At 65.0% G+C, this 54,361-nt stretch carries 48 protein-coding genes and 2 tRNA genes (1 of these 50 running past the window's edge); 28 read left to right on the top strand and 22 right to left on the bottom strand.

The window, feature by feature from the left end:
- Both AC1DR6_RS03510 and AC1DR6_RS03505 read right to left on the bottom strand, forming a co-directional pair.
- Positions 1 to 175: transposase (locus AC1DR6_RS03510; protein ID WP_476827808.1), on the bottom strand; the 175-nt coding region annotated here is incomplete at its 3' end.
- Between the two features lie 282 nt (positions 176 to 457).
- A tRNA-Gln gene (locus tag AC1DR6_RS03505) sits at positions 458 to 531 on the bottom strand.
- A 286-nt stretch (positions 532 to 817) separates the two neighbouring features.
- Here AC1DR6_RS03505 and AC1DR6_RS03500 point away from each other — a divergent pair.
- Positions 818 to 1,942, top strand: a complete 1,125-nt coding sequence (locus AC1DR6_RS03500; RefSeq protein WP_476827775.1) for a M20 family metallopeptidase — start codon at positions 818 to 820, stop codon at positions 1,940 to 1,942.
- Between the two features lie 170 nt (positions 1,943 to 2,112).
- Here AC1DR6_RS03500 and accC read toward each other — a convergent pair whose 3' ends face one another.
- From accC to AC1DR6_RS03485, 3 genes are all read right to left on the bottom strand, one after another.
- The gene (accC, locus tag AC1DR6_RS03495; RefSeq protein WP_476827807.1) at positions 2,113 to 3,474 is read right to left on the bottom strand and encodes an acetyl-CoA carboxylase biotin carboxylase subunit; all 1,362 of its coding nucleotides are present in this window, start codon (positions 3,472 to 3,474) and stop codon (positions 2,113 to 2,115) included.
- Between the two features lie 29 nt (positions 3,475 to 3,503).
- Positions 3,504 to 3,962 carry an acetyl-CoA carboxylase biotin carboxyl carrier protein gene (gene accB, locus AC1DR6_RS03490; protein WP_476827774.1) on the bottom strand — a complete coding sequence of 153 codons (459 nt, stop codon included), beginning with the start codon at positions 3,960 to 3,962 and terminating at the stop codon, positions 3,504 to 3,506.
- Between the two features lie 330 nt (positions 3,963 to 4,292).
- On the bottom strand, positions 4,293 to 5,099 hold the full coding sequence (locus AC1DR6_RS03485) for a DsbA family protein (protein ID WP_476827773.1): 807 nt from the start codon (positions 5,097 to 5,099) through the stop codon (positions 4,293 to 4,295).
- A 165-nt stretch (positions 5,100 to 5,264) separates the two neighbouring features.
- Here AC1DR6_RS03485 and AC1DR6_RS03480 point away from each other — a divergent pair, with 165 nt between their 5' ends.
- Complete coding sequence (locus tag AC1DR6_RS03480; protein ID WP_476827772.1) at positions 5,265 to 6,473, top strand: aminotransferase class I/II-fold pyridoxal phosphate-dependent enzyme; 1,209 nt, start codon at positions 5,265 to 5,267, stop codon at positions 6,471 to 6,473.
- A gap of 70 nt (positions 6,474 to 6,543) precedes the next feature.
- On the opposite strand, the gene AC1DR6_RS03475 is transcribed toward AC1DR6_RS03480, so the two are convergent.
- Entirely contained in the window at positions 6,544 to 6,927 is a 384-nt protein-coding gene (locus AC1DR6_RS03475; RefSeq protein WP_476827771.1) for a hypothetical protein, read from the bottom strand.
- Between the two features lie 98 nt (positions 6,928 to 7,025).
- On the bottom strand, positions 7,026 to 9,833 hold the full coding sequence (locus AC1DR6_RS03470) for an Rne/Rng family ribonuclease (RefSeq protein WP_476827770.1): 2,808 nt from the start codon (positions 9,831 to 9,833) through the stop codon (positions 7,026 to 7,028).
- A 622-nt stretch (positions 9,834 to 10,455) separates the two neighbouring features.
- Here AC1DR6_RS03470 and AC1DR6_RS03465 point away from each other — a divergent pair.
- The 3 genes from AC1DR6_RS03465 to prfB all read left to right on the top strand — a co-directional run bounded on the left by AC1DR6_RS03465 (position 10,456) and on the right by prfB (position 15,728).
- On the top strand, positions 10,456 to 11,757 hold the full coding sequence (locus AC1DR6_RS03465; protein ID WP_476827769.1) for an N-acetylmuramoyl-L-alanine amidase: 1,302 nt from the start codon (positions 10,456 to 10,458) through the stop codon (positions 11,755 to 11,757).
- A 165-nt stretch (positions 11,758 to 11,922) separates the two neighbouring features.
- On the top strand, positions 11,923 to 14,370 hold the full coding sequence (locus AC1DR6_RS03460; protein ID WP_476827768.1) for a penicillin-binding protein 1A: 2,448 nt from the start codon (positions 11,923 to 11,925) through the stop codon (positions 14,368 to 14,370).
- A gap of 229 nt (positions 14,371 to 14,599) precedes the next feature.
- A protein-coding gene (prfB, locus tag AC1DR6_RS03455; RefSeq protein ID WP_476827767.1) for a peptide chain release factor 2 occupies positions 14,600 to 15,728 on the top strand; the annotation gives its coding sequence in 2 pieces (ribosomal slippage) (positions 14,600 to 14,668 and positions 14,670 to 15,728; 1,128 coding nt in all).
- Between the two features lie 79 nt (positions 15,729 to 15,807).
- Here the strand turns inward: prfB and AC1DR6_RS03450 are convergent.
- Both AC1DR6_RS03450 and bcp read right to left on the bottom strand, forming a co-directional pair.
- Entirely contained in the window at positions 15,808 to 17,082 is a 1,275-nt protein-coding gene (locus AC1DR6_RS03450; protein ID WP_476827766.1) for a M23 family metallopeptidase, read from the bottom strand.
- A gap of 196 nt (positions 17,083 to 17,278) precedes the next feature.
- Entirely contained in the window at positions 17,279 to 17,743 is a 465-nt protein-coding gene (bcp, locus tag AC1DR6_RS03445; RefSeq protein WP_476827765.1) for a thioredoxin-dependent thiol peroxidase, read from the bottom strand.
- 318 nt (positions 17,744 to 18,061) lie between these two features.
- On the opposite strand from bcp, the gene AC1DR6_RS03440 reads away from it, so the two are divergent.
- Positions 18,062 to 21,469 (top strand): hypothetical protein, encoded by a 3,408-nt coding sequence (locus AC1DR6_RS03440; protein ID WP_476827764.1) that lies wholly within the window; start codon positions 18,062 to 18,064, stop codon positions 21,467 to 21,469.
- Positions 21,470 to 21,476: 7 nt separating this feature from the next.
- On the opposite strand, the gene tyrS is transcribed toward AC1DR6_RS03440, so the two are convergent.
- Together tyrS and AC1DR6_RS03430 are read right to left on the bottom strand one after the other, a co-directional pair.
- A complete protein-coding gene (gene tyrS / locus AC1DR6_RS03435) occupies positions 21,477 to 22,730 on the bottom strand; it encodes a tyrosine--tRNA ligase (RefSeq protein ID WP_476827763.1) in 1,254 nt (417 codons plus the stop codon).
- Positions 22,731 to 22,875: 145 nt separating this feature from the next.
- Entirely contained in the window at positions 22,876 to 23,547 is a 672-nt protein-coding gene (locus AC1DR6_RS03430) for an alpha/beta hydrolase (protein WP_476827762.1), read from the bottom strand.
- Between the two features lie 291 nt (positions 23,548 to 23,838).
- Here AC1DR6_RS03430 and AC1DR6_RS03425 point away from each other — a divergent pair, with 291 nt between their 5' ends.
- From AC1DR6_RS03425 to AC1DR6_RS03390, 8 genes are all read left to right on the top strand, one after another.
- On the top strand, positions 23,839 to 25,041 hold the full coding sequence (locus AC1DR6_RS03425; protein WP_476827761.1) for a cysteine desulfurase family protein: 1,203 nt from the start codon (positions 23,839 to 23,841) through the stop codon (positions 25,039 to 25,041).
- A gap of 60 nt (positions 25,042 to 25,101) precedes the next feature.
- Positions 25,102 to 26,574: a Fe-S cluster assembly protein SufB gene (sufB, locus tag AC1DR6_RS03420; RefSeq protein WP_476827760.1), complete on the top strand. Its 1,473-nt coding sequence runs from the start codon at positions 25,102 to 25,104 to the stop codon at positions 26,572 to 26,574.
- A gap of 115 nt (positions 26,575 to 26,689) precedes the next feature.
- Positions 26,690 to 27,442, top strand: coding sequence for a Fe-S cluster assembly ATPase SufC (sufC, locus tag AC1DR6_RS03415; RefSeq protein ID WP_476827759.1), 753 nt, complete (start codon positions 26,690 to 26,692; stop codon positions 27,440 to 27,442).
- A complete protein-coding gene (gene sufD, locus AC1DR6_RS03410) occupies positions 27,442 to 28,791 on the top strand; it encodes a Fe-S cluster assembly protein SufD (protein ID WP_476827758.1) in 1,350 nt (449 codons plus the stop codon). The genes sufC and sufD overlap by 1 nt, the downstream gene beginning before the upstream one ends.
- A complete protein-coding gene (locus AC1DR6_RS03405; protein ID WP_476827757.1) occupies positions 28,791 to 28,997 on the top strand; it encodes a tautomerase family protein in 207 nt (68 codons plus the stop codon). The genes sufD and AC1DR6_RS03405 overlap by 1 nt, the downstream gene beginning before the upstream one ends.
- 2 nt (positions 28,998 to 28,999) lie before the next feature.
- Positions 29,000 to 30,253, top strand: coding sequence for a cysteine desulfurase (locus tag AC1DR6_RS03400; RefSeq protein WP_476827756.1), 1,254 nt, complete (start codon positions 29,000 to 29,002; stop codon positions 30,251 to 30,253).
- A 15-nt stretch (positions 30,254 to 30,268) separates the two neighbouring features.
- Entirely contained in the window at positions 30,269 to 30,652 is a 384-nt protein-coding gene (locus tag AC1DR6_RS03395; protein ID WP_476827755.1) for an SUF system Fe-S cluster assembly protein, read from the top strand.
- Between the two features lie 203 nt (positions 30,653 to 30,855).
- Positions 30,856 to 31,743, top strand: coding sequence for a PhzF family phenazine biosynthesis protein (locus AC1DR6_RS03390; RefSeq protein ID WP_476827754.1), 888 nt, complete (start codon positions 30,856 to 30,858; stop codon positions 31,741 to 31,743).
- Here the strand turns inward: AC1DR6_RS03390 and AC1DR6_RS03385 are convergent.
- Both AC1DR6_RS03385 and AC1DR6_RS03380 read right to left on the bottom strand, forming a co-directional pair.
- Positions 31,738 to 32,094, bottom strand: coding sequence for an MmcQ/YjbR family DNA-binding protein (locus AC1DR6_RS03385; RefSeq protein ID WP_476827753.1), 357 nt, complete (start codon positions 32,092 to 32,094; stop codon positions 31,738 to 31,740). The genes AC1DR6_RS03390 and AC1DR6_RS03385 overlap by 6 nt on opposite strands.
- Before the next feature lie 7 nt (positions 32,095 to 32,101).
- Positions 32,102 to 33,175 (bottom strand): malate/lactate/ureidoglycolate dehydrogenase, encoded by a 1,074-nt coding sequence (locus AC1DR6_RS03380; RefSeq protein ID WP_476827752.1) that lies wholly within the window; start codon positions 33,173 to 33,175, stop codon positions 32,102 to 32,104.
- Positions 33,176 to 33,362: 187 nt separating this feature from the next.
- On the opposite strand from AC1DR6_RS03380, the gene AC1DR6_RS03375 reads away from it, so the two are divergent.
- Positions 33,363 to 33,746, top strand: coding sequence for a HesB/IscA family protein (locus tag AC1DR6_RS03375; protein ID WP_476827751.1), 384 nt, complete (start codon positions 33,363 to 33,365; stop codon positions 33,744 to 33,746).
- 49 nt (positions 33,747 to 33,795) lie between these two features.
- Here AC1DR6_RS03375 and AC1DR6_RS03370 read toward each other — a convergent pair whose 3' ends face one another.
- Both AC1DR6_RS03370 and AC1DR6_RS03365 read right to left on the bottom strand, forming a co-directional pair.
- Positions 33,796 to 34,848, bottom strand: a complete 1,053-nt coding sequence (locus AC1DR6_RS03370; RefSeq protein ID WP_476827750.1) for a GGDEF domain-containing protein — start codon at positions 34,846 to 34,848, stop codon at positions 33,796 to 33,798.
- 183 nt (positions 34,849 to 35,031) lie between these two features.
- A complete protein-coding gene (locus AC1DR6_RS03365; RefSeq protein ID WP_476827749.1) occupies positions 35,032 to 36,588 on the bottom strand; it encodes a DEAD/DEAH box helicase in 1,557 nt (518 codons plus the stop codon).
- 162 nt (positions 36,589 to 36,750) lie between these two features.
- Here AC1DR6_RS03365 and AC1DR6_RS03360 point away from each other — a divergent pair, with 162 nt between their 5' ends.
- Positions 36,751 to 37,446, top strand: a complete 696-nt coding sequence (locus AC1DR6_RS03360; protein ID WP_476827748.1) for an alpha/beta fold hydrolase — start codon at positions 36,751 to 36,753, stop codon at positions 37,444 to 37,446.
- 22 nt (positions 37,447 to 37,468) lie between these two features.
- Here the strand turns inward: AC1DR6_RS03360 and AC1DR6_RS03355 are convergent, their stop codons facing one another.
- The 3 genes from AC1DR6_RS03355 to parE form a co-directional block, all read right to left on the bottom strand.
- On the bottom strand, positions 37,469 to 37,729 hold the full coding sequence (locus AC1DR6_RS03355; RefSeq protein ID WP_476827747.1) for a hypothetical protein: 261 nt from the start codon (positions 37,727 to 37,729) through the stop codon (positions 37,469 to 37,471).
- Between the two features lie 91 nt (positions 37,730 to 37,820).
- Positions 37,821 to 38,783: a LysR family transcriptional regulator gene (locus AC1DR6_RS03350; protein ID WP_476827746.1), complete on the bottom strand. Its 963-nt coding sequence runs from the start codon at positions 38,781 to 38,783 to the stop codon at positions 37,821 to 37,823.
- Between the two features lie 138 nt (positions 38,784 to 38,921).
- Positions 38,922 to 41,006, bottom strand: a complete 2,085-nt coding sequence (gene parE / locus AC1DR6_RS03345) for a DNA topoisomerase IV subunit B (RefSeq protein WP_476827745.1) — start codon at positions 41,004 to 41,006, stop codon at positions 38,922 to 38,924.
- 290 nt (positions 41,007 to 41,296) lie between these two features.
- Here parE and AC1DR6_RS03340 point away from each other — a divergent pair, with 290 nt between their 5' ends.
- Together AC1DR6_RS03340 and AC1DR6_RS03335 are read left to right on the top strand one after the other, a co-directional pair.
- Complete coding sequence (locus tag AC1DR6_RS03340) at positions 41,297 to 41,491, top strand: hypothetical protein (RefSeq protein WP_476827744.1); 195 nt, start codon at positions 41,297 to 41,299, stop codon at positions 41,489 to 41,491.
- A 90-nt stretch (positions 41,492 to 41,581) separates the two neighbouring features.
- Positions 41,582 to 42,811, top strand: a complete 1,230-nt coding sequence (locus AC1DR6_RS03335) for a glycosyltransferase family 4 protein (RefSeq protein ID WP_476827743.1) — start codon at positions 41,582 to 41,584, stop codon at positions 42,809 to 42,811.
- 133 nt (positions 42,812 to 42,944) lie between these two features.
- Here the strand turns inward: AC1DR6_RS03335 and glnA are convergent, their stop codons facing one another.
- Positions 42,945 to 44,354, bottom strand: a complete 1,410-nt coding sequence (gene glnA / locus AC1DR6_RS03330) for a type I glutamate--ammonia ligase (protein WP_476827742.1) — start codon at positions 44,352 to 44,354, stop codon at positions 42,945 to 42,947.
- A gap of 98 nt (positions 44,355 to 44,452) precedes the next feature.
- Complete coding sequence (locus tag AC1DR6_RS03325) at positions 44,453 to 44,791, bottom strand: P-II family nitrogen regulator (RefSeq protein WP_476827741.1); 339 nt, start codon at positions 44,789 to 44,791, stop codon at positions 44,453 to 44,455.
- 239 nt (positions 44,792 to 45,030) lie between these two features.
- On the opposite strand from AC1DR6_RS03325, the gene AC1DR6_RS03320 reads away from it, so the two are divergent.
- Complete coding sequence (locus AC1DR6_RS03320; RefSeq protein WP_476827806.1) at positions 45,031 to 46,572, top strand: NAD(P)H-hydrate dehydratase; 1,542 nt, start codon at positions 45,031 to 45,033, stop codon at positions 46,570 to 46,572.
- A gap of 59 nt (positions 46,573 to 46,631) precedes the next feature.
- On the opposite strand, the gene AC1DR6_RS03315 is transcribed toward AC1DR6_RS03320, so the two are convergent.
- Positions 46,632 to 47,192: a PRC-barrel domain-containing protein gene (locus AC1DR6_RS03315; protein ID WP_476827740.1), complete on the bottom strand. Its 561-nt coding sequence runs from the start codon at positions 47,190 to 47,192 to the stop codon at positions 46,632 to 46,634.
- A gap of 203 nt (positions 47,193 to 47,395) precedes the next feature.
- Here AC1DR6_RS03315 and AC1DR6_RS03310 point away from each other — a divergent pair, with 203 nt between their 5' ends.
- The gene (locus AC1DR6_RS03310; protein WP_476827739.1) at positions 47,396 to 47,629 is read left to right on the top strand and encodes a hypothetical protein; all 234 of its coding nucleotides are present in this window, start codon (positions 47,396 to 47,398) and stop codon (positions 47,627 to 47,629) included.
- Between the two features lie 24 nt (positions 47,630 to 47,653).
- On the opposite strand, the gene AC1DR6_RS03305 is transcribed toward AC1DR6_RS03310, so the two are convergent.
- Positions 47,654 to 47,821, bottom strand: coding sequence for a hypothetical protein (locus AC1DR6_RS03305; protein WP_476827738.1), 168 nt, complete (start codon positions 47,819 to 47,821; stop codon positions 47,654 to 47,656).
- A 35-nt stretch (positions 47,822 to 47,856) separates the two neighbouring features.
- Between AC1DR6_RS03305 and AC1DR6_RS03300 the strand changes: the two genes are divergently transcribed.
- From AC1DR6_RS03300 to AC1DR6_RS03265, 8 genes are all read left to right on the top strand, one after another.
- Positions 47,857 to 48,039, top strand: a complete 183-nt coding sequence (locus AC1DR6_RS03300) for a hypothetical protein (RefSeq protein ID WP_476827737.1) — start codon at positions 47,857 to 47,859, stop codon at positions 48,037 to 48,039.
- Positions 48,040 to 48,156: 117 nt separating this feature from the next.
- Complete coding sequence (locus AC1DR6_RS03295) at positions 48,157 to 48,447, top strand: hypothetical protein (RefSeq protein WP_476827736.1); 291 nt, start codon at positions 48,157 to 48,159, stop codon at positions 48,445 to 48,447.
- A 74-nt stretch (positions 48,448 to 48,521) separates the two neighbouring features.
- Complete coding sequence (locus tag AC1DR6_RS03290; protein ID WP_476827735.1) at positions 48,522 to 49,313, top strand: bestrophin-like domain; 792 nt, start codon at positions 48,522 to 48,524, stop codon at positions 49,311 to 49,313.
- Positions 49,314 to 49,592: 279 nt separating this feature from the next.
- Positions 49,593 to 50,600 (top strand): iron ABC transporter substrate-binding protein, encoded by a 1,008-nt coding sequence (locus AC1DR6_RS03285; protein WP_476827734.1) that lies wholly within the window; start codon positions 49,593 to 49,595, stop codon positions 50,598 to 50,600.
- A 64-nt stretch (positions 50,601 to 50,664) separates the two neighbouring features.
- Positions 50,665 to 52,272 (top strand): ABC transporter permease, encoded by a 1,608-nt coding sequence (locus AC1DR6_RS03280; RefSeq protein ID WP_476827733.1) that lies wholly within the window; start codon positions 50,665 to 50,667, stop codon positions 52,270 to 52,272.
- Positions 52,269 to 53,336 carry an ABC transporter ATP-binding protein gene (locus AC1DR6_RS03275; RefSeq protein ID WP_476827732.1) on the top strand — a complete coding sequence of 356 codons (1,068 nt, stop codon included), beginning with the start codon at positions 52,269 to 52,271 and terminating at the stop codon, positions 53,334 to 53,336. Before AC1DR6_RS03280 ends, AC1DR6_RS03275 begins: the two co-directional genes overlap by 4 nt.
- 57 nt (positions 53,337 to 53,393) lie before the next feature.
- A tRNA-Lys gene (locus AC1DR6_RS03270) sits at positions 53,394 to 53,468 on the top strand.
- A gap of 266 nt (positions 53,469 to 53,734) precedes the next feature.
- Positions 53,735 to 54,361, top strand: the 5' portion of a protein-coding gene (locus AC1DR6_RS03265; protein ID WP_476827731.1) for a hypothetical protein. It continues 18 nt past the right edge of the window; only the first 627 of its 645 coding nucleotides appear in the window; it begins with the start codon at positions 53,735 to 53,737; its stop codon lies off the right edge, out of view.

Genomic DNA, 54,361 nt, shown 5'->3' with positions numbered 1-54,361 from the left:
GCGGCCCGTAATCGGGCGGCGCATCGATCCAGCGCCCGCCTGACTTGAGGACATGGACGATCCCGCTGATCACCCGGCGGTCATCAACACGCGGTTTGCCACGCGTGTCCGTCGGCAAATGCGGTGCGATCCGCGCGAATTGCGCATCCGTGAGCCAGAAACGATCCCGATTCATCCGGGCCTCCTCCGGGAAGCCGTGAATCATACAGAGCCAGCGGTGCCAACCTCTTTATGGGTCCGAGCCCTAAGACGCGCCGCTTCACGGGGCGGTCCGCATGAACATCTTTGCAACTTACCTTCGCAACTCGATAAGGGCTGTCGCTGGACAGCAAATGCCGCAAGGAAGATCGAAGGTCACAGGCAGCGATGTGCCTGAATGGCGACTGCTGAAGATCTCGAATGGGTGATGGCTGCAGATAGCCATCCCAGATCCTCGAATGATTCAAGGTCTTGAGAGTGGCTGGGGGACTAGGATTCGAACCTAGACAACCAGAGTCAGAGTCTGGGGTCCTACCGTTAGACGATCCCCCAACGGTGCGGCTGTTGCGCCCGCGTTGGTGAGCGGCGGTCTAATCAATGTCATGGGCCTTGGCAAGTCTCAAATGAGCCGGCGTCGGGGAATGTCGGTCGCATTGCTGAGGCATTCACGGGTAAAGCTCAGCCACGATCTCACTGCCCCTTCAGCGGCCTAGGCAACGCGTGCGACAGAGTGCTTGTGCGGATGGTCGCGATCTCCCTGTGTTCATGCGCGCCTTGCCGGTGTGCCTCGCTCGCGACGGCACTTGCCGGGGCGGCGGCGCTGTCCGACAAAGGCGCCATGACAACAGCCTTTACGCCGACCGACCCCGCCGCCGCGCTTTCCGTTTGGGTTGCGCTGGAAAGTCCCACCAGCCACCCCGCCGGCGTCAACGGCATGATGGATCTTGTCGTCAAGGAGGTCGAAGGGCTTCCCGTCGCGGTGGAGCGGATCCCGGGGCGGGACGGGCTCGGCGACATGCTGTTGCTGCGGGCGGGGCTCGACACGGGCCAGCCGGCCATTGCGCTGATGTCCCATCTCGACACTGTTCATCCGGTTGGCACGAGCGCGAGCGACCTTCCCATCCGAATCGAGGGCGACCGGCTTTACGGGCCGGGCGTCTACGACATGAAGGGCGGGGCCTGGCTAGCCTTGCAGGCCTTCAAGGAGGTCGCCAAGGCCGGTCGCGCGAAGCGGCCGCTGGTCTTCCTGTTCACCCCGGACGAGGAGATCGGCTCGCCGTCGAGCCGCGGGCTGATCGAGGACATCGGGCGAGGGGCCTCGGCCGTGCTGGTGACCGAGCCGGCGCGGCAGGGCGGCCGGATTGTCACGGCCCGCAAGGGCGTCGGGCGGTTCGAGGTAAAGCTGGAGGGGCGGCCTGCCCATTCCGGCACGCGCCATGCCGATGGACGCAGCGCCATCCGCGAGGCGGCGCACCAGATCCTGGCGATCGAAGAGATGACCGACTATGCGCGTGGCATCACCACGAGCGTCGCGCTGATCGGAGGCGGCACTGCCGCCAACGTCATCCCGCAGCATGCCTGGTTCAGCGTCGATTGCCGCGTCACGACCTTGGCCGATGGCGTGATGATGGAAAACCGCATCCTGGCGTTGAAGGCGCGCGATCCCGATGTGGCGATCCGCATCACCGGCGGGATGAACCGGCCGCCCTACGAAAAGTCTGTGGCGGTAGCCGCGCTGCTCGAGACGGCACGGCAGGTCGCAGCGGAGATCGGCTTCGATCTTCAGGATTGTCCGATGACGGGCGGCGGCTCGGACGGCAACTTCACCGCCGCGCTCGGCGTCCCAACGCTGGACGGGCTCGGCATCGATGGCGACGGGGCGCATACCTTGCAGGAATATGCGTTGATCTCTTCGATTGCGCCGCGCCAAGCGCTGATCAAGGGGCTGCTGGAGACGCTCTGAGCGCTCTTTCCGGTTCAAAGGCAGGCGCGCGCAGACGAGCCATGTCTGCGCGCGCCTGCCTGTGAGATGATCCGCGGCTTTCAGTTAAAGCGTCCCAAGAAATAGCGCGTTCCAAGAAAAAGCCCCCATGCATCGCAAGGGGGCTTTTGATGAGGTAATGGCTCGAAGCCTCAGGCTTCCGGCTCATCCATTCCTCCGGCGGCGAGGAATTTCTCGAGCCAGTGGATGTTGTAGTCGCCGTTGAGGATGTCGGGGTTGCGCACGAGCGTGCGGAACAGCGGCAGCGTGGTATCGACACCGTCGACGACGAATTCGTCGAGCGAGCGGCGCAGTCGCATCAGGCATTCCTCGCGATTGCGGCCGTGCACGATCAACTTGCCGACCAGCGAATCGTAATTCGGCGGGATCGTGTAGCCCTGATAGGCCGCCGAATCGACGCGAACGCCGAGACCGCCCGGCGTGTGGAACGAGGTGATCTTGCCGGGCGAGGGGCGGAACGTCGCGTGATGCTCGGCATTGACCCGGCACTCGATGGCATGCCCCTCGATCACGATGTCGGATTGCTTCAGCGAAAGGGGCGCGCCGGCAGCGATGCGGATCTGCTCGTTGACGAGGTCGATGCCGGTGATCATCTCCGTTACCGGGTGCTCGACCTGGATGCGGGTGTTCATCTCGATGAAGTAGAACTCGCCGTCCTCGTAGAGGAATTCGATCGTGCCGGCGCCGCGATACTGCAGGTCGCGCATCGCCTTTGCGCAGACCTCGCCGATGCGGTCGCGCTCTCCGGCGTTCAGTGCCGGCGAGCCGCCTTCTTCCCAGACTTTCTGGTGGCGGCGCTGCAAGGAACAGTCGCGCTCGCCCAGGTGGATCGCGTGGCCGCGACCGTCGCCGAGCACCTGAATCTCGATATGGCGCGGTTTTTCGAGATACTTTTCGATATAGACGGCATCGTCGCCGAAGTTGGCTTTCGCTTCGGTGCGTGCGGTCGACAGGGAGACCGACATCTCGTCGGCGCTGCGCACGACCTTCATGCCCTTGCCGCCGCCGCCCGACGCCGCCTTGATGATGACGGGAAAGCCGATTTCGGCTGCAATGCGCAAGGCTTCGTCATCGTCGGTGACGCCGCCCTCCGAGCCTGGGACGCAGGGAATGCCCAGGCGCTTGGCCGTGCGCTTGGCCTCGATCTTGTCGCCCATCGAGCGGATATGCTCGGGCTTCGGACCGATGAAATTGATGTTGTGCTGTTCCAGGATCTCAGCGAAGCGAGCGTTCTCCGAGAGGAAGCCGTAGCCGGGATGGACGGCGTCGGCGCCCGTGATCTCGCAGGCGGCGATCAGCGCGGGAATGTTGAGGTAACTGTCGCGCGCGGCCGGGGGGCCGATGCAGACGCTCTCGTCGGCCAGGCGCACATGCATGGCGTTGGCGTCGGCCGTGGAGTGAACCGCGACGGTCGCGATCCCGAGTTCCTTGGCCGCGCGCAGCACACGCAGCGCGATCTCTCCACGGTTGGCGATCAGGATCTTGTCGAACATCTTGAAGCCCTGCTCGGATCCGGAAGCGCTCACTCGATCACCAGAAGCGGCTCGCCATATTCCACCGGCGTGCCATCCTCGATCATGATCGCGGTGACCTTGCCGGCGCGGGGCGCGACGATGTCGTTGAACGTCTTCATCGCCTCGACGAGGAAGATCCGCTCGCCCTGCTTCACCACGCTGCCGATTTCGACGAAGGGCTTGGCGTCGGGCGAGGGACGGCGATAGGCCGTGCCCACCATGGGAGAGGTGACCGCGCCCGGATGGCCGGCGCCGGGCTTGGCGTCGGTCACCGCCGGGGCGGCGGCGGCAGGCGCAGCCGCGGCGACGGGGGCCGCCGCCGGCATATGGACCATCGTTGCGAGATTGCGCGCGACGCGAACGCGCAGATCGCCCTTCTGAACCTCGATCTCCGTGAGGTCGGTCTGGGTCAGGAGCTGGGCAAGCTCGCGAACGAGTTCGGGGTCGATCGGGCTTTTGGTCGCCATGGCGGTGTCACCGTCTTCTTCGGATGCTCGTCGGACGCAAGACTAGATTGCCGTCCGTCGTCTCGGGTTCAGGCGGCCGGAGCCGCAAGCGGAGCCGACAGGTGCGCGTCAGTCGGCCCGAGCGGAAGACCGGGAGCGGCGAAAGCAGCGGCGTTAAAGCGCGACAGCGACCGGTCGAGGGCAGATCCGTGGAAGGCGCGGCGGGCGACCATGAAGGCGTGATTCCAGCGCCGCGCAACGCGGCGGAAGCCGCCCTCATAAACGCTGCGCGGCGGCAGGGGAAGCCTCAAGGCTTGCCCGCCTCCGGCCGTTATCGATCGCCCCGGCCGATCAGCCGGCGCAGTCGGTCTTGCCGCATTTGCGGACCGAGTCGATTTTCTGCTTCAGCGCGGCCTCGCCAACGGCGCCGAAGACGATCTCGTCGCCGACGATGAAGGCGGGTGTGCCGGTCAGGCCGAGCCTGTCGCCGAGCGCGACGGTATCCTCGATCGAGGCTTTGGTCGGGGCTGCCTCCATCTCCTTGCGGACACGCTCGATATCGGCGCCGGCATCTTTTGCGACCTCCAACGCCTTGGCGCCGTTGACCCGCCCCTTGGCGCTCATCAGCTTGTTGTGGAAGTCGAAGTATTTCGCGCCCTGCAACTGGTTCTTCACTGCGATCGCAACGCGGCTGGCCTCGACCGAATCCGGGCCGAGAATCGGGAAGTCCTTCAGCACGACCTTGAGTTTAGGGTCGGACTTGGTCAGCGCGGTCACGTCCTGCATCGCCTTTTTGCAGAAGCCGCAATTGTAATCCATGAACTCGACGAGGGTGACGTCGCCTTCCGGATTGCCGATCACGATCGACGTCGCAGGGTCGGTGATGCGCGCCTTTTCCGAAGCGACGGCATTACGCTGCGCGTCGGCCTGAGCGACCGTGTTGCGGCGCTCCAGCTCTACCAGCGCGTCCTGAACGATTTCGGGATTCTTGATGATGGTTTCGCGGATCAGATCCGTGACCGCCTTGCGCTGCTCAGGCGTCAGCGGTGCCTGGGCCTGCGCCAGGGCCGGCGCGCCGGCGACGAGCCAGAGACCGAGAGCGAGGCCAGCAGCCTTTGCCACTCCACGCAGCGGGCCGGACAAAGTGGAGAAAGACATGCTGGATCCTTTCATGAGCGGCCGGACCCGAAGTGCGGCAGCAGAGGCTGTTTGAGGTCGCTTGTGGGTGTTCGGGCGCGAGCCGTCAAATCACGGTTCAGCCACTGCTTGCCGCAAACGGGCGGCTCGGCTACGCCCGTTCTCCCCCCGGAAGCGGACGAAACGATGACCGAGCCGACCTCTTCGCGCATGATTTTTCCCGGATCGGCGCCTCTGCCGGCACTGGCCGAGCGGGCCGAACGCGTCGCCCCCTTCATCGTCATGGATGTGATGAGCCAGGCAGCGGCGATCGAACGTCGCGGCGGCTCGGTCGTGCACATGGAGGTGGGCCAGCCCTCGGCCCCGACTCCGCTGTCGATCCGCACCGCTGTGTCGCGCGCCCTCGACCACGGGCGCATCGGATATACGCAGGCGCTGGGCACGGATACGCTGAGGGCGCGCATCGCCCGCCATTACGCGGAAGCCTATGGCGTCGATGTTGCGGCCGAACGGGTCGTGGTCACGACCGGCTCCTCGGGCGGCTTCATCCTAGCGTTCCTGGCGTGCTTCCAGCCGGGCGCGCGCATCGCGATCACGGCTCCGGGCTATCCGGCCTATCGTAATATCCTGATCGCGCTGGGGCTGGAGCCGGTCGCGATCCCGGTCGGGCCCGAGACGCGGTTTGCGCTGACGCCGGAGCTGATCGAGCAGGCTCATCGCGAAAAGCCGCTTGCGGGCGTGCTGACGATGAGCCCGGCCAACCCGACCGGCGTGGTGATGACGCCCACCGCGATCGCGGATGTCGCAGCCTGCTGCCGCAAGCTCGGCCTCTGGTACATTTCCGACGAGATCTATCACGGCCTGACCTATGAGGCACCGGCAACGACCGCCCTCTCGGCGGATCCCGAGGCGATCGTCGTCAACTCTTTCTCAAAATACTACTGCATGACCGGCTGGCGCGTCGGCTGGCTCATCGTGCCGCAACGCCTCGTGCGCACGATCGAGCGCCTGCAGCAGAACCTTTCGATCTCGGTACCCTATCTCAGCCAGGTCGCGGGAGAGGCCGCGTTCGACGCGACCGAAGAATGCGAGGCGATCAAAGCCGGTTATGCGCAGAACCGGGCTTTCCTGCTGCAGGCGCTGCCGCAGATCGGCCTGAGCGATTTCCTGCCGGTGGACGGGGCCTTCTACGTCTATCTCGATATCGGCCGGTACTCGAACGATTCCATGAGCTTCTGCCGGAACGTCCTGGAGGGAACCGGGGTCGCGATCACGCCCGGACTCGACTTCGACGAGGAACGCGGAGCCCGCACCGTCAGGCTGTCCTTCGCCGGCTCGCTCGCGGAGTGCGAGGACGCTGTGACGCGGATGGGCGACTGGCTGAAACGCCGGTAGAACCGGCGAGAACGAATGAGGTCGCCCGTTCCGACGCCCGTCTGCTTGTGCTTCTCAGTCGCTATCGAGCTTATGGGGTTATGGCGAAAAGGCCGAAGCCGATCACGACAAGGATAGCGCCCATCAGCTGGGCCACCCTCGCGCCGCTGATGACTGTGAGACGCTCCGAACGGCTTGCGGTTCGGTCGGGACGGAGCTGGAGGTCTTCCGCACGGTATTGGGTCGCATAGAGATCGGGTGTCGTCTGCGAGCCGACCGGCCTGTTTCCTTCCAGTTCGATCCGGACCGACAGGAAGAGAACCAGCAGGCCGAGCACTCCCACGCCGAACCATCCGGCCATTCGCCAGATCAGGTACGCAATACCGGCCAGCCCGAGCACGCCGGCTGCGATCACTCCGGTGCGACCTTTGTCGGGCGGCGGCGGTGAGGGAATTTTGAAGGACCACTGCTCCATCTGAAATTTGTGACGCAGTGGAAGATGCTGCCAAGAGCCAATAAAAAACCCGCTGCGACCGCAGCGGGTTGTCTTCGTCAGTCCGTGTACCCCGAATCTCAGGAACGGCCGGCGAGGCGGTTCCACCAGCCGCCACGCTTCGGGCGGTCCGGATCGGGCTCCGTCAGCACGACGGCGACCGGCTCTTCGGCCTTTCGGGGCGCCGGGGCGGATTCCGGCTCGCTCTGGACGGTGGCTTCCGGCTCGGAAGCAGGCGGTGTAGCCGGAGCAGGCTGGCCTTCGGCTTCGGTCGCTGCGGCCTCGGCAGGTGCCGCGCCGTCCTCGCCGATCGGCACGACCTTCTTCCGCGAGCGGCTGCGCTTCGGCTTTTCGGCCGGAGCCGCCTCGGCGGGAGGAGCCTCGGACGCGGCCTCAGCGGTCTCTGTCGCCTCCACAGCGGCGGCCTTCGGCTTGCGAGCCCGGCTACGCTTGGGCTTCGGCGCCTCGGTCTCGGTGGCCTCGATCGCGGGCGCCGGCTCCTCCGTCACGATCGTGACGTTGAGCGTCTCGGCCTGTTCCCCGGCCTCGTCGTCGCTATCCTCGCCTTCATCGCCGTCTTCGGCATCGCCTTCGGACTGACCGGCCTCGAGCGACTGGCCCTGGCCGTCGCGCTCGCCGCCACGCCGACGTCGACGCCGACGCCGACGCTTGCGGTTACCGTCGCGATCGGTTTCGCCCCGCTCGCCCTGGGTCTCGCCCGCGACGGCCTCGCCATCGGTGTCCTCATCGCTGTCGCCGACTTCGGCGCCCAGTGCCGCAGCCTCGGCGGCGGCATCGAGAGCCTCCTCGTCGAGGTCGGCGGTGATCGTCTCGGCCTTGAACGGTGTCGCGATCACGCGGCCCTCGTCGCCGACGAACTCGCCGCGCTCGACTTCGAAGTAGCGGGTGCCGAGCAGGGTCGCGTCGGTCGCGATCATGATCGCGATGCCGAAGCGGGCTTCGAGTTCGGACAGATGAGCGCGCTTGTGGTTGAGGACGTAGAGCGCGACCTCCGGCCGGGTACGAACCGTCAGGTTGTGCGAATTGCTCTTGATCAGGTTCTCTTCCAGCGCACGCAGGATCTGCAACGACACCGACGAGGCCRAGCGCATCATGCCGGCGCCGGCGCAATGCGGGCAGGGCACCGAGGAGCTTTCCAGTACGCCGGTACGAATGCGCTGGCGCGACATCTCCAGCAGGCCGAAAGCCGAGATGCGTCCCACCTGAATGCGGGCGCGATCGTCCTTCAGGCACTCCTTGATCTTCTTCTCGACCGCCCGGTTGTTCCGGTTCTCCTCCATGTCGATGAAGTCGATGACGATCAGGCCGGCGAGATCGCGCAGGCGCAGTTGGCGGGAGATCTCCTCCGCCGCCTCGAGATTGGTCTTGAGGGCCGTGTCCTCGATGTTGTGCTCGCGGGTCGAGCGCCCGGAGTTGATGTCGATCGCCACCAGAGCCTCGGTCTGGTTGATGACGATATAGCCGCCCGACCGGAGGGTGACCGTGCTGGAGAACATCGCGTCCAGCTGGCTCTCGACGCCGAAGGAGGCGAAAAGCGGCGTCTGCTCGCGGTAGGGCTTCACGCTCTTGGACTGGCTCGGCATGAGCATCCGCATGAAGTCCTTGGCCTCATGATAGGCCTCGTCGCCGGCGACGTGAACCTCGTCGATATCCTTGTTGTAGAGGTCGCGGATCGAGCGCTTGACGAGGTTGCCCTCCTCATAGACCAGCGCCGGCGCGACGGAACCGAGCGTGAGCTCGCGCACGCTTTCCCACATCCGCATCAGGTATTCGTAGTCGCGCCGGATCTCGACCGGCGTCCGCGAGGCGCCTGCCGTGCGCAGGATCAGGCCCATGCCCTCCGGCACCTCCAGCTCCTGCGCAATTTCCTTGAGGCGCTTGCGGTCGTCGGTGTTGGTGATCTTGCGCGAGATGCCGCCGCCCTTGCCGGTGTTCGGCATCAGCACGGAATAGCGGCCGGCCAGCGAGAGATAGGTGGTGAGCGCAGCGCCCTTGTTGCCGCGTTCTTCCTTGACGACTTGGACGAGGATGATCTGGCGGCGCTTGATCACCTCCTGGATCTTGTACTGGCGGCGCGACTGCCGATGCGGACGCTCCGGCATGTCGTCGAGGCCGTCGCCGCCGCCGAGCTGCTCAGGAGCCTCCTCGGCGTCCTCGCCGTGATCTTCGTCGTCTCCCGAATCGTCCTCGGTCGAGCGGCGCGCCTCCGTCTCCGTCGTCTCGGAAACGTTGCCGGCGTGCTCGTCGCTAACCTGTTCGTCGGCAGCGGCTTCATCGGTCGTCTCGAAGGTCAGCGGCGCGGCGTTCTCGGCCGCCTCTTCCGTGGTCGATTCGGCGACGGCCGGCGCGAATTCCTCACCGAAGGCGGGGCCGCCCTCGTTGACCATCGCGGCTTCCTTGCCATCCGTGATGATCGCCTCGCCGGCTTCTGTATCGGGGGCAGCGGCGTCCGTGCCTTCGACGTCGGCGGAAACCGTCTCGTCGGTATGAGCCTTCTTGGCGCGATGATCGCGGTCACCCCGGCGCCCACGGCGGCCGCGCTTCTCGCGCTTCTCCTCGTCGCGATCCTCGTCCCGGTCGGCGCGGGCCTCCTCGGCCATCAGCGCCTGCCGGTCGGCGACAGGGATCTGATAGTAGTCGGGGTGGATTTCGGAGAAGGCGAGGAAGCCGTGGCGGTTGCCGCCATATTCGACGAAAGCCGCCTGAAGCGACGGCTCCACGCGGGTTACCTTGGCGAGGTAGATATTGCCGCGCAGCGGCTTTCGGCTGGCGGATTCGAAATCAAACTCTTCGACGCGCGATCCGCGCACCACCACGACCCGGGTCTCCTCCGGGTGGGTGGCATCGATAAGCATCTTGTTGGCCATCAGAGATTTCCATATGGGCGGCCGCCGAACAGCACCGTGCGGCCGCGGACATGCGTCCGTCGCCGCGGGCCGAAGCGCCGCCAGACCGGCGCGAGCCGGCATGTTGCAGGGGGGAAGTTGAGATCTGAACGGAAAGGCGGGCGGGGACGGCGGCGCGAGCGAAATGCCCGGCGCGTTCCCGCAGCTCTTGACGATACGTCGATGAAACGAGCGTCGTCGTTTGCCCCGCCATCTGCCCTGACCTGCGACGGACCCGCCTTGACGACAGGGCACATCGCGTTTGCACGCTCGCAAGACAGGGGAGGGTTGCAGACACACGCTAACCCGGCCCGACCGTCTGCGGACGATCTGTTGCGGCTTGCCCCTCGCCTTCGCCCCCTGGAGGACGACGCACGCCTGCTCCCGGACGCCGACGGATTGTTCGATCCGGATGTGTCACATGGGCAGGCTGCAGGGCAGCCAAGTCCCATTACAGATAGGTGACCGTGATTTGCAAGTCACATCGCAACGGCATCGCGCCTCGTGCATGGCCGCCTTGGTTCACCGGTCAAACACGGCATGGTAACCGGCTGTTAGGAACTCGCCGCAATATGGTTAAGCGTTGGTGACGACAGACAGGATTTTGCAGCTGTTCTCCCACTTTCCCCGAGCTGAAGCGGGCCATGGCCTGGCTGCGCTGGATGGCTGGAAGCTGCGTGTGATAGCGCGCCTGACGGCGTTGCCGGGCGTGCTCCTGGTCGTCGCCGGATGCTGGTGGGGGCAGTTGGCCCAGGCCGAACCAAGGCCGCAGAGCGAATTGCCGGTCGCGACCGATGCCAGAATGGAGCAGCAGGGCGAGACGGTGCGATTGACCATGGCGCTGTCGGCTGTGGTGCCGGTCGAGGCCTGGGTGCAGGCGACACCCGACCGGGTCATCGTCGAATTGCCCTCGACGAATTTTCAGATCCAGCCCAGCGCGCGCAAGAGCGCCGGCTTCGTCTCCGCTTATCGCTACGGCCTGTTCACGGCGGACAAGGCCCGGATCATCATCGACCTCGCCCAGCCGGCCATCGTCGGAAAGGTCGAGGTGAAGCCGATGCGGGGCGGGTTCGGTGAGCTTTCTCTCGAATTGAAGAAGGTAGGACGCGCCGAATTCCTCGCGGAAGCGGCGAAGACCCGAAAATCAGAGACCGTCGCTCTCCCGGCGCCCGCCCCGGAGTCGAGTGGCCGGGCACGCCGCACCATCGTCATCGACCCCGGCCATGGCGGCATCGACCCCGGCACGGTGGTAGCGTCCATCGCGGAGAAATCCGTGGTTCTGGGCTTCGGCCAGGCGCTCAAGGAGCAGCTCGAGGCCTCCGGCCGCTATCGCGTCGTGATGACTCGCGACGAGGATCGTTTTGTCTCGCTGTCCGACCGCGTCCGTATTGGGCAAGACCAGAAAGCCGATCTCTTCATCTCGATCCACGCAGATTCGCTGACGCAGGCGCAGGATGTGCGCGGCGCGACCGTCTATACCCGCTCCGAGCGCGCGACGGACGCCGAGGCCGCCAAGCTCGCCGCCAAGGAGAACGAGGCCGATTCGGCAGCAGGGATGGAAACAAGCGAGGAGGTGCAGGACGTGGCCGGCATCCTCATGGATCTCTCGCGACGAGAAACGCGCACCTTCTCCGGCGTTTTCGCCCGCAACCTCGTCGAGAAGATGGGGGCTTCGGTGAAGATGCACAAAATTCCGCTGCGCTCCGCACGATTCTGGGTGTTGAGTGCGCCTGACGTGCCATCCGTGCTGATCGAGCTCGGCTATATGTCCAGCCCCAAGGATGCCGCGCTATTGACATCGAACGAATGGCGCGGGAAGGCGGTCGCAGCTGTGGGGACGGCCGTCGACGAGTATTTTGCGCGCGAGCGGGCATCGGTCGGTCAGGCTGCCGAAGCTCGACAGTAACGCCGGATGGCCGACCCATTCTCGACGGACCGGCACAGGCGCAATCACCTGCCGTTGTGGTCGGGAAGCCACGGTTCCGCCATCAGCGTCATGTTATAGGTCGACGTTGCGACGCGCCCTGATTTGGTGCCGGCGGCTGTCGAAATTTGAGGTCCAGGGCCAGAAATGCGGTTTATCCTGCGAATCTTCGGATGGCTGTTCGCAGCCGGCGCGATCGCCTTCATGATCGGCGCTGCCGTCGTCGGCGGTGTGATCTGGCATTACTCGCAGGATCTCCCCGACTACGCGCAACTGCGGAACTACGAGCCGCCGGTGATGACCCGCGTGCATGCCGGCGACGGCAGCCTGATCGCGGAATATGCCCGCGAGCGCCGGCTCTATCTGCCGATTCAAGCGGTACCGAAGTTGATCATCGACGCCTATATCTCGGCCGAGGACAAGGATTTCTACACCCATATGGGCATCGACCCGAAGGGTCTGATCCGCGCCGCGATTTCGAACTACCGCAACCGCAGTGCCAATCGTCGGCCGCAGGGCGCCTCGACCATCACGCAGCAGGTCGCGAAGAACTTCTTCCTGAGCCCCGAGCAGTCGATCGAGCGCAAAATCCGCGAGGCGCTCGTCGCGCTGAAGCTCGAATCGACCTATTCCAAGGACAAGATCCTCGAACTCTATCTCAATGAAATTTACCTGGGCGCTCCGGCTCCCGGCCTCGGCAGCTATGGCATCGCGGCTGCCGCGCTGAACTATTTCGGCAAGTCCGTGCATGAGCTGAACCTGCAGGAGGCCGCCTACCTTGCGGCGCTTCCGAAGGCGCCGACAGACCTCCAGCCTTACCGCAACGCCGACCGCGCGATCGAGCGCCGCAACTACGTGATCGATCGCATGGTCGAGAACGGCTACGTCAAGCGCGACGTCGGCGAAGTCGCCAAGAAGCAGCCGCTCGGCGTTAACCCTCGCCAGGTCTCGCCGAACCAGATCGCGGCCGGGTATTTCGCCGAGGAGATTCGCCGCGAGCTTCAGGATCGCTATGGCGAGAAGAAGCTGCTCGAAGGCGGCCTTTCGGTGCGCGCCACCGTCGACCCCAAGATCCAGCTGATGGCTCGCAAGGCGCTGGTCGACGGCCTGGTGCGCTTCGACGAGGCGCGCGGCTGGCGCGGTCCGGTTCAGAAGCTCGATATCGCCGGCAAGGACTGGGGTCAGGTCGTCGGCGAATTGCCCGTGCTCGGGGACGTGTCGCCCTGGCGGTTGGCGGTGGTGCTGGAATCGTCCGGCGACAGCGCCAAGCTCGGCCTGCACCCGCTGCGCGACAATTCCGGCGCCCTGAACAAGAAGCGCGAGATCGTTACGCTGGCCGCCGACGGCATCAAGTGGACTCGCCGCGCCCGTGTCTCGCAGACGGTGTCGGCCGGCGACGTGGTCTATATCGAGCCGATCGAGAGCAGGCCGGGCTATGCCCGCCTGCGCCAGCTGCCCGAGGTCAACGGCGCCATCACCGTGATGGACCCGTTCTCCGGCCGCGTGCTGGCGATGGTCGGCGGCTTCAGCCACGACCAGTCGGAGTTCAACCGCGCGACGCAGGCGATGCGGCAGCCCGGCTCCTCCTTCAAGCCGTTCGTCTATTCGACGGCGCTGGACAACGGCTACACGCCGTCGAGCATCATTCTCGATGCCCCCATCGAAATCGATCAGGGGCCCGGCATCGGGATGTGGCGGCCTGAGAATTTTGACGGCAAATGGAGCGGCCCCCGCACGCTGCGCTACGGCATCCAGTTCTCGAAGAACCTGATGACGGTGCGCCTCGCCAAGGATGTCGGCATGCCGTTGATCGCGGAATATGCCCGCCGATTCGGCATCTATGACGATCTGCAGCCAGTGCTCTCGATGGCACTTGGTGCCGGCGAGACGACCGTCATGCGGATGGTGGCGGCTTATTCGATGCTCGTGAACGGCGGCAAGCGCATCCGCCCGACGCTGATCGACCGGATTCAAGACCGCTACGGCGCCTCGATCTTCAAGCACGACCAGCGGGTCTGCGAGGGCTGCAACGCCGACAAGTGGGGCAACCAGACCGAGCCGCGTCTGATCGACAACCGCGAACAGGTCATCGACCCGTTGACGGCCTATCAGATGGTCTCGATCCTCGAAGGCGTGGTCAATGCCGGCACGGCGACCGTGGTCAAGGCCGTCGGCAAGCCGCTCGCCGGCAAGACCGGCACGACCAACGACGCCAAGGATGTCTGGTTCTGCGGCTTCTCACCGGACCTCGCGGCCTGCATCTATATGGGCTTCGACAAGCCGAAGTCGCTCGGTACTTCGGCGACAGCCGGCCAGTACGCCGCGCCGATTTTCCGCGATTTCATGACAGCGGCCTTGAAGGACAAGCCGGCGACGCCGTTCCGCGTCCCGGCCGGCATCAAGCTGATCCGCGTCGATCCCAAGACCGGGATGCGCGCGGGCGGGGAGGGCGGCATCCTCGAGGCTTTCAAGCCGGGCACCGCTCCGCCTGACAGTTATTCGGTGATCGGCGCCTCCGCCGGCGACGGCAGCACGCCTTTCGGCGTCGCGCCGGGCGCCCGGCCGATCGGATCGGGGACCGGCGGGCTGTATTGAGCGATCAGTTGCTCGCCGCTTGCCTTTCGCGTCATTGCGAGCGCAGCGAAGCCATCCAGGAGAGCTAGACGCGACGTTCGGTCCAATTCCCTGGGTTGTTTCGCCGCTCCCCTCCTCGCAAGGGCGGTTCGGCTCGATCCGCGGTGCGCCGGGGCGTTTACAGGAAACGCTTTCGCCCCTATCTCAACGCCCCGACAAGAACAGCGCCACGGAAGGCGGACTTAAGATCATGAGACCCGAGATCCAAACGCAGCTCGACAACGCCAAGCAGTCGATTGGACTGCTGAGGAGGCATCTTTGACTGGGATCAGGCCCAGCGACGTCTCGCCGAACTGAACGCTCTTTCCGAGGGGCCCGATTTCTGGAACGATGCCGAAGCCGCGCAGAAGCTGATGCGCGAGCGCACGGGTCTGGAAACCCAGATCGAGGGCATCACCAAACTCGAACGCGATCTCGACGATGCGCTGACGCTGATCGAGCTCGGCGAGATGGAGGATGACGCAGCCACCGTCGCCGAGGGCGAACAGGGCATCAAGGGCATTCAGGACGAGGCCGCTCGCTTGCAGGTTGAGACCCTGCTCTCGGGTGAGGCCGACATGCTCGACACCTATATCGAGATCCATCCCGGCGCCGGCGGAACCGAAAGCCAGGATTGGGCCGAAATGCTGCTGCGCATGTATCGGCGCTGGGGCGAGCGGCGGAAGTTCAAGGTCGAGACGCTCGAATATCAGGATGGCGACACGGCCGGTATCAAATCGGCGACCCTCCAGTTCAAGGGCCACAATGCCTATGGCTGGCTGAAGACGGAATCGGGCGTGCACCGGCTGGTGCGGATCTCGCCATTCGATTCGAACGCCCGGCGCCAGACTTCCTTCGCCTCGGTCTGGGTCTATCCCGTCGTCGATGATCGTATCGTCATCGACATCAACGAGTCGGATTGCCGGATCGACACCTATCGCGCACAGGGCGCCGGCGGCCAGCACATCAACACAACCGACTCGGCGGTGCGCATCACCCATATTCCGTCAGGCATCGCGGTCTCCTGCCAGCAGGAACGTTCGCAGCACAAGAACAAGGCCAAGGCCTGGGATATGCTGCGGGCTCGGCTCTACGAGGTCGAGCTGAAGAAACGCGAGGATAAGGCAAACGCCGAGCAGGCCTCAAAGACCGATATCGGCTGGGGTCACCAGATCCGCTCCTATGTGCTGCAGCCCTATCAGCTTGTGAAGGATCTGCGCACCGGCGTCAGTTCGACGGCGCCGTCCGATGTGCTGGATGGTGCGCTCGATCCGTTCATGGAAGCGTCGCTCGCGCAGCGCGTCTACGGCACGGAAGTCGAGGTCGAGGATATCGACTGAAGCTTCGGCGCCATAGGCGCCGTCTCAGGCGCTGTCTCAAGCCACATGTTCGGGTCGTGCCCGAGCATGTGGTGGGTCGTTAGCCTAGGATTCCCGCCAGCTTCGCGCCGGCCTTCAGGAAGCGCGTCGGATCGACGGGCTCTTCGTTGATGCGGGTCTCGTAGTGCAGATGCGGCCCGGTCGACCGTCCGGTCGAGCCGACCTTGCCGAGCACGCTACCGGCCTTCACGACCTGCCCGATCGAGACCGAAATCGCCGACATGTGGGCGTAGCGGGTGCTCAGGCCATTCGCGTGCTCGATCTCGACCATATTGCCGTAGCCGCCATTATAGTCGGCGGTCACGACTTTGCCTGGTGCGGTCGCGAGAATCGCCGAGCCCGGCTCGGCCCGGAAATCGACGCCCGTATGCATCGCGAGCCCGCGCGTGAACGGATCGGTGCGATAGCCATAGTTCGAGGTGAAGTCGTGGTCGCCGCCCATCGGCCGCGCGAGCGGCATCTGCGCGACGATGCCCTTGAGGCGGATCAGCGATGCCAGGCGGGGCTGGATATCGTTGATGGCCGCGCCGAAGGGGCCGGCCGAGCCATCCAGCTTGACCGGTACGAAGGGACCGCCCGTGCCGCCATCGGCGGGCGCGGATGCCGCCATCCGGTCGATGTTCAGGCCGGTCTCGGCGAGCGCCACCTTCAGCTTGACCTGCGTGTCGGACAGCTTGTCGTCCATTTCTTTCAACGCCGCCAGCTGCGCATCGGAGCTTCGGCCCATCGCCTCGTCCAGACGCACCAGGCTCGCCGCCACACGCTTCGCGGGCGGCTCGGGCGGGGCGGCTTCTCCGGACTGCCAGCCGCCGACGGCTTCCGCCGAACTCGGGCGCATCGGCACTGTAGGCTGCTCGGGCGCAGGGGTCGGTTTGCCCGGCAGGAGAGGGGCGAAGCTGGTGACACCCGAGGCGCGGATCGGTTCGTCGGGCTTGGCGATGCGCGCGCGCAGCGGCAGCTTGTTTGCGGGCGCGATGCCGTTGGTCTGCAGAATGTCGGCGAGCGCGCTCACCAGAGACTGGCGCGATTCCAGCTCGGCCTGACGCGTCGCCAATTCGTCGACGCGCGATTCAACGCCATCCTGATCGAGCAGCGCCTTGCTGGCGTAGCGGTCGATATCGGCACGAAGCGATGCGATACGATCCTCATACGCGTATTGACGGCTCGTCTCGCGAGCGATCATTCGCGCGGCCAGATCGTCCTTGCTCAGGATGTACCAGCCGGATGTGCCAGCGCAGGCCGTCATCAGGGCCAGCCAGCCGAGGCCGAGCAGCATCGTGGAACGGCGGACCGTATAGGTCTGGTGGACGATCAAGCCTGCGGCCGGAAGGGCCGGGGCGGGAGATGACTGATGATGCATACGCGGGACCGGAAGTTACGCTGCCGATTTCGCCATCAGACATTGTTAGGGTTAATCTTTCGCAAATCCGACGTCGGTCCGAGTTGAACATCGCATTCGCGCGGGGAGCCTCGCCGCTGAGGCCCCGCGGGAGAACCGGCGGGCCTGGTGTTCATAGCGTCCGGGCCGCCTCCAGAACGTCCTGCGCGTGGCCTGGGACCTTCACCTTGCGCCAGATCCGCGCGATACGGCCTTGTGCATCGATCAGGAAGGTCGAGCGTTCCAGGCCCATATAGCTGCGGCCATACATGCTCTTCTCGACCCATATTCCATAAGCTTCCGCCAAGGCCTGACTCTCGTCGGCAAGGAGCGTCAGGGCGAGGTCGTGCTTCTGCTTGAAGCGATCGTGGCGTTTGGCAGGGTCCGGCGAGACGCCGACGACCACCGCGCCGCAGGCCTCGAAATCGGCGCGAAGCCGGTTGAACTCGATCGCCTCCTGCGTGCAGCCCGGCGTGTCGTCCTTGGGATAGGCGTAGAGCACCAGCTTGCGGCCTTTGAAATCCGAGAGCGATATCGTGCTCCCGCCGTCGCGCGGCAGAGTGAAATCGGGGGCGATATCGCCTTCCTGAACGGGCATAGCTGCCTTCCTTTCGTCGCCTTCACCGGGCATGGACCGATCTGCCGCATGGCAAGGCCGGGGGCGGCAAAATCGGTCGATGGAACAGGCGGCCCCCCGCGGGGTTGCCGAATCGCATCGTCAGGCCACATCGACATCCTGCCGTCTCCGGACGTTGCGGCAAGGGGCATCCTCGCCCTTCGTCACATCAGCAGATGCCCCGGAAGGACCACGCGGATTTTGTCTGAGCGTGAAGCAGGAACGGCGGCAGCGGGCGAGGGCAAGTTCTCTGCCCAGGAAACATCTGCCGGGCAGGAAAAGCCATGCGACACCGCGGTCGTGAAGGCACGCGCACGCGCCGGCCTGGCGACCATTTGTGTGGCGGTCGTGGTGGCGGTTCTGGTTCTCGCGGGTTCGGCGGTCACCCTGCTGATCACGGGCATTGTCCCTTTGTCTGGGCTGGAAGGCCGCATTTCAGCGGCCATCGCCGACCGGCTGGGCCCGGACTGGACAGTCGAGGCGGGTTCGGCGGAGCTTGGTCGCATCGATGGCCACTCGCAGCTCCGGGTGCGTCAGGTCGCGTTCCGCAATAGCGGCGGCGCTGTCATTCGGGCGCCGGAAGCGATCCTCGGTTACGACCCCCTTGCATTGCTTCGCGGCGATATCCGGCTGACCTCCGTCGATCTTCGCGGCGTCAATGTGCGCCTGGGTGTCGACAAAGCGGGAGCGCTCATCGTCAACGCCGACTCTGCGCCGGCCGAGGCTCCGGCCACGCCAAGCCTGCCCGATGCGGCCCAGTGGAATGCTTTTACTGGCATCATGGGTGCCATCTCGTCGCTCGCGAAGGGCGATGGACTGCTCGGGTCGCTCGAAACCGCCGGCATGAACGGGGCCCGCCTCGCGCTGGTCGATCCCGAAGGGCGCCAGACCGCGGGGCTGGAAGATGTCGAGATCAGACTGAGCCGAAGCGGCGAGAAGGTCACGCGCCTCACGATGAAGGGGCGCACCGGCCAGCGCTGGAAGGAAATGGCCGTCGATCTGTCGACCGAGGCAGATGGCACCCAGCGCGCCGACATCGACATCCGCCGCTTCGAGCCAGCCGAGGTCGTCGCCCTGGCGTTCGGCACCGGCGGCGCGCAGCTCGAAGGCCTGCCGATGCAGGGCAAGGCGACGCTCAGGCAGACGCCGGACGGCAAGAAGTCGATGACCGCAACGCTCGACGTGCAAGGCGGCACGATTCGCTTCCCGCATGACGATCCGCCGGCCTTGACGCTCGATGGAGCTCATCTGGAGGTCGCGAGTGCCGATGATCTCAGCCAGCTGACGATCACGCAGGCCCGGCTTGACGCCAGCGCCCTGCATTTAAGCGCCACGGGCTCGCTCGGCGAGGAGAATGGCGGCTGGCGGCTCAAGCTGCAGGCCAAGGGACAGCTCGCCGGTCTCGACAATGATCCGCCAGTCACGGTCGATCGGCTCGATATGGCGGCAAAGCTCGACCCGGCCGACGCCTCTCTTTCGATCGATTCGATGGCGCTGCGAGGCCCCAATACCACCGTCGACCTGACCGGTTTTATCCAGAAGGTCGGCGAATCGCCGATGCAACGCTTCCATGTCGAAGCACGCGATTCTGACGCGCGCGCTCTGCTGGCCATTTGGCCTGGCTTCACCTCGCGCGACGCCCACGACACGCTGCGCCGCCAACTCGTCTCGGGACGGATGAAATCCGTGGTCGTGGACCTCGATCTTCCGGCGGCCGATCACGCCAGGCTCGTGCACGGCGCGGGCATGCCGGAATCGGCTCTGAAAGTGACGATCGACGGCGACATGATCCGCTATATGCCCGATCCCGGCCTGCCGCCGCTCAACGATTCGGTGGTGAACGGCAAGGTCTCGGGCCGTTCAGTCCAGCTTGCGATCGGGGGCGCGACGGCCGATCTTGGCGGCGGACGCAGCCTGCAGATGAGCGAGGGTTCGTTCCTGATCCCCGATTTCTGGGTTCATCGATCGCCGGCCACTATCGGCTTCCGAGCAGCGGGCTCGCTGGAGGCGCTGACCGCGCTGCTTGGCTTCCCCGCGCTGAAGAATTTCAGCCCCGGCAAGCTCGATCCCGCGGCTCTCAAAGGCTCGGCGGACCTGAAAGTCGGCGTTACGTTGCCGTTGGCACCCGACGTCAAGCCGGACGAGATCGTGATTTCGGGCAGCGGGAATCTGTCCAATGTCGCCTCCGACACCCTGCTCGGCACCGAAAAGCTCGAGGCCGGCAATTTCACCACGAGCTTCGACCGCAATGGACTTGTGCTGCGAGGAGACGCTCGCGTCGGTGGCGACAAGAGCCAGATCGAGATCAGGCAGAATGCCAAGGGGCAGGGCGAGGCCACGCTGCAACTGGCGTTGGACGCTGCCGCGCGTCAGCGGCGAGGCTTTGGCGCCGACGCCGGCATCACCGGCACGCTGCCGGTCAAGGTCACCAAGACCTTCGGCAAAGGGGCCGATGGCAAGGCGATGGATGCCAAAAGCGCCGACGCGCCGCCCCGCATCGAGGTCGATCTCACCAAGGTCGGGCTCGATGCGCCCATTCCGGGCCTGAGCAAACCGGCGGGAAAACCCGGCAAGCTCTCCTTCACCTATGTGATCTCGAATGATGGGCCTGATCTGGAGGATTTCGCTCTCGACGCTGGCACGGCGCTGATCAAGGGCCGACTCGAGCTCGACAAGAAGAACGGTTTGGAAAGCGCCAGCTTTTCGCAGTTCCGGCTCTCGCCCGGCGATAACCTGAAGCTCGATGCGAAGCGTGACGGCAGCGTGACCAAGCTCACGATCCGTGGCGCTGTCGCCGATCTGCGCCCCTTCATCAAGGATGCGCAAAGCGGTTCGAGCCAGGCGCCCAGGATCGACCGCGGCAACGCGCAGGCGCAGCGCGGCGGCGACGTGGATGTCGATCTCGATGTGCCGATACTCACCGGCTTTAACAGTGAGGCGATCACCAGCGGCACGCTGAAGTTCTCCCGGCGCGGGGGCGAGATCCGCTCGCTCAATTTTCAGGGACGCATCGGCAAGGCCGATGTGACGGCACGGCAGGCGAAGGCAAACGATAAACTCGTCGTGCAGTCCGAGAACGGCGGCTCCCTGCTGCGCTTCGTCGACCTGTACAACCGGGCCTATGGCGGCGATCTCGTCTTGACGATGGGTGGAGGCGAGAGCCAGAGCGGCGACCTGCTCTATCGCAATTTCATCGTGCGAAACGAGCCCGCGCTGAAGCGCGTCGTGGCATCGCAGCCGGCCGCTGCACCGGGCGAGGGTAGTCCCAGCGCCCCGCCGCGTGTGGATGTCGCGGATGTCGAGTTCACCAAGCTGCGGGCCGAGTTCACGCGCTCGGCCAGCCGGCTCGACGTGTCCGAGATGGTGATCTGGGGTCAGCAGGTCGGCTTTACGGCGCAGGGCCACATCGACTACGGCCGCGATAAGGTCGATATCGGCGGCACCTTCGTTCCGGGCTATGCTTTCAACAATGCCTTCGCGCAAGTGCCGGTCGTCGGCGCATTACTGGGTGGCGGCAGCCAGTATGGCGGGCTGTTTGCAGTAAACTTCCGGATTGCCGGCGCGGCAAGCGCTCCGACGATGTCGATCAATCCGCTATCCGCGATCGCGCCGGGCATCCTGCGCCGCTTCGTGGATCCGCTTGGCGGGGCACCGGCGCAGCAGCCGATCCAGCCGCCGCAGCCGCGCCAGCCCGCTGTGCGCCCCTAAGCGATCTTCATTCCGGACGCAGAAGGATATGCTTCTTCTTGCCGAAGGAGAGCTTGATCACGCCGTCCGATGACAGATCGGCGAGCCCCAGACTCGCTCGCTCGTCGGTGACGACGGCGTCGTTGACGCGCAGGCCGCCGGCCTTGACCTGACGCCGGGCTTCGCTGCTCGAAGGCACGAGCCCCGCCTTGACGAAGGCATTGAGCACGCCAAGCCCGGGCTCCAACTCAGCGCGCGCCAGCGTGATGCTCGGCAGGTCGGCAGCGGTCTCACCCTCCTCGAAGGTCTTGCGCGCGGTTTCCGCGGCGGCCTCCGCTGCCTCGCGCCCATGCACGATGGCGGTGATTTCTGTCGCCAGCACCTTCTTGGCCTCGTTGATCTCCGACCCGCCGAGGCCCGCCAGTCTGGCGATCTCGCTCAAGGGCAGGCGCGTGAACACCTTGAGGAAGCGGCCGACATCTGCATCCTCGGTATTGCGGAAATACTGCCAGAAATCATAGGGGCTGAAGACGTCGGCGTTCAGCCAGACGGCGCCGTTCGCCGTCTTGCCCATCTTGGCGCCGGACGAGGTCGTCAGCAGCGGCGTGGTCACGCAATACAGCTGCGGCCCGCCCATCCGGTGCGAGAGATCGACGCCGTTGATGATGTTGCCCCACTGGTCGGAGCCGCCCATTTGCAGGCGGCAGCCATGGCGCCGGTTGAGCTCCGTGAAATCGTAGCCCTGCATGATCATGTAGTTGAACTCGAGGAACGACAGCGACTGCTCGCGGTCGAGCCTCAGCTTCACCGAATCGAACGAGAGCATGCGGTTTACCGAGAAATGCCGGCCGACATCGCGCAGGAACTCGACATAGTTCAGCTTCAGCAGCCAATCGGCATTGTTGGCCATCATCGCGTCGGTCGGCCCTTCGCCATAGCGCAGGATGCGGCCGAAGACCCGCTTGATACTCTCGATGTTGGCGGCGATCTCCTCGACCGTCAGCAGCTTGCGCTGGTCGTCGCGGAAGGACGGATCGCCCACCATGGAGGTGCCGCCGCCCATCAGCGTGATAGGCCGATGCCCGGTCTCCTGGAACCAGTACAGCATCGTCAGCGAGATCAAATTGCCGATATGGATCGAGGTCGCCGTCGCGTCGTAGCCGACATACGCGGTCTGCGTGCCCTGGCGGCAGAGCGCGTCGAGACCGGCCGGATCGGACACCTGATGGATCAGGCCGCGCTCGTCGAGCACGCGCAGGAAATCGGACTTGTAGGTGGTCATGGGATCGATCTCGTCGGGACTGACAGTTGTCGTCTCGTCATGGTCGGCCTTGTGTCGACCATCCACGTCTTCGCTGGTCGAACGTCGTGTCCAAGACGTGGATTCTCGCCACAAGGGCGAGAATGACGGAGGAGACGATAGCCGCTCAGACCTTTTCCTGCTCGCTCTTCAGGGTCTCGGGCCCGACCTTGCGGTCGAGATAGACGCCGACCTGCTCCATCAGCACATCGACCTTGCCGTCGAAGAAGTGGTTGGCGCCCTCGACCACCGTATGCTCGATCTGGATGCCCTTCTGGGTCTTCACCTTCTCGATCACCGCCATCACCTCCTTGACCGGCGCGACCCGATCCTCCGATCCGTGGACGAACAGGCCCGAGGACGGGCAGGGCGCCAGGAAGGAGAAGTCGTAGCGGTTGGCCATCGCCGCGATCGACATGAAGCCTTCGATCTCGGGGCGGCGCATCAGAAGCTGCATGCCGATCCAGGCGCCGAAGGAGACGCCGGTGATCCAGCAGCTCTTCGCTTCGGGGTTCAGTGCCTGCATCCAGTCGAGCGCGGCGGCAGCGTCCGAAAGCTCGCCGGCGCCATGGTCGAAATGGCCTTGGCTGCGGCCGACGCCGCGGAAGTTGAAGCGCAGTGCCGAAAAGCCGCGATTCACGAAGGTGTAGAACAGGTTGTAGACGATCTGGTTGTTCATCGTCCCGCCGAATTGCGGGTGCGGGTGCAGGATGATCGCCAGCGGCGCGCCTCGCTTCTTGGCCGGCTGGTAGCGGCCCTCGATCCGCCCTGCGGGCCCGTTGAAAATAACCTCTGGCATCGTCTCACCGCTTCTTGCGGCAGCGCTGGCATGCAGCCGGGCGTCGCGGCAATTGCCCCGAGAAGCCCGTGCTGCCTTGACGGCACCACCCTCCGCGCCCTAGATATCAAGCGCTTAGAATTATTCTAACAGCCGTGAACAAGTCGGGAACACTCGATATCCCGCTGCGAACCGGCCGGTTCTGATGGGCGGCTATAGCACAGCGCAGTGGTGCGATTTCAAGCATTTCGTCGCGATCGCAGCGGGATGGCTTGGATCGTACCGGGATAGCATGACGGAGCAGGCAGGAACTTGACGGCAGGACGCGCCTATCTCGACCACAACGCCACCACCCCGGTCCGGTCCGAGGTCGTGGAGGCGATGATGCGCGCGCTGTCTCTGCCCGGTAACCCGTCTTCGGTGCATGGCGAGGGCCGCGCTGCCCGGACCGTCATCGAACAGGCGCGCGAGCAGGTCGCAGCGCTGGCGGGCGCAAGAGCGGCGAATGTCGTCTTCACCGGCAGCGGCACGGAGGCGAACGCTACGGTGCTGTCGCCGGGCTTGATGGCTTGCGACGGTGGGCGCGACTGCGTTCGCACGCCCGCATCGCGGCTTCTCGTCAGCGCGACCGAGCATGGCTGCGTCATCGAGGGACATCGTTTCCCGGCATCGGCCGTCGATCTGCTTCCCGTCGATCGCTCAGGACTCGTCGATCTTGAATGGCTGGATGCGCGCCTTGCTCGTCTGGCCGCCGAGCAGCCGGGCGCACGGGCACTGGTTTCGATCCATCTTGCCAATAATGAGACCGGCGTTATCCAGCCGATCGCCAAGGCGGCGGAGATCGTGCATCGCCGCGGCGGGCTGCTGCATAGCGACGCCGTGCAAGCGGCCGGCAAGATTCCGCTCGATATCGCCTCGCTCGGCGCCGATGTGTTGACGCTCTCCGCACACAAGCTCGGCGGCCCCAAAGGCATCGGCGCGATCGTCTTCCGCACCGGCACGCTCGAACTCGCCGACAAGCTGCTGCGCGGCGGCGGGCAGGAGCGGGGCTGGCGCGCCGGCACCGAGAACCTGCCGGGCATCGCCGGCTTTGGAGCGGCGGCTGCCATCGGCCGCAAAGGGCTCGACACTGAAGTGGCGCGGATCGGCACGCTTCGCGACCGGCTGGAAAGCGGGGTTCTGGCGCTGGCGCCCACTACTGCGATCTTCGGCGTGTCGTCTCCCCGCCTGCCCAACACCAGTTCCTTCGCAACCCCCGGTTTCAAGGCCGAGACAGCCCTGATCAAGCTCGACCTTGCGGGCATTGCGCTGTCCTCCGGCTCGGCCTGCTCGTCGGGCAAGGTCAAGCGTTCGCATGTGCTCGATGCCATGAAAATCGACCCTGCCATGAGCGCCGGGGCCTTGCGTGCTTCGCTCGGATGGACCACCTGCGAGGCGGACATCGATCTCTTTCTCGCGGCCTACGCTCAGCTCGTCGCCGCGCAATCCGATCGGGAAGCCCGGGCAGCCGCCTGACGCATTCCGCAACACGAAGACCAAACCGGCGGGCCTTGAACCCGCACTGGAGACTATGAAATGGCAGCGGTCCAGGAGACCATCGATCAGGTCAAGTCGATCGACGTGACCGAGTATAAATACGGCTTCGTCACCGAAATCGAAGTCGACAAGCCGGCCAAGGGCCTGACCGAGGACACGGTCCGCTACATCTCGGCGCGCAAGAACGAGCCGGCATGGATGCTGGAATGGCGTCTCGACGCCTTCCGCCGCTGGAAGACGATGACCGAGCCGACCTGGTCGCGCGTCAACTATCCGCCGATCAACTACCAGGACATCTACTATTACGCCGCGCCGAAAATGGGCGCCGACCCGAAGTCGCTCGACGAGGTCGATCCGGCGATCCTCGAGACCTACAAGAAACTCGGTATACCCCTGCGCGAGCAGGAAATCCTTGCCGGCGTCGCTCCGGAGAACCGCGTCGCGGTCGATGCGGTGTTCGACTCCGTTTCGGTGGTGACCACCTTCAAAAAGGAGCTGGCCCAGGCCGGCGTGATCTTCTGCTCGATCTCGGATGCGATCCAGGAGCATCCCGAGCTGATCAAGAAGTACCTCGCTACCGTTGTGCCGGTGACGGACAATTATTTTGCGACGCTGAACTGCGCGGTCTTCACCGACGGCTCCTTCGTCTACATCCCCAAGGGCGTTCGCTGCCCGATGGAGCTGTCGACTTATTTTCGCATCAACGAGCAGAACACCGGCCAGTTCGAGCGCACGCTGATCATCGCCGAAGAGGGCTCCTATGTGAGCTATCTCGAAGGTTGCACAGCGCCCAAGCGCGACGAGAACCAGCTTCATGCGGCCGTGGTCGAGCTGATCGCGCTGGACGATGCCGAGATCAAATACTCGACCGTGCAGAACTGGTATCCGGGCGATGCCGAGGGCAAGGGCGGCATCTACAACTTCGTCACCAAGCGCGGTGACTGCCGTGGCAAAAACTCGAAGATTAGCTGGACGCAGGTTGAGACAGGCTCGGCGATCACTTGGAAATACCCGTCTTGTATCCTGCGCGGCGACGGCTCGCGCGGCGAGTTCTATTCGATCGCGGTATCGAACGGCGCCCAGCAGGTCGATAGCGGCACCAAGATGCTGCATCTCGGCAAGAACACGACGTCCAAGATCATTGCCAAGGGCATCGCGGCCGGCAAGTCCGACTCGACCTATCGCGGCATCGTTTCGGCGCATCGCAAGGCGACGAACGCACGCAACTTCACCAATTGCGACTCGCTGCTGATCGGCGACCAGTGCGGCGCCCATACCATCCCCTACATCGAGGCCAAGACCGCGACCGCGATCTTCGAGCACGAGGCCACCACCTCCAAGATCGGCGAAGACCAGATGTTCTACTGCCAGCAGCGCGGCCTCTCCGAGGAGGAGGCGGTGGCGCTGATCGTCAACGGCTTCGTCAAGGAGGTGCTGCAGCAGCTCCCGATGGAGTTCGCCGTCGAGGCACAGAAGCTGATTACGATCTCGCTGGAAGGCTCGGTCGGCTAGCTCTCCGTCATGGTCGGGCTTGTCCCGACCATCCACGTCTTTCTTTCTTACGTTCAAGTCGTGGATGCTCGGCACAGGGCCGAGCATGACGCGGCGGAAATCCGGACCTGAAACCATGCTCGAAATTCGCAATCTCGTCGTCAAGATCGCCGACGAGGACAAGCAGATCCTCAATGGCCTGAACCTCACCGTGAACGACGGCGAGGTTGCCGCGATCATGGGGCCCAACGGCTCCGGCAAGTCGACACTGAGCTATGTCATCGCCGGCAAGGAGGACTACGAGGTCCTCGACGGCGAAATCCTGCTGAACGGCGAAAACGTGCTGGAGATGGAGGCCGACGCGCGTGCCGCCGCCGGCATCTTCCTCGCCTTCCAGTATCCGCTGGAGATCCCCGGCGTCGCCACCATGACCTTCCTGAAGGCGGCGATGAATGCGCAGAGGCGTGCGCGGGGAGAGAGCGAACTCCTGACTCCGGACTTCATCAAGCAGGTCAATGCGGCGGCCGATGCCTTGAGCATCGATAAGGCCATGCTGCGCCGGCCGCTCAATGTCGGCTTCTCCGGCGGCGAGAAGAAGCGCATGGAAATTTTGCAGATGGCGCTGCTCTCGCCGACGATGTGCATCCTCGACGAGACCGATTCCGGCCTCGATATCGATGCCCTTCGGATCGTCGCGGACGGTGTCAATCGCCTTCGCGCCGCTAACCGCGGCTTCCTCGTCATCACTCACTATCAGCGCCTGCTCGACCACATCGTGCCCGACACCGTGCACGTCATGTCGAAGGGTCGAATCGTGAAGACCGGCGGCAAGGAACTGGCGCTTGAGCTCGAGAAGAGCGGCTACGCGGCCTATGGGGAGGCCGCTTGATGGCGATCGTCACCACGCTGAAGACGCCGGCCGAACAGACGCTCATTCAGCAATTTGCCGGGGCGAAGGCCGAGTTGCCGGGTGGCCCGGCCGTGCGCAAGCTTCGTGAGGATGCCTTCGCCGGCTTCGAAGCCAAGGGTTTGCCACATCGCAGGCTCGAATCCTGGCGCTATACCGATCTGCGCAGCCTGTTGCGCGAAGCGCAGCCGCTGGCTGCTGGCGCCAGCCGTACCGAGGCAGTCAAGAGCCGGTTGGCGGCGCTGAAGCTGGACGGATTGCGGCTCGTGCTGGTCGACGGCGCCTTTGCGCCTGAGCTGTCGACGCTGGATTCCATTCCCGAAGGCGTTTCCGTACATTCGCTCGCCGAGGCGTTGGTTTCGTCGCGAGACGATCTCGGCCGCATCCTCGCCGGCCCGGTGGTCGGTGCCGATGATATGGGGCTGGCCCTGAATACGGCTCTGATGCGCGATGGCGTTTTCGTCGAGATCGCGGACAGCGTCGAGCTGGCGCAGCCCATCGTCATCGTCGCGCTCGCCTCCGGTGAAACCGAGCGTGCGGTCTTCCATCGCTCGGTCGTGCTCGCCGGCAAGGGTGCCAAGGGGACGATCGTCGAGGTCAGCGAGACAGCCGGGGCCGCCGCACAGCAGCTCAACGGCGCGATCGTCTTCGAGACCGGCGACGAAAGCGAGATTCAGCACATCCGGCTCGTCACCCGCCAGCAGGCGGCGACGGTCGAGGTCCAAAGCCTTCTCGCCACCGTCGGTGGGCAGGCCAAGTTCGATTCCTTCGCGCTGGTCTGCAATGCCGGGACGCTGCGCCAGCAGTATTTCGTCCGCTATGCCGGCGAGCACACCGAAATCGGCCTGCGCGGCGTCAACCTGTTGGGCCAGGCGCAGCACTCGGACGTGACACTGATCGTGGACCACGCCGTGCCGCACGGCACCAGCCGCGAACTGTTCAAGACGATCGCTGGCGGCGAGTCGACCGGCGTCTTCCAGGGCAAAGTCGTGGTGCGCCAGCACGCGCAGAAGACCGACGGCAGCATGAAGAGCAATGCGCTCCTCCTCAACGAGGGCGCGACCATGTTCAACAAGCCCGAGCTGGAAATTTTCGCCGACGACGTGGTCTGCGGCCATGGCGCGACGGTCGCGCAGATCGACAGCGAGCAGTTGTTTTATCTGATGGCGCGCGGTTTGCCGCGATCGCAGGCCGAGGCCCTGGTGCTCCAGGCCTTCGCCGGCGAGGCGGTCGAGTTCATCGGTGACGAGAACGTGCGCGCGCTGGTGATGGAAGAGGTCGAGGCTTGGCTGCACGCTCGCCAACTCGCCGCTGAGGTGAGCACCGTCTGATGCCCTACATCAATCTCCAGATCACGAAGGGCGCGACCCGCGAACAGAAGGCGCGGATCGTCCAGGAATTCACCGAGACCTTGGTTAAGGTACTCGGCAAGAAGCCCGAGAATACGCACATCGTGATTCAGGAGATCGAGCGTGAGGATTGGGGGCATGGCGGGGTGCTCGTCGCCAACCGCCAGCCAGCTCCCGGAAAGGCGTGAACATGAACGCAGTCACCGGCCAGCCCGCTTCGCGACCCTATGATGTTGACGCCATCAGGCGGGATTTCCCCATCCTGTCCCGCGAGGTCTACGGCAAGAAGCTCGTCTATCTCGACAACGCCGCCTCGGCCCAGAAGCCGAACGTGGTGATCGATGCGATGACGAAGCTGATGCGCGAGGACTATTCCAACGTCCATCGCGGATTACATTATCTCGCGAACGCCTCGACCGAAGCCTATGAAGCCGCTCGCGAAAGCGCGCGTCGTTTCCTCAACGCGAAGCATTTGGAAGAGATCGTCTTCACGCGCTCTTCGACCGGCGCGCTGAACCTCGTCGCGTCGTCTTTGGGCCGGCATCTCGACATCGGCGAGGGCGACGAGATCATCATCTCGATCCTCGAACACCACTCCAACATCGTGCCTTGGCATTATTGGCGCGAGCGTCACGGCGCCGTGCTGAAATGGGCTGGCATCGACGAGGACGGCAATTTTCTGCTCGACACATTCGAGAAGCTGATCACGCCGCGGACCAAGGTCGTGGCGCTGACGCAAATGTCGAATGCAACGGGTACGATCATCCCGATCGCCGAAGTTGCGAAGATCTGCCATGCGCATGGCATCCCGCTGGTCGTCGACGGCAGCCAGGGCGCGGTGCATCTGCCGGTCGACGTGCAGACGCTGGGCTGCGATTTCTATGCCTTCACCGGCCACAAGACCTATGGGCCGACGGGCTCCGGTGTGCTCTGGGGCCGCAAGGAATGGCTCGACAAGCTGCCGCCCTATGAGGGCGGAGGCGAGATGATCGTGACCGTCACCGAGGACGCAGTGACCTATAACGACCCGCCGCATCGCTTCGAGGCCGGCACGCCGGCGATCGTTGAGGCCGTGGGGCTCGGCGTAGCGCTCGACTACATGATGGATCTCGGCCGCGAGAACATCGCGGCCCATGAGGCCAAGCTCGGCGCCTATGCGATGGAGCGTTTGGGCGAGATGAACTCGATCCGCGTCTTCGGCAAGGCCAAGGAAAAGGGTGCCATCGTCGCTTTCGAGATGAAGGGCGCCCATGCGCATGACGTCGCGACCGTGATCGACCGGGCCGGCGTTGCCGTCCGGGCCGGCACCCATTGCGCCATGCCGCTTTTGGCACGATATGGGGTGACGTCGACCTGCCGCGCCTCCTTTGGCCTCTACAATACGATGGACGAGGTCGACGCGCTGGTGGACGCCCTGCGTAAAGCCGAGAGCCTGTTCGCCTGACCGGGATTGCACATGATGACCGAGAGCACCACCGACGAGCTGAAGCCGAACCTGCCGACCATGGGCGTCGGCTCGACACTTCCGCCGGAGGAGATCGACCGGTTGACCGACGACATCGTCGCCGCGCTGAAAACCGTCTACGATCCAGAAATCCCTTCGGACATCTACGAACTCGGCTTGATCTACCGCGTCGATATCGCCGACGACCGGCAGGTCACAATCGACATGACCTTGACCGCGCCGGGCTGCCCGGTCGCCGGCGAAATGCCGGGTTGGGTCGAGAACGCGGTCAGCACCGTGCCGGGCATCGCGTCTGTGACGGTCAATATGACGTTCGATCCGCCTTGGGATCAGTCGCGCATGTCGGACGAGGCTCGCGTCGCGCTCGACATGTGGTGAGGCAGCGGCACGCGACCCGTCATTGCGAGGAGCGAAGCGACGAAGCAATCCAGGGGGACTTGCTCAAACGCATTTGCCGAGCCCCCTGGATTGCTTCGCTGCGCTCGCAATGACATCTCCTTGATGGATCGCATCTCATCGCTGCATTGGTCATGAGCTTGCGGGGCTGGCAGGAATGAGCGTGTTCACCGCCGGAGCGTGCCATGCCGAATTTAGCTTACGAGACCGTCGACGTTTTCACCGACAGGCCGTTCGGCGGTAATCAACTCGCGGTCTTTACCGATGCGCGTGGGCTCTCCGATGCGCAGATGCAGTCGCTTGCGGCAGAGATGAACTATAGCGAGACGACCTTCGTCCTTCCGCCGGACGATCCCGCCAACGATGCGCGCGTCCGCATCTTTACCCGCACCCATGAGATGCCGTTTGCCGGCCATCCCAATGTCGGCACTGCCTTCGTGCTGGCGCGCCATGGGCGCGACCGCGACGGCGTGCTGCGTTTCGAGGAGATCGCCGGTCTCGTCGAGGTCAAGGTCGAGCGAGACAGTACAGCAGCCGTTACGGGCGCGACGATCGCCGCGCCGCAGCCACTATCGACGAATATCGAACTGCCGGCCGAAGCGATCGCGGCCTGCGTCGGCCTTGCCGCCTCCGATATCGTTGTCACGAACCATCGGCCGATCCGCGCTTCGGTCGGCGTGTTCTTCGTGCTGGCGGAAGTCGGCGCCGAAGCGCTCTCCCGCGCAACGCCGGATCTCGGCCAGTTCCGCAGGGTGCGCGATGCGACACCGGGCCTGGAAGGGCGGTTCTCGCTGTTCGTCTACGCACGCGACGGCAAGATGATTCGCGCGCGCATGTTCGCGCCCATCAGCGGCACATGGGAAGATCCGGCGACAGGCAGCGCCAGTGCAACGGTCGCGGCCCTGCTGCTGTCGCTCGACGGTGGCGACGCCGCGCGGTTCACGCTGACGCAAGGTGTGGAGATGGGCCGGCCGAGCCTGCTGCACCTCACGGCGCGCCGGACCGAAGATGGCATCCGCGCGACGGTCGGCGGTGCCTGCGCGCCGATGTTCAGAGGCGAGGCGCTGTTATAGGCCGAGATCGGCTCTGACCCGCCGCGTCAGGCCGGCGGCGACGAGGCGATGGCTCTCGCGCAGATAGTCCTGCAGGGCGTCGTCCGGCATGGTCTCGGCCGACAACCACTGAATCCATTTCATGCCGCGTGATGCCAGATAAGGCGCCGGCCTCAGGCCCGGCTGCTCGCTGAGAATGTCGTAGGCGAGGGCCGAGCATTTGAAGCTCACCGCCATTTCGCCATCGTCCTGCTGCCGGCCGATCGCGAAGACCTTGTCGCCAACCTTCCAGACCTCGGCATCCCCCCACTGCACCACGCGATGCGCGGCGGGCAAAGTGGCGCAGAACGCGTTGTAAGCCGAAGGCGACATTCAGGCCTCAGTAGCTCTCGGCGTCGATTCCATGCCGGGCGGCGGCCGCGACGATCTGCGACCAGGTCTCGTCATCGAGGGGAATGCCGGCGGTTCCGCGCTCGGCCCGCATCTGCCGCTCCTTCTCGCCCGGGACGAGGACGGGGCGGGCAGGGTCTTGCGGCCTGGCTGCGTGAACGAAGGCGAGATAGCTTTCGATGCGGCTTTTGCGCAGGGTCTCATCGGGCTCCAGCCGCGCCGGATCGATGACGATCCCGAACAGCGAGTTGATGATCCAGGTCTTGGCCGGCTTCTGGTCGATACGGGCGGCGCCCATCAAACCCGCCGACAGCAGCTCGGCGATCAGCGAAAGCCCGGCGCCCTTATGATCGCCGAAAGGCAGCAGCGCGCCCAGCGGCAGATCGGGGATCGCCTGCGGGAAGACATGCGCCGGGTCGGTCGTCGGGCGCCCCTCGCCGTCGATGATGTAGCCGGGCGGCACCGGCTCGCCCTTGTTGAGTGCGACGCGCGCCTTGCCATGAGCCATTCGGCTGGTGGCAAAGTCGAGGATCAGCGGCTCTCCATCCGGCACGGGAATGCCGATGGCGTGCGGGTTCGTTCCGAAGCGGGCTTCCTTCGCCCCGAACGGCGCGACGATGGGCGGCCGCCCGGCGACATTGACCCAGAAAAACGAAATCAGCCCGGCCGCCGCCGCCACCTCTGCATAATGGCCGATACGGCCGATATGATGCGAATCGAGCAGGTTGACGATGGCGACGCCGCTCGTCCCAGCGATCGTGATGGCACGGTCGACCGCGTTGCGGGCATTCGGCTGCCCAAGGGCGATCTCGCCATCGACGATCAGGAAGGGCGGGGCCTCGAGGCGCACCTTGCCCTTCGACTCGACTTTCAGGTTTCCATCCGCGAGCGATTGGAAATAAAGCGGAATCATTCCGACGCCGTGGCTGTCATGGCCGCTCAGATTGGCCAGCACGAGGTGGCTGGCGGTCTCCTGCGCCTCAGCCTCGCTCCAGCCCGCCGCGACGACCATGTCGTGAACCAGCTTGTGCAGGGCTTCGGATTGATGAAGGCGGTAGCTCATGGCGCGGCAAATCCTGTTCGGGTTCGAACTGTGCACGAGCCACCCGGCCAGGCAATGCCGCCCGTGCCACGCCCCACCGGATCGCGCGTATAACACCGTCGCATCTCGACGCAAGCCTCCACAGTCCCTATCTTAGGGATACCGTCTTGCTTCACCGGGCCTTGAACCCGGTCGAGGAGGGAAAGCAATGTTCTCCATTCCAGGCCTCAAGGTCATCTCTCTGACCGATGCCGCTGCCGAACGCATCCGCCAGATCATGGCGGCGGCGGGCGCGGACGACCCGGCGCTCGGCCTCAGGGTCGGCGTCAAGAAGGGTGGCTGCGCTGGGATGGAATACACCTTCGAGATCGCGCGCGCGATCAACAAGGGCGACGACGTGGTCACCGAAAAGGACGCCACGGTGATCGTCGATGCCAAGGCGGTCCTCTTCCTGCTCGGCACGGAGCTCGACTTCAAGACGGACCGCTTTTCGTCGACCTTCGTCTTCAACAATCCGAACCAGGTCTCGGCTTGCGGCTGCGGTGAGTCCGTCGAGATCAAGCCGCGGAGCGAGAGCGCATTATCTGCGTAAGCCGGGGACGCGACAGGCAGATCGCTGCCCGCGCGAACCTGCAATCGCGTCAGGCGACGCGGCTCGCCATCTCGAAGCTTTCCTCGGTCGCGGTGCGATTGCGCCCGTCGCGTTTGGCCTGCATCAACGCCTGGTCGGCCCGGTCGACGAGTGAGCCCGAGGTGTCGCCACGGCGGTAGCTCGCCACGCCGAGCGAGATGGTGATGCGGCCGAGGTTCTCGTTGGTGGACCGCTTGATCAGTTCGCGCGTCAGCAAGGCCTGGCGCACTGTCTCCGCCCCGAACTTCCCGGCGATGATATCCGACTCGGGCAGGATGATCGCGAATTCCTCGCCTCCGAAGCGGCTGATGATCGCCTTGTCCTTGAACTTGTCCTTCATCGTACGCGCCACGAGGCGCAGCACCTGGTCGCCCGTGAGGTGGCCATGGGCGTCGTTGAAGCGTTTGAAGAAATCGATATCGGCCATGACCACCGCAAAAGGTTCGCGGCGCAGCGTCGCCTGATCGATCGACTTCTGCAGCATTTCCTCGAAATGACGGCGATTGGCCAGACCGGTCAGCGAATCGGTCAGGGCCTCCGCCCGGGTCGATTCCAGGGCCTCGCGGAGATTGCGGATTTCATTGGCGCTGTTGCGAAGCTCGGCTTCCAGCTGCGCCTTGCGGCTGACCTCCTCGCGGGTCGACATCACCAGCGCCTCGACCCATTCGCGCAGCTTCTGCCGGTCGGTCGTCGGCGGGACATCCTCCGACATCGCCGCAAGCCGGTCGTGGTAGAGCTCGCTGGAGCCGAGCGCCTTGTCGACCAGGGCCATCATGGCGTCGATCTCGCCCATGACCTGCAAGCTCGTTCTCTCAGCCTGCTTGGTGAAGCGCTCCGTGCTGACGAAGCGGTCGTAGAGGTTGTCGATGTCGGCCGCACCGACATGGCCCTCGCTGCCGGCGATGATGGCGTTCAACGCCATGCTGACGGACGGCATCTCGCCGCTGAGATGGGCGTACCAGACCTCGAATGCCCGGGGGTAGCTCGGCGAACCGTGCTGGCGCATCGCTGCGACGACTCGCTCGGCGAGTTCGTGCTGCGCGGAAACCTGGGCTTCGCTCATCTCAACGCCATCCCGTGCGAAGCGGGTCGCGGCTTTCGGCCACGTCAGCTTCGATCATTCAATCGAAGCGGGACATCCTGTCCGTATTAACGGCGGCATGCGCCCGTCCACCAAGGCGACTTCTGTCGCCCGGCAGACCAAGACTAAGCGGGGAGCAGTTAAGGACGTGTTGATGCCGCAGCGTCAGCCCAGGCGAACCGGGCGCAGCATGAAGGCCGGTACATGGTCTCCCAGGCCCTTCACCTTCGGGCCGTCATCATCGTCGTGGTCGCGGCGGTGGCGACGGCCGTCACGCTCATGCGCCTCAGTGCGAACGGCATCCTGGCCTTCGACGGGGAGGGGGCGTCGGCTCTGCTGCGGGCGCTGATCCTTGCGCTTCGGCTCCGGCCGATCCTCGCTCTGGCGCGGCGCGGCTTCGCGCGGCCCGGTCTCACGTTGCCCGGTCTCACGTTGCCTGGTCTCACGTGGCGCGGTCTCGCGCGGTGCGGCCTCGACCGGCTCGCTGCTCGGCCTGCTGCTGCGTTCGGGCCTTCCACGGCCACGGCCGCCGCTCGGGCGCTTCTCGTCGCGCCGACCGCGGCGTTCCTCCCGCGGCTCGCCGGGGGGCAGCGCGTCCAGCCCCTCGCCGTCGTAGGCGATGGGTATGCCGGTCAGCTTCTCGACCGCCGCGACGAGCTTCTCGTCATGGCGGGTGACGATGGTGAAGGCGGCACCCAGCCTGCCGGCCCGCCCGGTGCGGCCGATGCGATGGACATAATCCTCGGCATGGGTCGGCACATCGAAATTGAAGACATGGCTGACGGCGGGAATGTCCAGGCCGCGTGCGGCCACATCGGACGCGACGAGGATCGGATACTCGCCGGTGCGGAAGGATTCCAGCGCGGCCATGCGAGCATACTGATCCATGTCGCCATGCAGCGCCACGGCCGGAAAGCCGTGCTTGACCAGAGATTTGTGAAGCGTCGCGACATCGCGCTTGCGGTTGCAGAAGACGATCGCGTTCTGCAGGTCCGTCGCGCCCTTGATGAGCTTGCGCAGCGTCTCGCGCTTCTCGAAATCCTGGCCGTTCGAAGCCACCAGCCGCTGGGTGATGGTCGTTGCCGCCGTCGCGGGCCTGGAGGTCTCGATCCGGATCGGATTGTGCAGGAACTGCTCGGAAATACGGGTGATTTCCGGCGGCATTGTCGCGGTGAAAAACAAGGTCTGGCGCGTGAAAGGCACCAGCTTGCAGACCCGTTCGATGTCCGGGATGAAGCCCATGTCGAGCATGCGGTCGGCCTCGTCGATGACGAGGAGCTCGACGCCGGTCAGCAGAAGCTTGCCACGCTCGACATGGTCGAGAAGCCGGCCGGGTGTCGCGATCAGCACGTCGACGCCACGGGTGATCTTGGCATCCTGGTCGCCGAACGAGACGCCGCCTATCAGCAGCGCGACGGAGAGCTTCTGGTTGACGCCGTAGCGGGTGAAGTTCTCCTCGACCTGCGCCGCGAGTTCGCGGGTCGGCTCGAGGATGAGGGTCCGGGGCATCCGGGCGCGGGCGCGGCCGGTTTCCAGGATCGTCAGCATCGGCAGCGTGAAAGCCGCCGTCTTGCCCGTTCCGGTCTGGGCAATGCCCAGAACGTCCTTGCGGGCGAGCACATGCGGGATGGCCTGGGCCTGAATGGGGGTCGGTGTGGTATAGCCTGCGGCCGTGACGGCAGTCAGAACCTTTTCACTCAGGCCGAGTTCGGCAAATGACATTGCGTTAGCGCTTCTTCAGGGTCGGTGACATGCGGGCGGGATGACCTGCTCGACCGCTCGCTGGCGCGACAACTGGTTCTGCGCGCCTTCGGACTCGTGTGGAATGCCGAGAAAACAAGGCAAAGTCAATCTTCTAGCCTCGAAAGGACGTGTGTCCATCTCATGTCGGAGCCGCTTGTTCTCGTTCCCGGTCTCAGTTGCAACGCTGCGCTCTATGGGCCGCAGTGGAGCGCGCTTGCCGACGGGCGTCTCATTCTGGTGGCCGACCACGCCCGCGACGACACACTGGGAGCAATCGCGGACCGGCTTTTGGCGGCGGCGCCTGCTCGTTTCGCGCTCTGCGGCCTCTCGATGGGCGGCTACGTCGCGTTCGAGGTTCTGCGGCGCGCGCCGCAACGCGTCACCCGGCTGGCTCTTCTGGACACCAGCGCCAAGCCCGCGACGCCGGAAACCAACGATGCCCGCGTCCAGATGATCGCGCTGGCGGAGAAGGGTGCCTACGACAACGTCACGACCCTGCTGTGGCAGCGTCTGGTCGCGCCGGCCCGCCTCACCGACGAGCCCTTGCGGCTGCAGGTGCGCGCGATGGCCGACGCCGTGGGCGCGGCGGGTTTCGTGCGGCAGCAGAAGGCCATCATGGCAAGACCGGATTCGCGTCCTCTGCTCAGCGGCTTGGACAAACCAACGCTGGTCCTGGTCGGTGACGAAGACCAGATCACGCCGGTTGCCGAGGCGCAGGAAATGGCGGCTCTCCTCGGAAGCTCGGCCCGGCTGGAGATCGTGCCGCGATGCGGGCATCTGGCGACGCTGGAGGCGCCCGATCAGGTCACGGCCGCATTGGTGCGCTGGCTGGCCTGAACTCGGCCTCCGGCAAGCCGATTCAGCGCGGGAGAGCGCAGGGGTCGAGTTTGGTCTGGCTCGCCATCCGCCCGATCGAGCCGGTCGTCAGGGGATCGACAGGCTGGCGTTTCGAGGCTGCGAGCGTTGCCTGCGCCATCTGGTCTCGGTCGAGGCCCGGCATCCGGCTCGAGACGAAATTCGCGGCGATTACCGAGAGGAAGGCGATGGCGCCTGCCGCCTTGGCGATGTCGGCGGCCATGGTGCCGCGCTCGTTCTTCCAAAAGATGCTGACCAGACGCATCACGCGCTCCGCAGCCCGAATGACAGGCTCATCCCGTCACTATCAGGCAAAGCGGTAAAAGCTTGGTTAGCCAGGCCTTAGCGAGACAGTGCTAAATCGACGGGCTTTGCTTGCGCTCGACTGGCCCGGACAGAAGCTCCCCTGCCAGCAGCGCCCGATGCTGCCGGAACAGGCGCCGCACCGCCGCAAGCACCGCCGTGACCGCCGGGCGCTGGCGCGACACCTCATGCGACAGCAGGTAGATGTCGTCCCCCGTCGTCTCGGGGGGCGGTTCGATGCGGATGAGCGTGTCATCGGGATCCGCCATGAAACAAGGCGCCATCGACAGCGTGCCCGACAAGCGGATGCTCTCGTATCGGGCTGCGGAATCGCCGACACGGGCCGCGATCGGGCGGCCGGAAGCAAAGCGGCGGATGTGATCGTCGATGCGCGATGAGGTTTCGCGATTGACCGAGATGAGCGGCGCGGTGGTCGGATCGACGTCGCGCCGGCAATAAAGCGCCTGCATCAGCCGCCCGATCTTCTGCGCGTAGTGCCCGGCTTCCTGCGGTGGCCTGCTCATTCGCAAGGCGATGTCGGCTTCGCCGCGCGACAGATCGAGCCGCTCGCGCGTGCTGAGGATCACGATCTCGACGCCGCCGGCCCAGGCCGAGATGGTCGTCGCGTGCCGGGTCAGGAACAGGCTGATCGAAGTCGTGGCGGTGACGCGAACCGGCGCGTCAGGCTCACGGCGGGCGGCCGCTGCCCGGGCTTGAAAACGCTGCATCGCCGCCCCGACCTGTCCAGCTTCGGCGGCCAGGGTCAGGCCGATGGCCGTCGGCACAAGCCGGTTGGCCGCGCGCGTGAAAAGCGGCAGCCCGAGGTCACGTTCAAGCGCCTTCAGCCGACGCGTGACCGTCGCCTCGCTCAGGCCGAGCCGCGCCGCCGCCAGGGCCATCGACCCGCCGACGGCGATCGCGTCGAAGATCCGGACATCGTCCCAGCCGGGCGGTGCCAGATCGCCGTTGCGTCGAGATGCAGGTGCAGAAGGCTCGGCCATGGTCTCAGCGGCCAATCGGTCTCGATCGTCGGGGCAGGGCGGTCGCGGAAGGAGAAGCTTTGCTTGGCCATGAGCCGACCTTGCCTGCGACGCTGGCGCCTTGCACCCCGGCAGGCCCGCCGATCAGCCCCGCAGAACTGTCGGGCTCGCCGCTCACAGATCGATCAACTCGGCGGCGAAAGCCGCCCGCTCCTGAATGAAGGCGAAGCGAGCCTCGGGCTTGTTGCCCATCAGTCGTTCCACGGTATCGGAGGCTTCCTCCTTGTTTTCGTGATCGACCATGACCTTGAGCAGGATCCGCTTGGCCGGGTCCATCGTGGTTTCCTTGAGCTGCGCCGGCATCATCTCGCCGAGGCCTTTGAAGCGCGAGATCTCCGGCTTCTTGCCCTTGAACACCGTCTCGATCAGCTCGTCCTTATGGGCATCGTTGCGGGCATAGACGCTCTTTCCGCCATGCTGCAGACGATAGAGCGGTGGCACCGCAAGGTAGAGATGTCCCTTCTCGATCAGCCTCGGGGTCTGGCGCCAAAAGAAGGTGACGAGCAGGGAGGCGATATGGGCGCCGTCGACATCCGCGTCGGTCATCACGATGACCTTCTCATAGCGGAGATCGTCCTCGCGAAACTGGGCGCCGATGCCGCAGCCGAGCGCCAAAATGAGATCGGCGAGCTGCTGGTTGGCATGCAGCTTTTCACGCGTCGCATTGGCGACGTTGAGGATTTTGCCTCGCAGCGGGAGGATGGCCTGGTTGGCGCGGTTGCGCGCCTGCTTGGCCGAGCCGCCGGCCGAGTCGCCCTCGACGATGAACAGTTCCGAGCCGGCTGCACCTGCATTCGAGCAGTCGGCGAGCTTGCCCGGCAGCCGCAGCTTGCGCGTCGCGGTCTTGCGGGAGACCTCCTTTTCGAGGCGCCGGCGCAGCCGCTCCTCCGCCCGGTCCACCGACCAGTCGAGCAGCCGCAGCGCTTGCTGCGGCGCGGCGGCAAGCCAATGGTCGAAGGCGTCGCGCACGGCGTTCTCGACGATGCGGGAGGCCTCGAGCGTCGCGAGCTTATCCTTGGTCTGGCCCTGGAATTCCGGCTCGCGGATGAAGACCGAGAGCATGGCGGCGCAGGTCGCCATCACGTCGTCGGAGGTGACCTGCGCCATACGCTTCGATTGGCCGATGCGCTCGGCATGGTCGCGCAGGCCACGCAGCAGCGCGATGCGCAGGCCTTGCTCATGCGTCCCGCCCTCGGGCGTCGGGATGGTGTTGCAATAGGAGGAGGCGAAGCCGTCCTCTCCCGTTGCGAGCCAGGCGATGGCCCATTCCAGCGAACCATGTCCGCCGTCCTTGGTGATCTTGCCTGAAAAGATCGGCTCGGCGACGAGATCCTTGCCCTCGATCTCGCGGCCGAGATAGTCGCGCAGGCCTCCGGGAAAGCGGAAGACTGCCTCGGCGGTGACGTCGCCCTCCGGCTTCAGCAGGGCCGGAGCGCAGCGCCACCGAATCTCGACGCCGCCGAACAGATAGGCCTTCGAGCGAGCCATGCGAAACAACCGCGCCGGATCGAACCGAGCCAGTTCGCCGAAGATCTGCGCGTCCGGATGAAAGGTGATTTTGGTGCCACGCCGGTTGGCGACCGGCCCCACGGTTTCCAGTGGCCCTTGCGGTGCGCCGCGCGAAAAGCTCTGCCGATACAGCGTCTTGGCGCGAGCCACCTCGACATCGAGACGGTCGGACAAGGCGTTGACCACTGACACGCCGACGCCGTGCAGGCCGCCCGAGGTCTCATACGCCTTGGAGTCGAATTTTCCACCGGCATGCAGCGTGGTCATGATGACCTCGAGTGCCGATTTGCCGGGAAATTTCGGATGCGGGTCGACCGGAATGCCGCGTCCATTATCGGTCACCGCCAGCGAGCCGTCCTCGAACAGCTCCACTTCGATGAAGCTGGCATGGCCGGCGACCGCCTCGTCCATCGAATTGTCGATGACTTCCGCGAAGAGATGGTGGAGCGCGCGTTCGTCGGTGCCGCCGATATACATGCCGGGGCGACGCCGTACCGGCTCAAGCCCCTCGAGAACCTCGATCGCCGATGCGTCGTAGCTGGCTTCTGACAAGGTACCGTTGCGCGGCTGCGAAGGCGCGGGCGCGCGGGCGATTTTTACAGGTTGGCCGGCGGGGGCAGGCGCCGCGGCCTGCGGCACCACGGCTGCCGGCCGTTCGGGTTCCGCCCCGAAGAGATCGTTCTCCACCATCGCGCGAAATGCTTCCCGATTCGTAAGAGGCGATCCTACAGCATCGATCCGTTCGATGCGCTGTCGCGGCCGCTTATACCCGGCCGTAGCCTGTAGAAAAACCGGTCGCGCTGTTTTGTCAGCAGGCCCGCGATACCGTCATCTCCCGGTCACCATAAAGGGTGAGCCTCAGTGCAGGAACTTCGCTCATTCAGCCAGCGTTAAGTGCGGCGGGCAGAGACTGCAGTCAATCAGATGGCTTCCCAATCCGCCCCGGCGGGTTAGGATAGCAAAAAGACGGGGGATACGTCATGAGGTCGCGTCATTCGGTGCCTTTGGCCAGCATGGCCGGGTTGGAACGCTCGGCTCGGTTGGCCGGTGAGAGTTTCGGTTTCGAGGATGTGCGGGCGCTTCCGAGCGATCGCTCGGATTTCGGCTCGCGTTGGCTCTGGTTGACAGCGGCGCTGATCGCGGCGGTCGGGCTCGCAGCGCTTCATTTCGCCTGATCTGGAGGCCGTCTGTCGCGTCATTCGCGCCTGACCGGCAAAGCCAAATATCAACCTTTCGACGATAACGCTGCGGCCGGGAGTGCCTGCATGCGTTGCGTCATCGTCAGCGATTTCGGCTCGGTCAATGGCGGCGCCGCGAAGGTCGCGATCGAAAGCGCGCGCGGACTGGCCGAGACTGGTGTCGATATCGTCTTCGCCTGCGCGATCGGCCCGGTATCGGCGCGACTGGATCATCCGCGCATTGCGGTCGAACGGCTTGACGGCCAGGATATCTGGCAGGTCGGTAACAAGATTGCCGCGGCCAAGCAGGGCATCTGGAACGACCGGGCCTACGCTTTCCTGACGACGCTGCTGGCGCGTCAGCCGCGCGGCACATTGGTTCATCTGCATCAATGGACGAAGGCCTTCAGCCCGGCCGCCCTCGCAGCCGCTGGCGAAAGCGGGCTGCGCGTCGCGATCACGCTGCACGACTATTTTTCCTTCTGCCCGACCGGGGGCTATTTCGACTTCAAGGCGAACGCGCCCTGCAGCCTGCAGCCGATGTCGCTGGGTTGCGTCTGCCGAAATTGCGACCGGGCCTCCTATGTTCACAAGCTGGTCCGGGTCGCGCGGCAATGGCGGTCGAACGGCGCCCTGCGGGCGGTGCCGGCGCCACTCTTCATCCATGTCAGCGATTTCGCCCGCCGCTTCGCCGCGCCGTTCCTGCCGGAGGGCGCCGGGCATGTCGTCGTTGAGAACATGATGGAGGCGCCGCGCCGCGAGCCGGCCGCTGTCGCCGGCAACCGGCACGCGCTGTTCCTGGGACGCTTCACGCAGGAGAAGGCCGGTGACGTTCTGGCGGCCGCCGCAGGCCGCGTCGGGATGCCCGTCCGGTTCGTCGGCGAGGGGCCCTTGAAGGCGCGCATCGCCGAGGTCAATCCGCAGGCGGAGATACGCGATTGGGTTCCCGCCGATCATGTCTTCGACGAGATCGCGCAGGCGCGTTGTCTGGTGCTGCCGTCGTTGTGGTTCGAGCCGGGGCCGCTGGTCGTCGCGGAAGCGCGATCCCTCGGCGTGCCCGTCGTGCTCGCCCGAACGACCGGTCCGGCGAGCTGGGTGCGCGACGGGGAAGACGGCCTGCTCGTCGACGGCGGTGATGTCGATGGACTGGCAGATGCACTGCGCCGTCTCCAGGACGATGCCGTGGCCGCCGCGATGGGCAAGGCCGCGTATCAAGGCTATTGGGCGGATCCCTTGACGACCGCGCGCCATGTCCAGCGAACCATCGAGGCCTATCGTCTGGTCATGTTCGACGCGATGGCCGTCCTGCCGGGCTGAGACGGCTCGCTCCAGAAACATTTCGTCCACGCGAACGAAAAAACCGGGGCATCGCTGCCCCGGCATTCAGGTGGGCCGCAACGCATGCGGCCGGGAGGAAGGGCGAGCCGGCGACATTCGCCGGCTGCAATCCTCAGTAGGAGTAGTACATCGCGAACTCGACCGGGTGCGGCGTCATCTCGAAACGCGCCACATCCTGCATCTTGAGCTCGATATAGCTCTCGATGAAGTCGTCGTTGAAGACGCCGCCGGCCTTGAGATAGGCGTTGTCCTTCTTGAGCGACTCCAGCGCCTCGCGAAGCGAACCGCAGACGGTCGGGATCTTCTTCAGCTCGCGCGGCGGCAGGTCGTAGAGATCCTTGTCCATCGCCGGGCCGGGATCGATCTTGTTCACGATGCCGTCGAGGCCGGCCATCAGCATGGCCGCGAAGGCGAGGTAGGGGTTCGCCATCGGATCGGGGAAGCGAACCTCGACGCGCTTGGCCTTGGGCGAGGTCGTCCACGGAATACGGCAGGAGGCCGAGCGGTTGCGGGCCGAATAGGCCAGCAGCACCGGCGCCTCATAGCCGGGGACCAGGCGCTTGTAGGAGTTGGTCGACGGGTTGGTGAAGGCGTTCAGGGACTTGGCGTGCTTAATGATGCCGCCGATGTACCAGAGGCACTCCTGCGACAGGTCGGCGTATTTGTTGCCGGCCATCGTGGGCTTGCCGCCCTTCCAGATCGACTGGTGGACGTGCATGCCCGAGCCGTTGTCGCCATAGATCGGCTTCGGCATGAAGGTCGCGGTCTTGCCGTAGCTCTGCGCGACGTTGTGGATGCAGTACTTGTAGACCTGCATCGTGTCGGCCATCAGCGTCAGCGTGTCGAACTTCAGGCCGAGCTCGTGCTGGGCGGAGGCGACCTCGTGGTGGTGCTTCTCGACCTTGGCGCCCATCGCGGCCATGGCAGCCAGCATCTCGCCGCGCATGTCCTGCGCCGAATCCTGCGGCGGGACGGGGAAGTAGCCGCCCTTGGTGGCGATGCGGTGGCCGAGATTGCCGCCCTCGTAGTCGGTCATGCCGTTGGTCGGCAGCTCGACGTTATCCAGCTTGAAGCCGGTGTTGTAGGGGTCGGCCGCGATCTTGACGTCGTCGAAGACGAAGAATTCGGCTTCCGGGCCGATATAGATCGTGTCGCCGATACCGGTCGACTTCAGATAGGCCTCGGCCTTCTTGGCGATGCTGCGCGGGTCGCGGCCATAGGGCTCGCCGGTGGCGGGCTCGAGCACGTCGCAGGTGATGACCATGGTCGAGGCCGAGAAGAACGGGTCCATCACGGCCGTCGTCGGGTCCGGCATCAACAGCATGTCGGATTCGTTGATGGCCTTCCAGCCGGCGATCGAGGAGCCGTCGAACATCGTGCCCTCGGCGAAGATGTCCTCGTCGATCATGGTGACGTCGAAGGTCACGTGCTGCCACTTGCCGCGCGGGTCGGTGAAGCGGAAGTCGACGTATTTGACGTCGTTGTCCTTGATCGCCTGTAGGACATCCTTGGCGCTTTGCATGGTCAGCATTCCTCTGTCAGCAGATTCTCGAACTCGCGGGCCGAAATCGGGTCAAACTGGCCCGGCCGCCCTCGATCCATTGATGCGTGGGAGACGGCCTAGATCGCGTCCGCGCCGGACTCGCCCGTGCGGATGCGGATCGCCCCCTCGACGCTCGATACAAATATCTTGCCATCGCCGATGCGACCCGTCTGAGCCGCCTTCATGATGGCCTCGATCGCGCGCTCGACCAGGTCGTCGCCGAGCACGATCTCGATCTTCACCTTCGGCAGGAAGTCGACGACGTATTCGGCTCCGCGATAGAGTTCGGTATGGCCCTTTTGACGCCCGAAGCCCTTCGCTTCCAGCACCGTGATGCCCTGAAGCCCGACCTCCTGAAGCGCTTCCTTCACCTCGTCGAGCTTGAAGGGCTTGATGATCGCTTCGATCTTCTTCATGCGCCGACAGGCCTCCTTTGCGCTTCGATCCTCGGGCTCGCCTGCATCCAGCAAGCCCGCGTCAGCATTCGAATTCGATATTGCTCTTAGCATCGGCGTCCGCCCCCCGCTATGCGCGACCGCCGAAGAGATCGCCTGATCATCAGGCACAAAACAGCACTTAAATTCAGCAATCGCCCAATGGATGAGCAATTAGGTCGATATACAGCTTGTTGCGCGGCAGGCGTGAGATCGCGATCATGCCACCCGGCGGTGCGGAGAGCGGAATGGATCATTCGAAATTGGTCGTTCTCACGACACAGCAAATGAAGGCTGTGGACCGCCTCGCAGCCGAGGCCGGCACAGCCGGAATCGTCCTGATGGAGCGAGCGGGACTGGCTGTCGCGGAGGCAGCGCTACGCCGCTCCGGCAGCGAAATCGGATCGGCGCCCGTCGTAATCCTGTGCGGACCCGGCCATAACGGTGGCGATGGCCTGGTCGCGGCGCGAATCCTCCGCGAACGGGGCCTTGCGGTCCATGTCGGCTTGCTATGCGACCCGCACGCGCTCACCGGCGACGCGGCATTGGCGTGGCGATCGTGGCAGGGCCCGGTGGAGCCGGTTCGCGATGTACTGTCGATCGATGCGGGACTGTTCATCGACGCCCTGTTCGGCGCCGGTCTCAACCGCCCGCTCGACGGGGATGCCGCGGCAGCCGTTCAGCATTTGGCTCAGAGCGGACGCCCGATCGTCGCCGTGGACGTACCGAGCGGTCTGAATGGCGATACAGGGCTTGCGGCCGGTCCGGTCGCGCGGGCGTCCGAGACCGTCACCTTCTTCCGGCTGAAGCCCGGCCATCTCCTGCTGCCCGGCCGGGATCTCTGCGGCGCGGTGACCCTTGCCGACATCGGCATTTCGGCTGGGTTGTTGGACACGGTCGGCCCGACGACCTTTCGGAATAGCCCGGCGCTCTGGGCAGGCGCCTGGCCTGTCCATGGCCTGGCTTCCCATAAATACACGCGTGGCGCGGTTGCGGTGCTGGCGGGCGGTGTCGCGGGCGTCGGCGCACCTCGCTTGAGCGCCCGGGCTGCGATGAGGATCGGGGCGGGGCTGGTCACGATCCATTGCGACCCGTCCGCCTTGGCGGTTCATGCCGCTCGCGGGCCGGATGCACTGATGCAGCGTGCGCTGCCGGATGCCGATGCGCTGGAAGACGTGCTCGCAGATCGGCGGCTCGCCGCGATATTGGCCGGGCCGGCGCTCGGCCTCGACCAGCGCGCTGAAGATCTGATCTTGCGCGTGGCCCGAAGCGGCAAGCCGGCCGTCTTCGATGCCGATGCGCTGACGGTTCTCGGGCGATCAGGCAGCGCGATAAGAATTCTGTCGGGCAGGACAACCACCGTCCTTACGCCACATGAAGGCGAGTTCGCGAGATTGTTTGGCACGATCCCGGCCGTCATAGCGCACTCTTCCAAGCTTGAACGCGCCCGCGAAGCCGCCGCCCTGTCCGGCAGCGTCGTCGTCTACAAAGGCGCCGACACCATCATCGCGGCGCCCAATGGACGGGCCGCGATCAATGCCACCGGTACAGCGGCGCTGGCGACGGCCGGGTCGGGGGATGTCCTGGCCGGGCTGATCGCTGGTTTGCTCGGGCAGGGGATGCCGGCCTTCGAGGCGGCCGCGGCCGCAGTCTGGCTGCATGGACGCGCAAGCGTGGATCTGGGTTTCGGCCTCATTGCCGACGATCTTCCGGAGGCTGTCGCGCGTATCGTGGCGCGCGCTGACCCAAGGCGCTCGCGCTGACATCGGTAAGCCAACAAAAAAGGCCCGCCTCGCGGCGGGCCTTTGTCGATGCGGGACGCTCAGGTCCCGGAATAGGTCACGGCCGGCGCAGCGTTGAGCTGGTCCTTGGTCATGTTGATCTTGCCATGGTCAGGATACATCGCCGGGGCTCTCGGCGCGGCGGCAGTGGTCGCCGGGGCGGGCGCCATGCCGCCGGAAGTGCCTGTCGTGCCCGTTCCGGCAGCGCCGCCAGCAGGGGCCGCAGGCGCAGGCGCGGCCATCGCCATCGGCTGGTCGCTCCACGTCACCTGGTCGAACGGAATGGCGACATCTTTGGAGCCGATGCCGAGGAAGCCTCCGACGCCGACGGTGACCATATCGATCTTGCCCGTCTTGTCGAAGATGACTTCGGTCACATCGCCGACTTTCTTGTCGTCGGGACCGTAGATATCGACGCCCATCAGCTTCGACGCCCGCCATTTGCCCTGGCCGGCCAGATTATTCTCCGGAGCCTTCGTCTGGGTCGATGCCGCTGGCGCCGTCGAAGACGAGGGCGGGTTCGGTGCGCTGGTCTGCGCGAACGCAGCGCCAGCCAGCAGCGAGGCAGTCAAGGTTGCAAGTGCGAGATTGCGACGGATCATCGTATCCTCCTTGAGAGAAAGAGAAAGCTATGTGAGATCAACAATCGGCGCGGCGTTTTGTTCACTACATTGTCGGCATACGCGCATAACACGTCAGTTTTGACCAAGAGAAATTGCTCCCGGCGCCACATCCGGTCTCGCGAATGCGTTTGACTTGCTTAAGGCGCTCGGCCGTGATCTTTTAATGCGATGGGAACGCGTCCGTGTCGGGTCTGTTCCAGGGAAACCGCGCAATGTCCGAAGCGTTCCAGATTTTGCTCAACGATGCACAGGTTGCGGCGCTCGACCGCTATATCGTGGACCAGGGCTGCGCTCTCTCCCGCGAGAATGCGCTGGCCGCAATCGTGGCCAACTGGGCGGATCACCAAAGGTCGCGGCCCGATGAGGTCGACGAGGGTCTGAGGCCGGACGAGCTTAATGCGAGCAACGATCTTTAAGCGGCCAAAGAAGCAGCAGGGGTATTAGTCCTCGGCGTCGTCGCGGCGGAGCTCGAAAGCAAGCATCGCCTCCGCGATCGCCTGCAACTCGCGATCCTTGTCGGCTGTATCCGGCTGGCCGTTGAGTTCTCGAACGCGCTGCTGCGCCCGGTCGTAGTCTTCCTCGGTATGAATCGTGATCGGCTCTTTCACTTTTCCCTCCCATCCGAAACCTTGGCGCGACCACTGTGCCAGCGATCGAGGGCTGCGCCCAGCGCGTGGAGTTCCTGATCCTCGGATTCGCTTCGCGCGGAGCTCTTCAGGCTCGTGAACCGCTGCTCCGCCATCGCGCAGTCCTCGTCGGTCTCGATCTGGAAAACCGGGTGCGCCTGATCTCCATTCCCTTCATGATGGACTTGAGTCCGCATTGAAGCCTCCATGTCTCCGGAGTGGACATGGGAACTACCCCTGAAAACGCCGGCTGTTCCCTAAACGCTTAAGGCTCTGGCAATCCGAATGCGGCTTGATGCGATGGCGCGCGGGGCTCCATGACCAAACTTGTCGTATCGGTTCTTTTCTGCGGCATCGTTTTGATGCCTCATCAGGCGAGCGCCTTCTGGCGTCGCTCGCAGGTCTCGATGTGTTCGGACGCGGTAAGCGACGCCGAGCGGATGCGCCATCGCTGCTGGGAGCTCGATCCCTATCTCGATCCCGGCTGGCCGGCCCTAGGCTTGGGGGGAGGCCTGTATTCCGGGCGTGGTGGATATGAGCGGAAGGGTCTTCCTCTCCCACCCGGCCCGCCGATGATCGGCAAGGGCATTACGCGCCGCTTGGGCTGATTGCAGGGCAGACCCTGTCAGTGGCATATGCCAGGCCGAACGGCTAGAGCAGGTGATCGCGACGGGCATTCAGCATGGAAATCCTGGCCGGCTTTGCATTCCTGACGCTGTTTTGCGGCAGCGCGCTCTGCGGCGCGATGCTTCGCGACAGGCTCGCGGAGCATCATCTGTCGAAAGAAAACATGGACGCGCTGCGCCTCGTGACGGGGTTGCTCGTCACCTTCGCGGCGCTGGTGCTCAGCTTGCAGTTGTCGGCGGGGCGCCAGGCATTCGACAGCGCCGATCGGAACCGCTCGCTTTATGCAGGGCGCCTCGCCAATCTGGACCAGTGCCTGCGCGATCTGGGGCCGCAGATGGACGAGGCGCGCCAGCTTCTGCGGCAATACACGGCCTCCGTGATCGCCAGCACATGGCCGTCCGAGGTGCCGCCGGTCGTGCCCGGCATGCCCGATATCCGACGCATGGCGATCACTGGCGAGAACCCTAATCTCGGCGCCTTGATGAGCAATGTCGGCCGCAGGATCGATGCCGTGAACCCCGACGATCCGGCAGCACGTAAGATCGCAGCGCGGTGCAGAGGCGATTATGCCTCGGTCCAGCAAAGCCGCTGGGCCGTGATCGAGGATGCGCAAAGACCGTCCGGCGGACTCTTCACCGGTATCGTCAGCTTCTGGCTGGCGCTGGTGTTCCTCAGCTTCGGCTTGCAGGTACCGCGCAAGCGTCTGGGCGGCATCGTGCTGGCCATCGGCGTTGTCTCGATCGCGAGCGTGATGTTCGTGATCGTCGATCTGGCCGCGCCTTACAGCGGCATCTTCGGCATCCCCAGCACAGCGATGCGGAATGCCCTGACGGACATGGCCCGTTAGCCGTTTGGCCGCGATGCCGTTCACGATGTCGACGAATGCATCAGTTGCGATCGGCTGAAGCACGCGCGCCGAATACTTGACGTTGCGTCGTATCTCGCAATCAACAGCGTAAAGCTTGGGGCGTTCAATTTTCCATATTTGCTTTAGCTTCGAATGCCTCAGTTTGGAATCATTTCAAAGAAAAACTATACTTGTTGACACCGTGCGGGGGCGGGAATCTAAGCCTGCGAGCGACCGGCTCTCAATCCTTTCCCGGTCGAAGAGCCGAAAGGTTGCTCCATGGCATTGCGTTCCCCCTCCGTCCTCCGTGCTGGCTTGCTGGCGCTTGCATTGGCCTCGGCCGGCTCGGCCCACGCCCAGGACGGCATCACGGTCTACAACGCGCAGCACGAGAGCCTGACCAAGGCCTGGGCTGACGGGTTCACCAAGGAAACCGGCATCAAGGTGACGATCCGCAAGGGTTCCGACACCGAACTGGCGAACCAGATCGTGCAGGAAGGGGCAAACTCCCCGGCCGACGTTTTCGTCACCGAGAATTCCCCGGCGATGGTCCTGGTCGAGAAGGCCGGCCTGTTCGGCGAGCTGCCGAAGGACGTGCTCAACGAGGTGCCGGCGCAGTTCCGCCCGCAGAGCGGCCGCTGGACGGGCGTCGCGGCCCGCAGCACCGTCTTCGCCTACGACAAGCGTAAGCTCAAGGAAGCCGATCTGCCAAAGTCGATGCTCGACCTCGCGGACGCGAAGTGGAAGGGTCGCTGGGCAGCCTCGCCGTCGGGGGCCGACTTCCAGGCCATCGTCGGCGCGCTGCTCGTGCTCAAGGGCGAGAAGGTGACCGGCGACTGGCTGAAGGCGATGAAGGCGAACTCGACCGCCTATCGCGGCAACAGCGTCGCCATGAAGGCCGTCAATGCCGGCGAGGTCGAAGGCGCGGTGATCTACCACTACTATTATTTCGGCGACCAGGCGAAGACCGGCGAGAACAGCGGCAACGTGGCGCTGCACTATTTCCGCCATCAGGATCCGGGCGCCTTCCTCAGCACCTCGGGCGCCGGCGTGCTCGCTTCGAGCAAGCACAAGAAGGAAGCCGAAGCCTTTGTGAAGTGGATGGCCGGCAAGCATGGCCAGGCCGTGCTGCGTGACGGCGACTCCTTCGAATACGCCATCGGCAACGGCGAGGCTTCGAACGCCAAGCTCGAGCCGATCGCCAAGCTCGGCGCGCCCAAGGTCGAGCCCTCCCAGCTCGACAGCAAGAAGGTGACCGAGCTGATGACGGCCGCCGGCCTGCTCTGACCTCTCGGCTTGTCCGGGAGCGACGCTGCGTTCGCGCTGCGTCACTCCCGATCTGCCTGACACCATGCCCCCGACGATGACCCTTCTGTCGCTCAATCTCGACCGAGCCGGTGTCGATGCCCGTCAGTCTCCGCTGAGGCTGCGCCGGAACCTGCATGTCGGCAACCGGTCCATGGCGGTGTTGGCGGGGTTCGTCGCGGCAATCGCGCTGCTGCCGGTCTGCTTCATCGGCTGGATCGCCTTCGAGACCGGTTGGACGGCGGCGCTCGCAATGCTCTGGCGGCCGCGTGTTGCCGAGCTGCTCGCCAACACGGTGCTGCTCGAACTCTGCACGCTGCCGCCGACGATCCTGCTCGCGGTGGCGCTGGCTTGGCTGACCGAGCGTAGCGACATGCCGGCGGCCCGGTTCGTTTCCTGGCTCGCGGTCGCGCCGTTGGCGGTGCCCGCCTTCGTCCAGTCCTATGCCTGGATCGGGCTGTTTCCCTCGCTGCACGGCCTGCCGGCCGCAGTGCTGGTCTCGGTGCTGGCCTACCTCCCATTTCTCTATCTGCCGGTGCTGGCGCAGATGCGCCGGCTCGACCCGGCGCTGGAACATGCCGCGGCCTCGCTGGGGCAGCCGGGCTTCGCGGTCTTCCGGCGTGTCGTGCTGCCGCAATTGCGCCTGGCGATCTGCGGCGGTGGCCTGCTCGTCGGCCTCCATCTGCTCGCGGAATACGGGCTTTACGCCATGATCCGCTTCGACACCTTCACCACCGCGATCATCGACCAGTTCCAGTCGAGCTATAGCGGGCCGGCCGCCAACATGCTGGCCGGCGTGCTGGTGCTTAGCTGTCTCGGGCTCATCGGGCTTGAATGGGTGTTGCGAGGGCAGTCGCGTTACGCCCGGTTGGGTTCCGGCGCGCCGCGTCCGGTGTCTCGCATGCAGCTTCGCCGCTGGCGCTATCCGGTGTTGGCGCTGCCCGCCGTGCTGGCGGCGATGGCTCTTGGCGTTCCCGCCTACACGCTCGGCCGCTGGCTGCTCGCGGGCGGCGTGAGCGGCTGGCTCGACGCCGGGCTCATCAGTGCGCTGGCGCAGACGCTCGGCTATGCGATCGGCGGTGCCGTGGTGACGGTGCTGGCGGCTCTGCCGATGGCCTGGCTCTCGGTGCGGTCGCCGGGCAAGCTCTCGCGCGCCCTTGAAAGCTGTCACAGCTATCTTGGCGCGCTACCGGGCGTCGTGATCGCACTCGCGCTGGTGACGGTGACGGTGCGGGTCGCGCTGCCGCTCTACCAGACGGTCGCGACCGTGCTGATCGCCTACGCTCTCATGTTCCTGCCACGCGGACTGGTCGGCTTGCGCGCCGGCATCGCGCAGGTGCCCGTCGAACTGGAGCGTGCGGCGCAGGCGCTGGGCCGCAGCCCCACTAGCGCCCTCTTCGCGGTAACGATTCCGCTGGCGGCGCCGGGCGTGGCGGCGGCGATGGCGCTGGTCGCGATGGGCGTCGCGACCGAACTCACCGCGACGCTGCTCCTCGCCCCGAACGGCAGCCGGACGCTGGCGACGGAATTTTGGGCGCTGACCAGCGAACTCGACTATGGGCGCGCCGCGCCTTATGCGGTGCTAATGATCCTCCTGTCGCTGCCCATGACCGCGATCCTGCATCTGCAGTCGCGTCGCGCCACCGGCGCATGACACTGCTTGCGATCGCCGGTGTCTCCAAGCGCTACGGCGCTACGGTTGCGCTCGACCGGGTCGATCTCACCCTCACGGTCGGGGCGCGGCTGGCGGTGGTCGGCCCCTCGGGCTCCGGCAAGACGACGCTGCTCCGGATCATCGCCGGCTTCGAGGCGCCCGACGAGGGCGGAGTCTCGCTGCAGGGCATATGCGTCGCCGACGGCCCCGCCATCGCGCCCGCTCATCGGCGCCGCATCGGTTATGTCGCGCAGGACGGCGCGCTGTTCCCGCATCTCGACGTAGCCGGTAATATCGGCTTCGGCCTGCCTTCGGACGAGCCCGACAGAGCGGCACGGCTGCGGGAATTGGTCTCGCTTGTCGAGCTGGACGAGCGGATGCTGTCGCGCAAGCCGCACGAGCTCTCCGGCGGCCAGCAGCAACGTGTCGCTCTGGCGCGGGCGATGGCACGCAAGCCGCTCGTGATGCTGCTCGACGAGCCATTCTCGGCACTCGACGCCGGACTGCGCGACAGCGTGCGGCAGGCGGTGGCGCGTGTGCTGGCGCAGGCCGGGATTGCGGCGGTTCTCGTGACGCACGACCAGAATGAGGCGCTGTCCTTCGCCGAGCAACTGGCGGTGATGCGCGATGGGCGCATCGCGCAGGCCGGCATTCCCCGGGACCTCTACTGGCGGCCGGCCGACGAGCGGACGGCGCTCTTTCTGGGCGAGGCGGTGCTGCTGGAGGCCGAACTGGATCAAGGCAGCGTCGCTTGCGCGCTGGGTAGGCTTCAGGCCGAAACCGGCTCACGTCGGGGCAGGGGGCGGATTATGCTGCGACCGGAGCAGATCGAAGTCGCGACGGTTCCTGTCCAGAGCGGGCGGCGCGGCACTGTCCTGAGCATTGCCTTCTCGGGCTCTCAGAGCACGGCAGAGATCGCCCTCGACGACGGCCTGCAAGCCCCGTTCAAGGCTCGTGTCTCCGGCATCGAACTGCCTTCGCCGGGGCAGGCGGTCTTCGTGACGGTCAAGGGCATGGCCCATCCGCTGCCCCTCACGGGCGACCCGGACGATCCTTCGCGGTGAACTCGCCCGTCTGAGTGTTGACCCGGCGGATGGACCTCCGTATGTCACGCCGCGTGAGGGCGGGTAGCTCAGTGGTAGAGCACGTGACTTTTAATCATGTGGTCGTGGGTTCGATACCCACCCCGCTCACCACTTTTACTTATATCTAGCAATGACTTAGGCCGACATCGGATTAGCTGGCCGAGGAATTGCGCGCTCTGGGGGAACATTTGGGGGAACTTTTCGGCGGGGGATCGGGCGCGACTCAGTCCAGCGCCCTGCCCGGCTGAGGCCATCTGAGTTGCGGCAGGAGGTCGCAGCGGACAGCCCCTAGGCTGGTTCAGGACCAAAGACCGCGTTGCCTTCCCTGCGTCGAGCGCTAACGTGCTCGGATGACTGATAAAAGATTCCCACCATGGATGGACGTGCGCTCAACGGACGATCCTCGTATCGTCGCGGTGCATATAAATCTGTCAAATATCCAGCTGCCGGTGCTTCGTTCATTCTCTGCTGACGAGGCCGTTGAGTATGTAATCTCGGCCGTGCATGGCGGGCCATCCGATGACCTCGGCCGAGCGTTCGATGCGGTCAAAGATGAGAACTGGCGTGCCTTTCAGCAGATACTGGAGGCTGCGGCAGGGTGTGAAAACGTATCTGCCGCATTCAGTGACGCGCTCCACTTGGATTGGACGGTCAGGGGCTTTTCCCACCGAGCTAAGATTGCAGACGACGCCTTATTCATTAGAGCATTTCGACGAGTTTTTACGCCTTATTCCGGCGGGAGTTTGGAACTGTTTAGAGGTGAGTCAGCGGAAGAATTTGACGCCGAACGCATCGGGCTGAATTGGACACCGCTGAAAGATATTGCAGCCGTATTTGCTCGGCGCTGGAATATTTTTAGCTGCGATGGTGTCTTGCTTGTGGCAACTGTCGAGCCACCGGCCATCATCACCGGGCCGAACGACCACAGCGCGAATTGGCTCGGCGAAGTCGAGTACATCGTCGATCCTCAGATGCTAGGCCCAGTCGCTGAGGTCGAGCGCTAT

The organism is Allobosea sp. P5_A5, from assembly GCF_056400625.1.
Note: the sequence above shows the minus strand (reverse complement) of the source record. Positions and strands in the feature narration are given on the sequence as shown.

Coding starts and splice junctions, on each gene's coding strand:
- AC1DR6_RS03390 (WP_476827754.1), top strand. CDS start 30,856: ATGCCGAATTTAGCTTACGAGACCGTCGACGTTTTCACCGACAGGCCG.
- AC1DR6_RS03380 (WP_476827752.1), bottom strand. CDS start 33,175: ATGAGCTACCGCCTTCATCAATCCGAAGCCCTGCACAAGCTGGTTCAC.
- sufD (WP_476827758.1), top strand. CDS start 27,442: ATGGCGATCGTCACCACGCTGAAGACGCCGGCCGAACAGACGCTCATT.
- AC1DR6_RS03275 (WP_476827732.1), top strand. CDS start 52,269: ATGACACTGCTTGCGATCGCCGGTGTCTCCAAGCGCTACGGCGCTACG.
- AC1DR6_RS03370 (WP_476827750.1), bottom strand. CDS start 34,848: ATGAGCGAAGCCCAGGTTTCCGCGCAGCACGAACTCGCCGAGCGAGTC.
- AC1DR6_RS03500 (WP_476827775.1), top strand. CDS start 818: ATGACAACAGCCTTTACGCCGACCGACCCCGCCGCCGCGCTTTCCGTT.
- AC1DR6_RS03315 (WP_476827740.1), bottom strand. CDS start 47,192: ATGATCCGTCGCAATCTCGCACTTGCAACCTTGACTGCCTCGCTGCTG.
- sufC (WP_476827759.1), top strand. CDS start 26,690: ATGCTCGAAATTCGCAATCTCGTCGTCAAGATCGCCGACGAGGACAAG.
- AC1DR6_RS03405 (WP_476827757.1), top strand. CDS start 28,791: ATGCCCTACATCAATCTCCAGATCACGAAGGGCGCGACCCGCGAACAG.
- AC1DR6_RS03475 (WP_476827771.1), bottom strand. CDS start 6,927: ATGGAGCAGTGGTCCTTCAAAATTCCCTCACCGCCGCCGCCCGACAAA.
- AC1DR6_RS03355 (WP_476827747.1), bottom strand. CDS start 37,729: ATGCGTCTGGTCAGCATCTTTTGGAAGAACGAGCGCGGCACCATGGCC.
- AC1DR6_RS03365 (WP_476827749.1), bottom strand. CDS start 36,588: ATGTCATTTGCCGAACTCGGCCTGAGTGAAAAGGTTCTGACTGCCGTC.
- AC1DR6_RS03430 (WP_476827762.1), bottom strand. CDS start 23,547: ATGCCAGAGGTTATTTTCAACGGGCCCGCAGGGCGGATCGAGGGCCGC.
- AC1DR6_RS03285 (WP_476827734.1), top strand. CDS start 49,593: ATGGCATTGCGTTCCCCCTCCGTCCTCCGTGCTGGCTTGCTGGCGCTT.
- AC1DR6_RS03385 (WP_476827753.1), bottom strand. CDS start 32,094: ATGTCGCCTTCGGCTTACAACGCGTTCTGCGCCACTTTGCCCGCCGCG.
- AC1DR6_RS03325 (WP_476827741.1), bottom strand. CDS start 44,791: ATGAAGAAGATCGAAGCGATCATCAAGCCCTTCAAGCTCGACGAGGTG.
- sufB (WP_476827760.1), top strand. CDS start 25,102: ATGGCAGCGGTCCAGGAGACCATCGATCAGGTCAAGTCGATCGACGTG.
- AC1DR6_RS03360 (WP_476827748.1), top strand. CDS start 36,751: ATGTCGGAGCCGCTTGTTCTCGTTCCCGGTCTCAGTTGCAACGCTGCG.
- AC1DR6_RS03460 (WP_476827768.1), top strand. CDS start 11,923: ATGCGGTTTATCCTGCGAATCTTCGGATGGCTGTTCGCAGCCGGCGCG.
- AC1DR6_RS03480 (WP_476827772.1), top strand. CDS start 5,265: ATGACCGAGCCGACCTCTTCGCGCATGATTTTTCCCGGATCGGCGCCT.
- AC1DR6_RS03295 (WP_476827736.1), top strand. CDS start 48,157: ATGACCAAACTTGTCGTATCGGTTCTTTTCTGCGGCATCGTTTTGATG.
- AC1DR6_RS03485 (WP_476827773.1), bottom strand. CDS start 5,099: ATGTCTTTCTCCACTTTGTCCGGCCCGCTGCGTGGAGTGGCAAAGGCT.
- AC1DR6_RS03320 (WP_476827806.1), top strand. CDS start 45,031: ATGCCACCCGGCGGTGCGGAGAGCGGAATGGATCATTCGAAATTGGTC.
- tyrS (WP_476827763.1), bottom strand. CDS start 22,730: ATGACCACCTACAAGTCCGATTTCCTGCGCGTGCTCGACGAGCGCGGC.
- glnA (WP_476827742.1), bottom strand. CDS start 44,354: ATGCAAAGCGCCAAGGATGTCCTACAGGCGATCAAGGACAACGACGTC.
- bcp (WP_476827765.1), bottom strand. CDS start 17,743: ATGCCCGTTCAGGAAGGCGATATCGCCCCCGATTTCACTCTGCCGCGC.
- AC1DR6_RS03340 (WP_476827744.1), top strand. CDS start 41,297: ATGAGGTCGCGTCATTCGGTGCCTTTGGCCAGCATGGCCGGGTTGGAA.
- AC1DR6_RS03375 (WP_476827751.1), top strand. CDS start 33,363: ATGTTCTCCATTCCAGGCCTCAAGGTCATCTCTCTGACCGATGCCGCT.
- accC (WP_476827807.1), bottom strand. CDS start 3,474: ATGTTCGACAAGATCCTGATCGCCAACCGTGGAGAGATCGCGCTGCGT.
- AC1DR6_RS03400 (WP_476827756.1), top strand. CDS start 29,000: ATGAACGCAGTCACCGGCCAGCCCGCTTCGCGACCCTATGATGTTGAC.
- AC1DR6_RS03280 (WP_476827733.1), top strand. CDS start 50,665: ATGCCCCCGACGATGACCCTTCTGTCGCTCAATCTCGACCGAGCCGGT.
- AC1DR6_RS03290 (WP_476827735.1), top strand. CDS start 48,522: ATGGAAATCCTGGCCGGCTTTGCATTCCTGACGCTGTTTTGCGGCAGC.
- AC1DR6_RS03395 (WP_476827755.1), top strand. CDS start 30,269: ATGACCGAGAGCACCACCGACGAGCTGAAGCCGAACCTGCCGACCATG.
- AC1DR6_RS03335 (WP_476827743.1), top strand. CDS start 41,582: ATGCGTTGCGTCATCGTCAGCGATTTCGGCTCGGTCAATGGCGGCGCC.
- accB (WP_476827774.1), bottom strand. CDS start 3,962: ATGGCGACCAAAAGCCCGATCGACCCCGAACTCGTTCGCGAGCTTGCC.
- parE (WP_476827745.1), bottom strand. CDS start 41,006: ATGGTGGAGAACGATCTCTTCGGGGCGGAACCCGAACGGCCGGCAGCC.